At 48.4% G+C, this 57,671-nt stretch carries 55 protein-coding genes (2 of these 55 running past the window's edge); 27 read left to right on the top strand and 28 right to left on the bottom strand.

Annotation, left to right across the window (positions count from 1 at the left end; translation table 11 throughout):
• The 3 genes from cgtA to rplU form a co-directional block, all read right to left on the bottom strand.
• Positions 1 to 1,140, bottom strand: the 5' portion of a protein-coding gene (cgtA, locus tag B2X65_RS14630; protein ID WP_290613808.1) for an Obg family GTPase CgtA. 21 nt of this gene lie to the left of the window's left edge; the window shows 1,140 of its 1,161 coding nt (coding positions 1-1,140); the start codon lies at positions 1,138 to 1,140; the stop codon falls past the left edge of the window.
• Between the two features lie 132 nt (positions 1,141 to 1,272).
• Positions 1,273 to 1,530, bottom strand: coding sequence for a 50S ribosomal protein L27 (gene rpmA, locus B2X65_RS14625; protein WP_290613805.1), 258 nt, complete (start codon positions 1,528 to 1,530; stop codon positions 1,273 to 1,275).
• Between the two features lie 15 nt (positions 1,531 to 1,545).
• Complete coding sequence (rplU, locus tag B2X65_RS14620) at positions 1,546 to 1,854, bottom strand: 50S ribosomal protein L21 (protein ID WP_019675068.1); 309 nt, start codon at positions 1,852 to 1,854, stop codon at positions 1,546 to 1,548.
• 237 nt (positions 1,855 to 2,091) lie between these two features.
• On the opposite strand from rplU, the gene ispB reads away from it, so the two are divergent.
• Positions 2,092 to 3,063: an octaprenyl diphosphate synthase gene (gene ispB / locus B2X65_RS14615; RefSeq protein WP_290613802.1), complete on the top strand. Its 972-nt coding sequence runs from the start codon at positions 2,092 to 2,094 to the stop codon at positions 3,061 to 3,063.
• A gap of 65 nt (positions 3,064 to 3,128) precedes the next feature.
• Here ispB and mdh read toward each other — a convergent pair whose 3' ends face one another.
• Positions 3,129 to 4,067: a malate dehydrogenase gene (gene mdh, locus B2X65_RS14610; protein ID WP_290613800.1), complete on the bottom strand. Its 939-nt coding sequence runs from the start codon at positions 4,065 to 4,067 to the stop codon at positions 3,129 to 3,131.
• Between the two features lie 187 nt (positions 4,068 to 4,254).
• Here mdh and argR point away from each other — a divergent pair, with 187 nt between their 5' ends.
• The gene (gene argR / locus B2X65_RS14605; RefSeq protein WP_290613798.1) at positions 4,255 to 4,722 is read left to right on the top strand and encodes a transcriptional regulator ArgR; all 468 of its coding nucleotides are present in this window, start codon (positions 4,255 to 4,257) and stop codon (positions 4,720 to 4,722) included.
• Positions 4,723 to 4,730: 8 nt separating this feature from the next.
• On the opposite strand, the gene B2X65_RS14600 is transcribed toward argR, so the two are convergent.
• The 3 genes from B2X65_RS14600 to glnK all read right to left on the bottom strand — a co-directional run bounded on the left by B2X65_RS14600 (position 4,731) and on the right by glnK (position 8,235).
• A complete protein-coding gene (locus B2X65_RS14600) occupies positions 4,731 to 5,690 on the bottom strand; it encodes a Dyp-type peroxidase (protein ID WP_290613796.1) in 960 nt (319 codons plus the stop codon).
• A gap of 922 nt (positions 5,691 to 6,612) precedes the next feature.
• On the bottom strand, positions 6,613 to 7,884 hold the full coding sequence (locus B2X65_RS14595) for an ammonium transporter (protein WP_290613794.1): 1,272 nt from the start codon (positions 7,882 to 7,884) through the stop codon (positions 6,613 to 6,615).
• A gap of 12 nt (positions 7,885 to 7,896) precedes the next feature.
• Positions 7,897 to 8,235, bottom strand: a complete 339-nt coding sequence (gene glnK, locus B2X65_RS14590; protein ID WP_019675062.1) for a P-II family nitrogen regulator — start codon at positions 8,233 to 8,235, stop codon at positions 7,897 to 7,899.
• A 262-nt stretch (positions 8,236 to 8,497) separates the two neighbouring features.
• On the opposite strand from glnK, the gene B2X65_RS14585 reads away from it, so the two are divergent.
• Complete coding sequence (locus tag B2X65_RS14585; RefSeq protein ID WP_290613791.1) at positions 8,498 to 11,794, top strand: sensor histidine kinase; 3,297 nt, start codon at positions 8,498 to 8,500, stop codon at positions 11,792 to 11,794.
• A gap of 5 nt (positions 11,795 to 11,799) precedes the next feature.
• Here the strand turns inward: B2X65_RS14585 and B2X65_RS14580 are convergent, their stop codons facing one another.
• From B2X65_RS14580 to B2X65_RS14565, 4 genes are all read right to left on the bottom strand, one after another.
• Positions 11,800 to 12,186, bottom strand: coding sequence for a YacL family protein (locus tag B2X65_RS14580; RefSeq protein ID WP_290613789.1), 387 nt, complete (start codon positions 12,184 to 12,186; stop codon positions 11,800 to 11,802).
• A 264-nt stretch (positions 12,187 to 12,450) separates the two neighbouring features.
• Positions 12,451 to 15,048 (bottom strand): bifunctional aconitate hydratase 2/2-methylisocitrate dehydratase, encoded by a 2,598-nt coding sequence (gene acnB, locus B2X65_RS14575; protein ID WP_290613787.1) that lies wholly within the window; start codon positions 15,046 to 15,048, stop codon positions 12,451 to 12,453.
• A gap of 413 nt (positions 15,049 to 15,461) precedes the next feature.
• On the bottom strand, positions 15,462 to 17,531 hold the full coding sequence (locus B2X65_RS14570; RefSeq protein WP_290613785.1) for a M13 family metallopeptidase: 2,070 nt from the start codon (positions 17,529 to 17,531) through the stop codon (positions 15,462 to 15,464).
• Positions 17,532 to 17,660: 129 nt separating this feature from the next.
• Entirely contained in the window at positions 17,661 to 19,166 is a 1,506-nt protein-coding gene (locus B2X65_RS14565; protein WP_290613783.1) for a DUF3612 domain-containing protein, read from the bottom strand.
• 263 nt (positions 19,167 to 19,429) lie between these two features.
• On the opposite strand from B2X65_RS14565, the gene B2X65_RS14560 reads away from it, so the two are divergent.
• The gene (locus B2X65_RS14560) at positions 19,430 to 19,942 is read left to right on the top strand and encodes a malate synthase (protein ID WP_290613781.1); all 513 of its coding nucleotides are present in this window, start codon (positions 19,430 to 19,432) and stop codon (positions 19,940 to 19,942) included.
• Positions 19,943 to 20,057: 115 nt separating this feature from the next.
• On the opposite strand, the gene B2X65_RS14555 is transcribed toward B2X65_RS14560, so the two are convergent.
• Positions 20,058 to 21,113, bottom strand: coding sequence for an alkene reductase (locus B2X65_RS14555; RefSeq protein ID WP_290613779.1), 1,056 nt, complete (start codon positions 21,111 to 21,113; stop codon positions 20,058 to 20,060).
• A 279-nt stretch (positions 21,114 to 21,392) separates the two neighbouring features.
• On the opposite strand from B2X65_RS14555, the gene B2X65_RS14550 reads away from it, so the two are divergent.
• Genes B2X65_RS14550 through B2X65_RS14540 form a run of 3 tightly spaced genes read left to right on the top strand, consistent with a single transcriptional unit; the run spans position 21,393 to position 26,390 of the window.
• Complete coding sequence (locus tag B2X65_RS14550) at positions 21,393 to 22,481, top strand: efflux RND transporter periplasmic adaptor subunit (RefSeq protein WP_290613777.1); 1,089 nt, start codon at positions 21,393 to 21,395, stop codon at positions 22,479 to 22,481.
• A complete protein-coding gene (locus B2X65_RS14545; RefSeq protein WP_290613775.1) occupies positions 22,478 to 25,582 on the top strand; it encodes an efflux RND transporter permease subunit in 3,105 nt (1,034 codons plus the stop codon). Before B2X65_RS14550 ends, B2X65_RS14545 begins: the two co-directional genes overlap by 4 nt.
• Positions 25,575 to 26,390: a hypothetical protein gene (locus tag B2X65_RS14540; RefSeq protein WP_290613773.1), complete on the top strand. Its 816-nt coding sequence runs from the start codon at positions 25,575 to 25,577 to the stop codon at positions 26,388 to 26,390. Before B2X65_RS14545 ends, B2X65_RS14540 begins: the two co-directional genes overlap by 8 nt.
• Positions 26,391 to 26,397: 7 nt before the next feature.
• On the opposite strand, the gene B2X65_RS14535 is transcribed toward B2X65_RS14540, so the two are convergent.
• From B2X65_RS14535 to B2X65_RS14510, 6 genes are all read right to left on the bottom strand, one after another.
• Entirely contained in the window at positions 26,398 to 27,297 is a 900-nt protein-coding gene (locus tag B2X65_RS14535) for an FAD:protein FMN transferase (RefSeq protein ID WP_290613771.1), read from the bottom strand.
• A gap of 23 nt (positions 27,298 to 27,320) precedes the next feature.
• Positions 27,321 to 28,610, bottom strand: a complete 1,290-nt coding sequence (locus B2X65_RS14530) for a DUF3570 domain-containing protein (protein WP_290613769.1) — start codon at positions 28,608 to 28,610, stop codon at positions 27,321 to 27,323.
• Positions 28,601 to 28,831 carry a DUF4266 domain-containing protein gene (locus tag B2X65_RS14525; protein WP_290613767.1) on the bottom strand — a complete coding sequence of 77 codons (231 nt, stop codon included), beginning with the start codon at positions 28,829 to 28,831 and terminating at the stop codon, positions 28,601 to 28,603. The genes B2X65_RS14530 and B2X65_RS14525 overlap by 10 nt, the downstream gene beginning before the upstream one ends.
• Positions 28,828 to 29,319 (bottom strand): TlpA family protein disulfide reductase, encoded by a 492-nt coding sequence (locus B2X65_RS14520; RefSeq protein WP_290613765.1) that lies wholly within the window; start codon positions 29,317 to 29,319, stop codon positions 28,828 to 28,830. The genes B2X65_RS14525 and B2X65_RS14520 overlap by 4 nt, the downstream gene beginning before the upstream one ends.
• 202 nt (positions 29,320 to 29,521) lie before the next feature.
• Positions 29,522 to 30,211 carry a VIT1/CCC1 transporter family protein gene (locus B2X65_RS14515; RefSeq protein WP_290613763.1) on the bottom strand — a complete coding sequence of 230 codons (690 nt, stop codon included), beginning with the start codon at positions 30,209 to 30,211 and terminating at the stop codon, positions 29,522 to 29,524.
• Positions 30,212 to 30,277: 66 nt separating this feature from the next.
• A complete protein-coding gene (locus B2X65_RS14510) occupies positions 30,278 to 32,176 on the bottom strand; it encodes an LTA synthase family protein (protein WP_290613761.1) in 1,899 nt (632 codons plus the stop codon).
• A 166-nt stretch (positions 32,177 to 32,342) separates the two neighbouring features.
• Here B2X65_RS14510 and B2X65_RS14505 point away from each other — a divergent pair, with 166 nt between their 5' ends.
• The 10 genes from B2X65_RS14505 to B2X65_RS14460 all read left to right on the top strand — a co-directional run bounded on the left by B2X65_RS14505 (position 32,343) and on the right by B2X65_RS14460 (position 40,847).
• Positions 32,343 to 32,699, top strand: coding sequence for a diacylglycerol kinase (locus B2X65_RS14505; protein WP_290613759.1), 357 nt, complete (start codon positions 32,343 to 32,345; stop codon positions 32,697 to 32,699).
• The gene (locus B2X65_RS14500) at positions 32,693 to 33,400 is read left to right on the top strand and encodes a phosphatase PAP2 family protein (RefSeq protein WP_290613757.1); all 708 of its coding nucleotides are present in this window, start codon (positions 32,693 to 32,695) and stop codon (positions 33,398 to 33,400) included. The genes B2X65_RS14505 and B2X65_RS14500 overlap by 7 nt, the downstream gene beginning before the upstream one ends.
• Before the next feature lie 69 nt (positions 33,401 to 33,469).
• Positions 33,470 to 35,107 (top strand): phosphoethanolamine transferase, encoded by a 1,638-nt coding sequence (locus tag B2X65_RS14495; protein WP_290613755.1) that lies wholly within the window; start codon positions 33,470 to 33,472, stop codon positions 35,105 to 35,107.
• Positions 35,108 to 35,224: 117 nt separating this feature from the next.
• Positions 35,225 to 35,893 (top strand): response regulator, encoded by a 669-nt coding sequence (locus tag B2X65_RS14490; RefSeq protein ID WP_290613753.1) that lies wholly within the window; start codon positions 35,225 to 35,227, stop codon positions 35,891 to 35,893.
• Positions 35,883 to 37,283 (top strand): sensor histidine kinase, encoded by a 1,401-nt coding sequence (locus tag B2X65_RS14485; protein WP_290613751.1) that lies wholly within the window; start codon positions 35,883 to 35,885, stop codon positions 37,281 to 37,283. The genes B2X65_RS14490 and B2X65_RS14485 overlap by 11 nt, the downstream gene beginning before the upstream one ends.
• Before the next feature lie 212 nt (positions 37,284 to 37,495).
• Entirely contained in the window at positions 37,496 to 37,867 is a 372-nt protein-coding gene (locus B2X65_RS14480; RefSeq protein ID WP_290613749.1) for a VOC family protein, read from the top strand.
• 13 nt (positions 37,868 to 37,880) lie between these two features.
• Complete coding sequence (locus tag B2X65_RS14475; protein ID WP_290613747.1) at positions 37,881 to 38,588, top strand: cupin domain-containing protein; 708 nt, start codon at positions 37,881 to 37,883, stop codon at positions 38,586 to 38,588.
• Positions 38,585 to 38,839: a TIGR03643 family protein gene (locus B2X65_RS14470; RefSeq protein WP_290613745.1), complete on the top strand. Its 255-nt coding sequence runs from the start codon at positions 38,585 to 38,587 to the stop codon at positions 38,837 to 38,839. The genes B2X65_RS14475 and B2X65_RS14470 overlap by 4 nt, the downstream gene beginning before the upstream one ends.
• A 148-nt stretch (positions 38,840 to 38,987) precedes the next feature.
• The gene (locus B2X65_RS14465) at positions 38,988 to 40,160 is read left to right on the top strand and encodes a GGDEF domain-containing protein (protein ID WP_290613743.1); all 1,173 of its coding nucleotides are present in this window, start codon (positions 38,988 to 38,990) and stop codon (positions 40,158 to 40,160) included.
• 96 nt (positions 40,161 to 40,256) lie between these two features.
• Entirely contained in the window at positions 40,257 to 40,847 is a 591-nt protein-coding gene (locus B2X65_RS14460; protein ID WP_290613741.1) for a carboxymuconolactone decarboxylase family protein, read from the top strand.
• Positions 40,848 to 40,889: 42 nt separating this feature from the next.
• Here the strand turns inward: B2X65_RS14460 and glsB are convergent, their stop codons facing one another.
• Positions 40,890 to 41,816: a glutaminase B gene (gene glsB, locus B2X65_RS14455; RefSeq protein ID WP_290613740.1), complete on the bottom strand. Its 927-nt coding sequence runs from the start codon at positions 41,814 to 41,816 to the stop codon at positions 40,890 to 40,892.
• 30 nt (positions 41,817 to 41,846) lie between these two features.
• The gene (locus B2X65_RS14450) at positions 41,847 to 43,691 is read right to left on the bottom strand and encodes a cation:proton antiporter (RefSeq protein WP_290613738.1); all 1,845 of its coding nucleotides are present in this window, start codon (positions 43,689 to 43,691) and stop codon (positions 41,847 to 41,849) included.
• A 333-nt stretch (positions 43,692 to 44,024) separates the two neighbouring features.
• On the opposite strand from B2X65_RS14450, the gene B2X65_RS14445 reads away from it, so the two are divergent.
• From B2X65_RS14445 to B2X65_RS14435, 3 genes are all read left to right on the top strand, one after another.
• Positions 44,025 to 44,942 (top strand): hypothetical protein, encoded by a 918-nt coding sequence (locus B2X65_RS14445; protein ID WP_290613736.1) that lies wholly within the window; start codon positions 44,025 to 44,027, stop codon positions 44,940 to 44,942.
• Positions 44,943 to 45,055: 113 nt separating this feature from the next.
• Entirely contained in the window at positions 45,056 to 46,333 is a 1,278-nt protein-coding gene (locus tag B2X65_RS14440) for a hypothetical protein (RefSeq protein WP_290613734.1), read from the top strand.
• A 2-nt stretch (positions 46,334 to 46,335) separates the two neighbouring features.
• On the top strand, positions 46,336 to 46,836 hold the full coding sequence (locus tag B2X65_RS14435; RefSeq protein ID WP_290613732.1) for a M48 family metallopeptidase: 501 nt from the start codon (positions 46,336 to 46,338) through the stop codon (positions 46,834 to 46,836).
• Here the strand turns inward: B2X65_RS14435 and B2X65_RS14430 are convergent.
• Positions 46,833 to 48,029: a nuclease-related domain-containing protein gene (locus B2X65_RS14430; RefSeq protein ID WP_290613730.1), complete on the bottom strand. Its 1,197-nt coding sequence runs from the start codon at positions 48,027 to 48,029 to the stop codon at positions 46,833 to 46,835. The genes B2X65_RS14435 and B2X65_RS14430 overlap by 4 nt on opposite strands.
• A 159-nt stretch (positions 48,030 to 48,188) precedes the next feature.
• Here B2X65_RS14430 and B2X65_RS14425 point away from each other — a divergent pair, with 159 nt between their 5' ends.
• A complete protein-coding gene (locus B2X65_RS14425; protein WP_290613728.1) occupies positions 48,189 to 48,557 on the top strand; it encodes a DUF2237 family protein in 369 nt (122 codons plus the stop codon).
• A 71-nt stretch (positions 48,558 to 48,628) separates the two neighbouring features.
• Here B2X65_RS14425 and B2X65_RS14420 read toward each other — a convergent pair whose 3' ends face one another.
• On the bottom strand, positions 48,629 to 49,381 hold the full coding sequence (locus B2X65_RS14420) for a DUF4097 family beta strand repeat-containing protein (RefSeq protein ID WP_290613726.1): 753 nt from the start codon (positions 49,379 to 49,381) through the stop codon (positions 48,629 to 48,631).
• A 192-nt stretch (positions 49,382 to 49,573) separates the two neighbouring features.
• Positions 49,574 to 50,161: a YqaA family protein gene (locus tag B2X65_RS14415; protein WP_290613724.1), complete on the bottom strand. Its 588-nt coding sequence runs from the start codon at positions 50,159 to 50,161 to the stop codon at positions 49,574 to 49,576.
• A 178-nt stretch (positions 50,162 to 50,339) separates the two neighbouring features.
• Here B2X65_RS14415 and B2X65_RS14410 point away from each other — a divergent pair, with 178 nt between their 5' ends.
• Genes B2X65_RS14410 through B2X65_RS14400 form a run of 3 tightly spaced genes read left to right on the top strand, consistent with a single transcriptional unit; the run spans position 50,340 to position 52,119 of the window.
• Positions 50,340 to 51,068, top strand: coding sequence for a PepSY domain-containing protein (locus B2X65_RS14410; protein ID WP_290613722.1), 729 nt, complete (start codon positions 50,340 to 50,342; stop codon positions 51,066 to 51,068).
• Position 51,069: 1 nt separating this feature from the next.
• Positions 51,070 to 51,864 (top strand): acyl-CoA thioesterase, encoded by a 795-nt coding sequence (locus B2X65_RS14405; protein WP_290613720.1) that lies wholly within the window; start codon positions 51,070 to 51,072, stop codon positions 51,862 to 51,864.
• A 9-nt stretch (positions 51,865 to 51,873) separates the two neighbouring features.
• Positions 51,874 to 52,119 (top strand): Rho-binding antiterminator, encoded by a 246-nt coding sequence (locus B2X65_RS14400; RefSeq protein WP_290613718.1) that lies wholly within the window; start codon positions 51,874 to 51,876, stop codon positions 52,117 to 52,119.
• Positions 52,120 to 52,196: 77 nt separating this feature from the next.
• On the opposite strand, the gene B2X65_RS14395 is transcribed toward B2X65_RS14400, so the two are convergent.
• The gene (locus B2X65_RS14395; protein WP_290613716.1) at positions 52,197 to 53,162 is read right to left on the bottom strand and encodes a nuclease-related domain-containing protein; all 966 of its coding nucleotides are present in this window, start codon (positions 53,160 to 53,162) and stop codon (positions 52,197 to 52,199) included.
• Between the two features lie 152 nt (positions 53,163 to 53,314).
• On the opposite strand from B2X65_RS14395, the gene B2X65_RS14390 reads away from it, so the two are divergent.
• The 3 genes from B2X65_RS14390 (at position 53,315) to B2X65_RS14380 (ending at position 55,239) form a co-directional block, all read left to right on the top strand.
• Positions 53,315 to 53,857: a hypothetical protein gene (locus B2X65_RS14390; protein ID WP_290613714.1), complete on the top strand. Its 543-nt coding sequence runs from the start codon at positions 53,315 to 53,317 to the stop codon at positions 53,855 to 53,857.
• Positions 53,854 to 54,147 carry a hypothetical protein gene (locus tag B2X65_RS14385; protein WP_290613712.1) on the top strand — a complete coding sequence of 98 codons (294 nt, stop codon included), beginning with the start codon at positions 53,854 to 53,856 and terminating at the stop codon, positions 54,145 to 54,147. The genes B2X65_RS14390 and B2X65_RS14385 overlap by 4 nt, the downstream gene beginning before the upstream one ends.
• A gap of 276 nt (positions 54,148 to 54,423) precedes the next feature.
• Positions 54,424 to 55,239: a hypothetical protein gene (locus tag B2X65_RS14380; protein WP_290613710.1), complete on the top strand. Its 816-nt coding sequence runs from the start codon at positions 54,424 to 54,426 to the stop codon at positions 55,237 to 55,239.
• Positions 55,240 to 55,441: 202 nt separating this feature from the next.
• Here the strand turns inward: B2X65_RS14380 and B2X65_RS14375 are convergent, their stop codons facing one another.
• From B2X65_RS14375 to lpdA, 4 genes are all read right to left on the bottom strand, one after another.
• Positions 55,442 to 55,819: a T6SS amidase immunity protein Tai4 family protein gene (locus tag B2X65_RS14375; protein ID WP_290613708.1), complete on the bottom strand. Its 378-nt coding sequence runs from the start codon at positions 55,817 to 55,819 to the stop codon at positions 55,442 to 55,444.
• Positions 55,820 to 55,821: 2 nt separating this feature from the next.
• Positions 55,822 to 56,256 carry a hypothetical protein gene (locus B2X65_RS14370; protein ID WP_290613707.1) on the bottom strand — a complete coding sequence of 145 codons (435 nt, stop codon included), beginning with the start codon at positions 56,254 to 56,256 and terminating at the stop codon, positions 55,822 to 55,824.
• Complete coding sequence (locus tag B2X65_RS14365; RefSeq protein ID WP_290613705.1) at positions 56,232 to 56,672, bottom strand: T6SS effector amidase Tae4 family protein; 441 nt, start codon at positions 56,670 to 56,672, stop codon at positions 56,232 to 56,234. The genes B2X65_RS14370 and B2X65_RS14365 overlap by 25 nt, the downstream gene beginning before the upstream one ends.
• A 131-nt stretch (positions 56,673 to 56,803) precedes the next feature.
• Positions 56,804 to 57,671 carry the 3' portion of a dihydrolipoyl dehydrogenase gene (gene lpdA / locus B2X65_RS14360; protein WP_290613703.1) on the bottom strand. It continues 545 nt past the right edge of the window, so only the last 868 of its 1,413 coding nucleotides appear in the window; its start codon lies off the right edge, out of view — the gene reads right to left on this strand; the stop codon is at positions 56,804 to 56,806.

Below are 57,671 nucleotides of genomic sequence, written 5' to 3'. Positions count from 1 at the left end.
AACATCGTAATCATCGTCGTCAAAGTCATCATCATCGTCCAGATCATCAACCAACTGGCTGGCCGCATCGTCATGATAGTCATCCCATTTAAAATGAACGGGATCTGCAACGTCGGTCTCAACCTGTTCTGCCGGTAATTCTTCTATGTAACTTAGAATATCAGCCGCCAGACGCTCTGTATTGGTGCGCCCTGCCGCCGAAATTTTAAAAACCGGGCCCTGCCAGTCCAGCGCGTTGACTACCTCAGAAATAGTCTGCTCCAGCTCATCATCCAACACTAAATCCAGCTTGTTAAAGACCAGCCAGCGAGGTTTCGCCGCCAGTTTTTTGCTGTATTTATGTAATTCCTGAATAATTGTTTTAGCATTTTCAGCCGGATCAGAACCATCGGCTGGTAAGACATCAATAACATGCAACAATAAACGGCAACGTTCCAGGTGCTTTAAAAACTGAATTCCTAAGCCTGCGCCTTCAGCCGCGCCTTCAATCAACCCTGGGATATCGGCGATAACAAAAGAACGGTGTGCTTCAACCCTGACCACACCAAGATTGGGTACCAGAGTAGTAAACGGATAGTCAGCGACTTTCGGTTTAGCTGCTGATACGGATCGGATCAGGGTAGATTTACCAGCATTAGGCAAGCCCAGCAAACCAACATCTGCCAACAACAACAATTCCAATCGCAGATTACGGATTTCACCAGGGGTACCATTGGTTTTTTTCCGGGGAGCACGGTTAGTACTGCTGGCAAAACGGGCATTACCTAAACCGTGCCAACCACCTTTGGCTACCATCAGCTTTTGGCCATTAGTGGTTAAATCGCCAATCACTTCATCGGTGTCAATGTCTACTGCCCGGGTACCTACCGGCACTCGCAGTTCCAGATCGACACCGCGCTTACCCGTGCAATTTACACTACCACCATTTTGACCGCGCTCAGCACTATGATATTTTTCAAACTGAAAATCGACCAGGGTATTCAGGTTTTCATCAGCAATCAGGTACACGTCACCGCCATCTCCGCCATCGCCTCCGTTCGGGCCGCCTTTAGAGATAAACTTTTCGCGCAAAAAACTGATAATTCCGTTACCGCCATCGCCGGCTTCAACCCGGATTATCGCTTCATCTACAAACTTCATGTGTTGTGTCCTGATCCACTATAAAAAACATAGGCGCATGCCGTAGCCGCTAAGTATAACCCATGTGATTGGGAGGGGAGAAAATTTATAAAAAAACCCCGCACCAGGCGGGGTTTTTTCAATATAGTTTACTTATTCGCTAACGATGCTAACGAATTTACGGTTGTACTCGCCTTTTACTTCAAACTTCACTTTACCTTCAGTTAAAGCGAATAAAGTATGGTCTTTACCGATGCCTACATTGCTACCGGCGTGGAAACGTGTTCCACGTTGACGCACAATGATGCTACCAGCTAATACCGACTCACCACCAAAACGCTTAACACCTAAACGTTTAGATTCTGAATCGCGACCGTTACGAGTGCTACCTACACCTTTTTTACTTGCCATGTGTCGATACTCCTGTTACGCGCTGATGCTGGTAATTTTAACTTCAGTAAACCATTGACGGTGACCCATCTGTTTACGTGAATGTTTACGACGACGGAATTTAACGATTTTAAGCTTATCGCCACGGCCATGATTGACCACTTCCGCTACTACCTTGCCACCTTCAACTAAAGGGGCACCGATGCTAATTTCTTCGCCATTGGCGATCATCAGCGGGGTAAATTCAATCGTTGCGCCGGTTTCTAAGTCTAGTTTTTCTAGACGAAGCGTTTGACCTTCCGTCACACGGTGTTGTTTGCCACCACTTTGGAAAACCGCGTACATAGTTAACTCCGTACAAGCCACGCCTGCGCTATGCTCTATTAGTAAGGCATCAGGGGCGTGTTTAATTCAAATCACAGGGCGCGAATTGTACGCAATTTATAACATAGCCGCAAGCACAATTATTAAAAAGATCACGTAGTGGCCAAACATCGGTGAAAAGGATCGAGTTTCCCTTTCTGCCAACCGCTACTATAGTGTAGAATTGCCGCCATTCTTGGGGTTTAGCAGTTTTTTTTCATGACGCTTGACGACATACGCCAGCTCAGCGACGCTGATATGGCCGAAGTAAACCAGCACATTTTTTCTCAGTTGACTTCAGACGTGGCACTGATCAATCAATTGGGTATCTATATAGTCAATAGTGGCGGCAAGCGATTACGACCACTGTTAGCCGTATTGGCCGCCAGGGCTTTAGGTTATCAGGGCAATAAACATCTTAGCGTTGCCGCTATTATCGAATTTATTCATACCTCTACTCTGCTGCATGACGACGTAGTGGACGAGTCTACCCTGCGCCGCGGCAAACAAACAGCCAATGCGGTATTTGGTAACCAAGCCAGCGTGCTGGTAGGCGACTTTCTATACAGCCGTTCATTTCAGATGATGGTAGCGTTGGACGACATGCGCATTATGCAAATTCTGGCTGACGCTACGAATGTAATTGCTGAAGGCGAAGTGCTACAGCTAATGAACGTTAACGACCCCCAGACCAGCGAGCAAAGCTATATGCAGGTAATTTACTGCAAAACCGCTAAGCTGTTTGAAGCTGCCACTCAGTTAGCTGCTATTATTGCTGAGCAACCTGAAGATGTGGTGAACAGCATGAAACAATATGGTATGCACTTGGGTACCGCATTTCAGCTGATTGATGACGTATTGGATTACCAGGCTGACGCAGCTGAGCTCGGTAAGAACATCGGCGATGACTTGGCAGAAGGTAAACCGACCTTGCCGCTTATTCATGCCTTAAAACATGGTACACCAACTCAGCAAGCACTTATTCAAAGCGCCATTGTTGACGGTAATGGTATGGCTTATTTAGATGAAATTCTGGCAGCGATGACGCAAACAGATGCCTTCGGCTATACCCGGGCTATTGCCGAGCAGGAAGCGGAAAAAGCGCGTCGGGCACTGGATACTATCCCTGAATCCGCGTACAAACAGGCATTAATTGCCTTAGCCAATATGGCCGTCTCTCGCAGTCATTAGCAGTTTCCTTGTGTGATGCTAATAAAAAAGGCGCTGTCAGCGCCTTTTTGCTTTGTGTCAGAATCTTAGTTATTGATGACAAACTCTTCGCCAAGCGTAATATCGGCTTTTAAGGTGCCTAACATATCGCTCATGGCTTTTTGTTCGAAATGGCTAAGCTGACCAATTGGCAGCAATTTCTCTACGCCATTTTTACCCAGCACCAATGGCTGAGCAAAAAAGCGTGCGTGTTCGCCGTCGCCTTCTACATAAGCATATTCAGTGACTGACTCGCCCTGCAAACCTTTAATCAGCGATAGGCAGAACCGGGCAGCAGCCTGACCCATAGACAGGGTAGCCGATCCACCACCGGCTTTAGCTTCAACTACTTCAGTACCGGCATTTTGAATTCGATGAGTTAGAGATGCCACTTCTTCATCACTGAAGCTGACACCGTTGACCTGAGATAACAACGGTAAAATGGTCGTGCCGCTATGGCCACCGATAACCGGAACCGTGACATCCTGTGGATTCTTACCTTTTAGCTCACCGATAAAGGTCTCAGCCCGGATCACATCAAGCGTAGTCACACCGAACAGACGACGTGGGTCATAGGTACCTGCTTTTTTAAACACATCAGCGGCAATTGCCACAGTGGTATTAACCGGATTTGTAATAATACCTACCAGGGCTTTAGGGCATTGCTGCACAATCGCTTCGGCCAGAGTTTTTACCACACCAGCATTAATATTAAATAAGTCAGAACGGTCCATGCCAGGCTTACGGGGCATGCCTGCAGGGATCATGACGATATCTGCGCCGACCAGTGCATCATTTAAATTCTCTTTGCCATAACCTTTTACGGTTACTGCAGTCGGGATATGGCTTAAATCAACGGCAACGCCAGGCGTTACAGGCGCCAGATCGTATAAAGCAAGATCAGTACCCGCAGGTAAATCTAATTTCAATAATAACGACAATGCCTGGCCAATACCGCCGGCAGCACCTAATACGGCAACTTTCATGATTTTCTCCATATGTCAGGGTAAGTTGAAACGCGCCAACAATACTGAAATGGCGCGGTAATTACAAACGGCTTAAGCCTAAAGTCTAACCATTTTAGCCAATTTTCGTCTTGTTTACCTGACAAACTGTACTGATGAGCCGAATTTGTTACTATTAGCCAGCTCCCAACAACAAGAAACAGCAATCATGACAAAACACTCGAAGCAGGAAGCCTTAATTCAGGCATTTAAAGCAATACTGAAAACAGAAAGTTTTGGCTCACAAAGTGAAATCGTCGATGCCCTTAAAAGTGACGGTTTTGATAACGTCAGTCAGTCAAAAGTGTCCAGAATGCTAAGTAAATATGGCGCTGTGCGTACCCGCAATGCGCGGCAAGAAATGGTATATAGTTTGCCGCCGGAGCTAGGTGTACCGACAACTAAAAGCCCGTTGCGTCAGTTGGTGCTGGATATTGAACATAACGATGTCATGATTATTATCCGAACCAGTCCGGGAGCTGCGCAACTGATCGCACGCTTACTTGATTCAGTTGGCAAAGCAGAGGGCGTGCTTGGTACTATTGCAGGTGATGACACCATATTTATTGCGCCGATCAGCGTGAAAAATATTAATTTCACCCTGGGTAAAGTCACAGAACTATTTGAAAAAGTATAGCTTGGTAATTAACCACTGGCTGGCAGACATGCCATTTCCAGAAAACTGAGTGACGGCGCAAAAAAAGCGGCACACAAGTCAGCGTGGCAGAAATCAAAGAATAAATCGTACTGGTTGTGTAATGGCTGCGGTTTTTCTGAGTGATTTTGCCGATAGCCAAGTTGATAACTTAGTTGCTGACTAAAGCGCTCTGGTTCACCCGCATAGCTCAAGCTGATTAGCCCCTGGATATTATTTTGTGCAAATGGCATATTTTGCATCACCAGCGATGGCGTACTATCTATATTTCCCATTCGGCTGGTTAGGGTATGGCTGTTTTGATGTAAGCGCGGTGATGCTAATACCATACCCTCTATTTTACTGATCCCCATTATCTCTTCCTGCTGGCAGATATCCAGTTGTTGCCAATGCGCCATGTCATAATGCCAACGTTGTAAATACAGATAACTGCCTGCAGCGAACACCGGTTGATTCGTCGCGTCAACCAGTGCCAGTTGCCGCTTGCGGCTGCCTTTCGGGTTATGCGGGGTGTCGATAAACCCGGTCAAATCCCGACCATCCAGATAACGAAACCCCTGAAGTTGCTCCAGTAAATCAACATGATTCTTCACTATCTGACATATTTGCTGACAGGCAATATAATTGACATCCAGTCTGTCAGACCTGATTTGAATAAATAAATCAGCCCATACTTCAGTCTGGGCCAAATGGTCACTGGCCAGCAACGGAAAGGGTTGCAGCCCCTGCGGCCTCGCTCCCGGATACAGGCTATCCCAGTAGTCTGCGCCAATAGCGACTACCCCGGTCAGTTGAGCTTCTGAAAAATGTTCTGCTAGTCGAGCCAACAACTGAGCCACCCGCGCCAACTTTTGCCGCAAGGAAGCTTCATGCCCTTCTATCGCATTAAACAGCAAATAGCTGGCATGTAAATTAGCCTCTGCGCATATGCCTAGTTGTTCTCTTGCCATTTCCTTCCCTGAATTTAGTTTTGCTCGCTATTATGTTTAGCTGGACTGTCTACTTGCCGGATCCGAAGGCGAAAACCTGATTGCCGTGTGAGATATATCTCACAAAAAGGTAAGTTTAAACGCTATTTTCTGCATACCACAAAACAAGAAACTACACTAAGCAGATGATATACATAGCATTTTTAAAACCATTGTTAGTTTACAATATTATTACAGCCGGTTTATTTCTCAAACCATGTCCCCGCCAACCGTTATTCATTGCATAATAGCTTCGTCAACGGATGACAGCTGACAGGAAGTCAGTCAGATTTGCAGGAAGCAAATCAAGGCTAGGATAGCACAAGGAAGATTAAAGGACACGCCCCGGGAAGGGCACGTAATATCAGGATGATATTGCAGGATGCAACGCCAGGACGGCCGTTTTGCTTGCTTCACACGCGCAGAACAACAGGGACGACCCAGGAATAACTCAGGATGAGTTTACTATTACACGGTGGTAATAGTTAAGGATAGCAGGACCCGGCATGATGCCGTTGGACCCTCCGGGATGGAGCCAGGGAAGATTTACTCAGGATGAGTAACAGTACGGATTAGCTGAATCAGAACCGAAAGTGGCCGCGCAGTTTGCGGCCTTTCGCTTTTCTGGCCCACAGTAAATTTCACACTTCACACTTCACACTTCACACTTCACACTTCACACTTCACACTTCACACTTCACCAAAAATTTTATCCAAAGTAATTGACGCTGCAGTAAGTCGACAAGTAAGCGAATGCCCAAAAGCATAGCTTGCCTGTGTAATTGGACCGAGTGAGTGAAGTCAACATAGCTGCAGCGTTAAGTAATAAGGGTATAAAAAACCCCGCAGTAATTACCACGGGGCGTCAAACTATTCGACAATGGACAAGGATAGATTTACAAACTTACTTTACCGACGAGACAAACTCAGGATAGGCTTCAATGCCACACTCTGAGGCATCCACGCCTTCATACTCTGCCTGCTCACTGACCCGGATACCCATCACCAGTTTAAGTACATACCAAACGATCAAGCTGGTAACAAATACCCATACAAATATGGTCGCAGCACCAATCAGCTGACCGGTAAAGCTGCTGTTACTGTTGGTTACGGGTACCAATAACAAGCCCAGTAAACCCACCACACCGTGTACCGAAATGGCCCCTACCGGGTCATCGATTTTCAGCTTATCTAAACCAATGATTGATGCTACCACCAGCAAACCACCGATAGCACCAAATAACGTGGCCTGTAATGGTGTTGGAGTAGAAGGTTCTGCAGTAATAGCGACTAAACCCGCTAGTGCCCCGTTTAACGCCATGGTTAAATCGGCTTTACGAAACAGCACTACTGACAATATTAACGCGGCAACGGCGCCAGCAGCGGCAGCGGCATTAGTATTTAGAAACACCACGGCCACCGCATTAGCATTACTGATATCGCCTAACTTCAGCACTGAACCACCATTAAAGCCAAACCAGCCCATCCACAGTACTAAGGTACCCAGGGTTGCCAGTGGCATGTTAGCGCCTGGTATCGCATTGATTTTACCGTCTTTGCCATATTTGCCCTTCCGCGCACCAAGCAACAACACACCAGCTAACGCCGCAGATGCACCCGCCATGTGAACAATACCCGAGCCGGCAAAATCAGAGAAACCTAAGTCACCAAGAGTATATAAACCAAATACGGCGTTGCCACCCCAGGTCCAGCTACCTTCCATCGGGTAGATAACACCCGTCATTACTACGGCAAACGCCAGGAAGGCCCACAGTTTCATGCGTTCGGCCACTGCACCTGAGACAATTGACATAGCGGTTGCCACGAAAACAACCTGGAAGAAAAAATCTGAGGCAGTTGAATATACTGCACCACCCGTAAAACCATCTTCACGCTCAGTGAAACTGGTCAGGGTAGCATCAACATCAACTGCATTGATGCCGCTTAAGAAAAACTCACCGCCATACATCAGCGCATAACCACACACCATATACATAATGCAGGCGATCGAATATAACGCGACGTTTTTAGTCAGAATTTCTGTGGTGTTTTTCGAACGGACCAGGCCAGCTTCCAGCATAGAAAAGCCTGCGGCCATCCACATAACCAATACTCCGCAAATTAAGAAGTAAAAGGTGTCCATGGCATATTGGAGGTGAAAAATTTGTTCTTGCATGACAGGGCTCCTTTATATCGCTTCAGCGTCGGCTTCGCCAGTACGGATCCGTACCGCACGTTCCAGCTCGTAAACAAAAATCTTACCGTCGCCAATGCGACCGGTATGGGCAGCTTGCTGAATTGCTTCGAGCAACCTATCGACCTGATCATCTAATACGGCAATTTCCAGTTTTACTTTTGGCAGGAAATCGACCTGGTATTCAGCACCGCGATATAATTCGGTATGCCCTTTCTGACGGCCAAAGCCTTTTACTTCGGTTACCGTTAAACCTTCTACCCCAATGTCTGCAATAGCTTCGCGAACATCGTCCAGTTTAAACGGCTTGATGATGGCACAAACAAGCTTCATGATGGTTTCCTTATGTACTAATCTTCTGCGATTGCATCAAATACAAGGAAACCTTGTGCCACTTTTGTTTTTTACATTAAATACAATGATTTACATTTACATTAATTGGTTTTAGCTGTTAACTTGCATCATTTTGGTGCAGTTATTCCCGTTGACTGTGCAGGGTAAAACACCTGCATCGGGGATTACAGCGGTAACATTTCCGACTATGCTTAGATAAGATAACAACGTTATTCGTTGCTTCAGCACCCAAGGTTTACTTATGTACTTGGTTTTAAAACTATGTTCCTTTGTTAAGCTGGTACTGCTGGCAACGTTGCCGTTTTTCCTATTTGCATCCCCGGCTATGGAGGTACCCTCAGCGTCACGTTTTGCCCGCATCGATATTGAGCAGGGTTTATCACAAACTACCGTCACCTCCCTTGCACAGGATCATACCGGCAATATCTGGATAGGCACCCAAAGTGGTCTGAATCGATACGACGGTTTTGATGTCAAAGTGTTTTTCCCCGAGCAGCAGTTAAGCCAATCACTCAGTGATAACTTTGTTACTTCGCTGCTAGTTGATCAGCAGGGTATGCTTTGGGTCGGCACACTAAATGGCCTGAACCACTTTAATCCGGTAGCGGGTACCTTTGAAAACATCCGTCTGGCAAAAAACGGCAGTGATGCAGAGCCGCTGGTGCTGTCTCTGCACCTTGATAAGCAGCAACGATTATGGATTGGTACTAACCAGGGGTTAGCGATGTTGCAAGGAGCTTCTCGCCAAGTGCAATGGTATGGTGATAGCAAGCGTTATATTACCGCTTTATCGGCTGCTGGCAATGAAGGCAATTTATGGTTGGGCACACCGCGCGGTCTGCTATTCTTTGACCGTAATAGTGAGCAGTTCAGCGTAGATGGTCTTTTCCCGTTTCCCGATGCATCCGTTATGACGCTATTTCATGATAAAGCCGACAGATTATGGGTAGGGCTGGAACGCGAAGGTTTGCTGATGCTGGAGCCCACAGCTGATAATTGGACCCAGCTTGAGATTACGAGCTACAACAATGGCTTAATAAGCAAAGAAATTCGCAGTATCACCGTGGATAATAAAGGTGACATCTGGGTAGGTACCCAGCATGGCTTAAGTCGCCTGACACAGCAAAACGGTCGCTGGCATCAGCAAGTGTCATACCAGCATCAGCGTAATAATCCGGCCAGCCTCGGCAATGGTAAAGTCACCGCCCTGCTGCAAGATCAGGATGGCAGTATCTGGGTTGGTACCTGGAATGGTGGGGTATCCCGTCTTAATCTGGCAAATAACCTATTTATTAGTATCAGCCGCGATTTGGCCTTAATGGATACCGCCAGGAACCCCGCTACCATCAGTCTGGCAAGCTATAATAATACAATCTGGGCAGGGACGGCTGATGGCCTTTTTACTCTTGATTCAACGACTGCAAGCTTTAATCTGGCAGACACCAGCAGCAAAGGCTTAACCTTTTTTTGCACCTTGCAGCGCACTGACGAAATATGGTTTGGCCATGGTCAGGGCATTATTGCGGTTACACCTGCTAACGGCAATTACCGGCAAGTGCCGTTGCCACCTGAAGTTCCACCTGGCCCGGTACGCAGGCTTTACAGCACTGATAATCACTTGTGGCTGGCAATTGACCAGTTTGGCCTTGTCATACTGGATGAAACAAATCAGAACATTGTTGCGCAATACCGGTTCAGCCGCGCCATTACTTTTATTCAGCCTGTCAAAGAGCATTACATGCTGGTGGGCTCTTACCAGGGCTTATCATGGTTTAACGCTGCGGATGGTAGCCTGATCTATGAACACAATCTTGCATCAGGCGAGAACGGCACTGCACTGACACTGCCATCAGCACCCATGGCTTATTTGCAAAGTTCTGATAATCGTCACTGGCTGGCAACCAATGGTACCGGGTTATTTGAATTAATGCTGCCGGCATCATTTGCTGATCCCACTGCCGTCCGCTTCAGACAATATGCTGAAGCCGAAGGTTTAGCCAGCGGCCAGCTTAAGGCTGCAGAACTCGATCAGGCCGGTAATATCTGGGTAAGTAGTGCTTTTGGTATTTCGGCATTTAACCCTTTAACAAACCGTTTTCGGAATTTTGGTTATCAGCATGGCGCCCTGCGCAGTGACTATATTAACGCAGCTAGCACTGTTATGGCCGACGGCACTATCGTATTTGGTGGTATGGATGGTTTTACCCTCTTTCAGCCTCAGCAGGTGCTGGCTTATTCCGCCGGGGCTATTGCCGTGCCAGCTATATTAGAAATTGAAGTAAATGGTCAACAAGCAGCAATACCAGATACGGAATTAACAATTCCGGCTACGGATAATCGTAGTTTCAGTGTGCACTACTCCACCCGGGAATTTGTTGAAACCGCTCAGGTAAATTTCCAGTACCGACTCGATCCGGTGACATCTGGCTGGGTCACCCGCAATGCCAACGGTCGCAGTGCCACCTTTGAGCGCTTACCACCAGGCGACTATCAATTCCGGCTTCGTGCCGGGCTGGACCCGCCAGGCTGGAGCGATGAAACCACCCTGAAAATTAGAGTATTACCATTATGGTGGGAAACATGGCTGGCCAGAATTTTGCTGGTTAGTGTACTGCTGCTCATAATGCTTGGATTACATCTGCTTCGTTCAAAAAACCTGCGTAAACAACAGGAAGAAATGGCCTGGTTAGTCGAACAACGAACCGAAACACTGAATGAGCGCACCAGGGCGTTGCAAGAATCTAAAAGCCGAACCGAGCAAACCTTGCAGCAACTGGAGTCAACCGTAAAAGAGTTGGTGCGGACCGAAAAGATGGCGGCCTTAGGCCAATTAGTTGCCGGCGTGGCACATGAGGTAAACACCCCATTGGGGGTGGCATTAACGGCAAACAGCGTAGTAACCGAAGAAAGTCGAATACTGTTGCAAAAATTGGCAGGCGGTAACATTCGTCGTCGGGAGTTGGATAATTATTTAAATAAGTTAGTCCAGGCCGGGCTGTTGCTTGATAATAATTTGCAGCGTGCGGCGCAGTTGATTGCCAATTTTAAGCAAGTATCGGTTGACCTAACGGCAGATAATCAACGGCAGTTTAATCTGGCGAAGTATCTGGATGAATTGCTCGACAGTCTGAGCCTGATGTGGCGTAACCGGAAAATCAGGCTGCAAATGGATTGCCCGGACAATATTGAAATGAACAGCTTTCCCGGCACCATTGGTCAGATAATTACTAACTTTACTCAGAACGCTGTTGTTCATGGTTTTAAAGACCGCGCCAGTGGTGAAATAACCATTCATTGCCGCAAACAGGGTGATCTGGTTGAAATAGTATTTGCCGACAACGGAGCAGGTATCGACGATGAGTATATCGAGCGGATATTTGACCCCTTCTTTACCACCAACCGCCATCAGGGTGGTACCGGCCTGGGCTTACATATTGTATTTAACCTTATTACCCAGAAACTGGGGGGCAGTGTTAAAGTCAGTAGCACCCCCGGCGAAGGTACACGCTTCACGGTAGTGCTGCCGTTACAAGTTTAAGTCGGTTAATCGGCCAGGAATTGCTGCCACTCGCGCAGCAATAGCAGAAAATCATCCAGGCCGCATTGGCTGGTCATGCCTTGCTCGTCCAGCTGTAAGTCGTCTTCAGCCAGCGCTTGCAGTTGGCCAGCTTGCTCATCGGTATTTTGATAAAACAGACTGTTGTGGCTTAACGTTACTTCGCTGTTATCTACCTCCAGTAAAAACTCCCTGCCCTGATACAGCATACTTTGCTGAGGCGTTAGTGAACTCAGTTGTTGCAACAGTGCTGAATAGGTCTCGGCCTGCTGGCCAAATTCATCCAGTAAAAACCGGCCTAACACTTCATGTTCGCCAGCAAGCCGGATGCTAAACTGGCGGGTTGTGCGATCAAAAATAAAATCGTAATCCATACTTCTTTCCGTACGAAGAAATAGGCTGATGGTTATTTGCGGCGTTTTACCCTGGCGAGCTTGTATCCCCAATGGAGCGACACAGGGTGTCTGAGCGGACGCGCCAAGCGGGAGCGAGTTACTGTGGCGAGCCCAGTGGGCGGTGCAAGCACGCCTACGCAAATAATCTATCAGCCGGTCGCTGCTAGAATTGTAGTTGCTCACAATATTTAAGCGAGCAGAAAAAAGGCCTGCAGTTGCAGGCCTTTAGCACAACAGAGCTGATTACACCGCTTGCTGAATAATCACGTTATCCGCTTTTTTGGTGTACTGCGGCATCTGATGGAAGTTCAGGTAACGGTACGTATCGGCCGCGGTTGCATCGATTTGCTTCGCATATTCCAGATACTCGGCTACCGTTGGTAACTTACCAATGATAGAGGCTACAGCCGCTAATTCGGCTGAGGCTAAATACACATTAGCACCCTGCCCTAAGCGGTTCGGGAAGTTACGGGTAGAGGTCGATACTACCGTTGAGTTCTCGGCTACGCGTGCCTGGTTACCCATACACAGGGAACAGCCTGGCATTTCAGTGCGGGCGCCGACTTTACCGAAAATGCTGTAATACCCTTCTTCTGTTAACTGCGCCTGGTCCATCTTGGTTGGCGGTGCTATCCATAAGCGGGTTGGCAGCTGGCCTTTGTATTTATCCAGCAACTTACCGGCGGCACGGAAATGGCCAATGTTAGTCATACAAGAACCGATAAACACTTCGTCAATCTTGTCGCCAGCTACTTCAGACAGTAAGCGTGCATCATCCGGATCATTTGGTGCACACAGTACCGGCTCTTTAATATCGGCCAGGTCAATCTCGATAATTTCGCTGTACTCAGCATCGGCATCGGCAGCCATTAACTGTGGATCTTTAAGCCAGGCTTGCATCGCCTGAATACGACGCTCAATAGTACGCACATCACCATAGCCTTCAGAAATCATCCATTTAAGCATAACAATGTTTGATTCTAAGTACTCAGCAATTGACGAGTCAGATAGCTTGATAGTACAGCCAGCCGCTGAACGCTCAGCAGAAGCATCTGATAATTCAAAAGCCTGCTCTACGGTTAAGTTTGGTAAGCCTTCGATCTCCAGAATACGGCCAGAGAAAATGTTCTTCTTGCCTTTCTTATCAACGGTTAACAAGCCTTTCTGAATCGCCATGTACGGAATAGCATGTACTAAGTCACGCAGGGTAATACCTGGCTGCATCTCGCCTTTAAAGCGCACTAAAACCGACTCTGGCATATCCAGTGGCATAACGCCGGTCGCCGCAGCAAACGCCACTAAACCAGAACCTGCCGGGAACGAAATACCAATAGGGAAACGGGTGTGCGAATCGCCACCGGTGCCTACGGTATCGGGCAGTAACATCCGGTTTAACCAGCTGTGAATAATGCCATCACCCGGACGCAACGCAACACCGCCACGGTTCATAATAAAATCTGGCAGGGTATGGTGCGTATCCACGTCAACCGGCTTAGGATAAGCGGCGGTATGACAGAACGACTGCATGGTTAAATCGGCTGAGAAACCTAAACAGGCTAAGTCTTTTAGCTCATCACGAGTCATCGGGCCGGTAGTATCCTGCGAGCCCACAGTAGTCATTTTCGGCTCACAGTAGGTGCCCGGACGAATACCGGTTACGCCGCACGCTTTACCAACCATTTTCTGAGCCAGCGTAAAGCCTTTGCCTGAATCAGTTTTTGGCAGTGGCCGGCGGAATTTATCAGATGGGCCATGACCTAAAAATTCACGGGCACGGTCGGTTAAACCACGACCAATGATTAATGGAATACGGCCACCGGCGCGCACTTCGTCAATTAATACGTCGGTTGCCAGAGCGAATTCAGCCAGCACTTCATCCGTGCCATGACGGACTACTTTGCCTTCGAATGGCAGAATATCGATGACATCGCCCATTTCAAGGTTGTTAACGTCAACTTCAATTGGCAGTGCACCAGAATCTTCCATGGTGTTAAAGAAGATAGGGGCAATTTTGCCACCTAACACAAAACCGCCACCGCGCTTATTCGGCACGTAGGGAATATCATCACCCATAAACCACAACACTGAGTTAGTGGCTGATTTACGTGACGAGCCGGTACCAACCACATCGCCAACATACGCCAGCGGAAAGCCTTTTTTATTCAGCTCGTCTAACTGCTTAATTGGTCCAACTGTACCTGCTTGATCCGGGTTAATGCCTTCACGGGCATTTTTTAGCATGGCTAAGGCATGCAGCGGGATATCCGGCCGTGACCAGGCATCAGGTGCTGGCGACAAATCATCAGTGTTGGTCTCGCCAGACACTTTAAATACCGTAACAGTAATTTTTTCCGCCAGTGCAGGCTTACTTTCAAACCACTCGGCATCAGCCCAGCTTTGCACCACTTGTTTAGCGTGGCTATTACCGGCATCTGCTTTTTCAGTGACATCATGAAATGCATCAAAAATAAGCAAAGTATGTGATAGCGCTTTAGCAGCAATAGGTGCCAGCTTAGCGTCATCTAACAGGCTGATTAATGGTTGAATGTTATAACCACCCATCATAGTGCCTAACAGTTCAGTGGCACGCTCAGCGTTGATCAGACTGCAGCTAACTTCACCTTTGGTAAGTGCGGCTAAAAAGCCGGCTTTAACATAAGCGGCTTCATCTACGCCCGGTGGTACCCGGTTAATCAATAAATCTAACAGCGTTTCTTCTTCGCCTTTTGGCGGATTTTTTAACAGTTCAACTAAGGCGGCTACCTGCTCGGCATTGAGCGGCTTTGGCGGTATACCTTGCGCTGCGCGCTCGGCCACATGTTCGCGATATTGTTGTAGCACAGTATGATCCTCTTGGTCGTTGCCGGCAGTCTTGCTACTGCGGCGTCATTCTTAGAATGAATGGGCGCGATTATATAAAAATTCGGGCCAAATTGACATCCGCCCTTTAGCCACGCCGCTTATAGTGGGTATAAGCAGCATGAATATGAAAGCTAATGTTCTGTATTTTTACTTATAGTGGTCAGACCTCGCTGACTAACAAATCAAATCTTGCAGCAGAGGTTAGAATCCCGAACTGGGCGCCACAGAGTGTCTGAGCAAATGCGCAAGCATTTGTGAGTTGCTGTGGCGAGCCAGGGCGGGAATTGTAACCGACAGCCTAAACACTTAGCCTATCGTACAAAAAAGGGCTGAATAGTTTCCTATCCAACCCGAGCATTGTAGCAGAAAATCATTACCCGATGGGCAATGGCTTACCAGATTTTAACGCGCTGCTCCGGCGCAATATACATCGCATCGCCTTCTTTTATATCAAAGGCAGGGTAAAACTCAGGAATATTCGGCAGTACGCCAATGACCCGGTAATGCGCCGGCGAGTGTGGCCCGGTGCTTAACTGGCGACGCAGCGCTTCTTCGCGGAACTTAGTACGCCATACCTGGGCCCAGCTGATAAAGAACCGCTGTTCACCGGTAAAGCCGTCCATTACTGGTGCGTCTTTTCCTTCCAGCGACAATTTATACGCTTTCAGCGCTACCGTCATGCCGCCTAAATCACCGATATTTTCGCCCAGTGCCACTGCACCGTTTACATTAACACCCGGTAGCGGTTCAAACTTGTTGTACTGGCCAATTAGCTTAGCACCACGCGCCTGGAACTGGCCCTTATCCTGCTCTGTCCACCAGTTACGTAAGTTACCATCACCATCGTATTTGGCTCCCTGATCATCAAAACCATGGCCAATTTCATGGCCGATAACCCCACCAATACCGCCATAGTTTACCGCGTCGTCTGCATCCATATTAAAGAACGGGGGTTGCAGAATAGCGGCAGGGAACACAATTTCGTTGTTTACCGGGTTGTAGTACGCATTTACCGTTTGCGGCGTCATAAACCACTCGCCTTTATCGATAGGCTGGCCTAATTTCGCCACCATTTCGTCGTAACCATGGTGGCTGGCACGGATAAAGTTACCGACTAAATCATCTGCTTTAATTTCTAACGCAGAATAATCTTTCCATTTATCCGGATAACCGATTTTCGGGGTAAATTTACTCAGCTTATCCTGGGCTGCCACTTTAGTTTCTTCGGTCATCCATTCCAGCTCATTAATCGAGATTTCATAAGCCTTGATAATGTTAGCCACCAACTCTTCCATCCGTGCTTTGGCTTGTGGCGTAAAATGGCGCTCAACATACAGCTTACCTGTCAGCTCGCCTAATACCTGGTCTGCCGCATCTACCCCTCGCTTCCAGCGTGGTTGTTGTTGCTCGGTACCACTTAAGGTGGTGCCATAGAAAGCAAAACGACGGTCAGCAAAATTGCTGCTCAGTTTATCGGCATAGCCATGAATGGTTTTCAGGCTTAAATAATCCTGCCAGCTTTGTAAGTCTGTTGCTGCAAATACCTTGGCAAAACCTTCGAAGTAGCTTGGTTGACGCACAATAATATCATTCACTTCAGCCAGCTTGACGTCATTAGCAAAGGCGGCCCAGTCAAAACTACCCATGCTGTTGTTCAGCTCAGAGGTCGCCATCTTGTTGTACGTTTTATCGGCATTACGGTTATCTAACCGGGTCCAGTGATGTTCGGCCAGGGCTTTTTCCAGGGCAAATACCCGCTCGGCCGCCGCCGGCGCGTCATCATTGCCGGCCATGCTGAACATATCGGTTAAATAAGCTTTGTAGTCGGCAATCAGCTTTAACGATTTTTCGTCATCGTTAAAATAATAGTCACGATCTGGCAGACCTAAGCCGCCCTGGCTCAGATATACCGCGTATTCGGTAGAGTTTTTCGCATCGTTATTAATGAACCAGCCAAATGGAATAGCAACGCCATCGCGTTGCAAACGGGCAAACAACCCTGGTAACTGTTCTTTATTCTCCAGAGAGCTAATGGCATCTAATTGCGGCTGCAGCGGGCTTAAACCAAGCTTTTCAATTGTTGCTTCATCCATAAAGCTGTTGTAAAAATGCCCTAATTTCTGCTCATCAGAGCCCGCTTTTAAATCGGTGCGGGCTGACACTTCATCAATAATGGCTTTAACGGCTTGCTGTGAGTTGTCATTTAGAATGTGAAACGAGCCATAAGACGCTTTGTCAGCCGGAATGGCGGTTTCAGCCAGCCATTTGCCGTTTACCGCCAAAAAGAAATCTTCACTGAATTTTACTGCCGGATCAAAATACTGGCTATCGACACCGGATACCCGCGGCGCTTGCTGTTGCGCTGCTACGGGCTCATTGTTCTGGGTGGAGGTAGAGTCACTACACGCCGTTAAACCTAAAGCCAGCGCAACACCAGCGGCAATAATACTTATTTTTTTCATTATCGTTTTCCTGAACTACAAATCTGGAATAGGGGAAGGGTTAAGCTATCGCCGCTATATTACCGCTGCTGCAGAGCAAAGCCAAATCTCTGCCAGCAGCAAGTTGTAACAGAATATATTGGGGTTAAATTAGACGCTGGGACAGTCGTAGCAACCCGGGCTGCGCGGGCAGCTATTACCCCTGGCACAAATAAGCTGTGCCGGCTTTTGCAAGCTGCGCGCCACCCAATTTATATTCAGAATATTTGCCACGCTGGTGAGCGAGGTCTGGATAGCTCTAGGTACTCTGGCGCCGCCAACGCTATTGATACATAGCTGCTTAAGCTCGCTGGCCATGGCATCGGCATCCACACCCTGCGCTAACAACGCCGGATTCAGATCAATCCCGGCGCACAACACATGATTGTTGCCTGCCAAGTCATTAACTTTGGTCGATTCGCAGCAGTAAATCCGTGGTTTGCCATTCACATCAAGCAATGATAGCTGCGCACTACTGGCTACGCCGTCAACATCAAACATCCGAAACACGGCCCAATGCTGACAAGGGTCTTCTACCTGACGCATATTGCCCCAGGGCAAAGGTATGCCATTGCCTCGATACACCGCCTTTAGTTTGCCTGGAGTATACGCATCAAAATAATGCCAATGCGCATAAGGTGACACCGCCGTCATTCGTCGCATGGCCACAGAGGCAGACACCCCCGCCTGCTGATGGCTGCTGATTTCATAGCCCTGGCGGTCCAGTAACTGACGAAAGGGTAACTTGGGGCACAGCAGGGCGCCGGCAAAAAAGCTTGATTCAAAATCGCGCCAGGCGTGCAGAATATCCTGTGGTTGCACGGCGGTGGATTGCGACATCTCATCGTCATGGGTGCCTCCTACCGTCATGCTGCTTTTCACGCCGTCTTTATTGTGCAAAACCGTATGGCCAATATGCACTGCCAGTTCGTATTTTAAGCGGGTAGGAAAATTCTGTAATAGCCGGTTTAAATGCAGGGTATCAGGTGGCGTAAAAAAAGACGTCGAGACGTTTTTCGATAACACGCCAAGCTCATCCAGCAGCTCTTTTGGTGGCTCGGTAAACCAGCTGACTTTGAGTCCCAGTTGCTTCACAATGGCCATCAGTTCATCAACACTCAGTGGCATACGCTTCTGGCCAACGTCTTCTGCCGCTCGCTCCAGCTCAGGAAAGTGGTTCTGATGATGCTCCTGATGGGCCCTGATAAGTAACTGAGCAAACTGCTTGCCACTGGTGCCGGTTTGCGACAACATTTCTGGTATCGCAATTTGCAAAATGTCGTTAGAAAACAAAAAGCCCGGCTCTAACGCCATACCACTAATGCCACCGCGGCTGCCTTTTTGCGGCGTTAGATCCTGCTCGCTATCCTCACCATCTAAAAACCAGTCCAGGTCTTTTTGAAAAACTTCGGCGATGACCTCCAGCATTTCAATGCCTGGCGTGCGCTTGCCCCGCTCTATCATCGACAAATATGACACCGACGGTGCCTGCTCGGGGTTAACCCTGATACAGCGGGTAGATAAATCTTCCATCGTTAAGTTGTTACGTTTTCTCAGGTTTCTTATCTTGGTTCCTAAGAAATGGGACTTTCTAAGTAAGCTTTTGTTTATTTTCATTTTGTAAAATTCACACTGTAAAATTTTTATTGTGAAATTATGCTGATTTTTAGCCTAGACTAGTTTTTAACCGATAGCAACAAGCTCATTAGGAACAGGAACATAATGAAGTTGCACAGAGCACGGCTTGCAATTCCTGCCGTGCTCGCCACAGCAACTCGCTCCTGCTGGCGCATCCGCTCAGACACTCTGTGGCTGCGCCAACAGGATTCCAAGCCTGCTTGATGAGATTACCAATACCCGACAAAAACGAGGATAACAACATGACTACACTGGCCCCAACCCACAGCCAAAACACGCCAAACCAAACTGCCTGGATGGCGACCGAGCTTAGCGTTATTAATCAGCTGAACGAGTGCCATGTGAAACAAATCATGGATTACTCAAAAGGCTTTTTAGACAAAACCTTTCCGCTGGCCTATGGCTCGCATAAAGATGTTGTCTGTTACATGGTGTATTTTCAGCATATGCTGGCCTTTTTTGCCGATGGCAGCAAAAGTGGCCTGCAAAACCCGGCGCAGTTTGTGGCACTAAGCGGTCATCGCGAAGCACCGGAATCGCTGGTGCTGGTGAATGAAGGCCGCCATGTCGAGCTGGTGTTAAACCGCCATGGCGGTAATGGCGAAAAAGACTGTGCCGGTATCGACGATATTCAGCTGCAGGCAAAACAAACCGGCGAGCCGTGGTTCAGTATGTTAACCGGAAAACAGGTAAACAAAGGATGCCAGAGTGAAAAGTGCTTTACCGCCAAAGATGGTGAACGTTACGAGGCTTAATGCGATTGTGCTATAAGTTCAGTCGACAGATACTCAATGTGCCCCCAACAGCATAATGTCTGGGGGCACACGCTTTTTTAAAGTGAAAACGCAAACCTGAATACGCTTGTCAGTATTAATCAGCCAGCGCCGGATAGTCAGTGTACCCCTCTGCACCACCACCATAAAATAGCTCTGGTTTTGCGGTATTCAAGTCGGCATCCTTGGCAAAGCGCGCCACTAAATCCGGGTTCGCGATATACGGCACCCCAAAGGCTACGGCATCAGCATCGCCGCTGGCGATAAGGGCGTTGGCGCTGGCTTTATTAAACTGCTCATTACTAATATAGACACCGCCAAACAATTGTTTGAGTTTTGGCCCTAAGCTGTCATCACCTTGTGCTTCCCGGGAACAAATAAAGGCAAGCTGTCTTTTGCCCAGCTGCTGCGCCACGTAACCAAAGGTATCACTGCGGTGTGAATCTCCCATGCTATGCGCATCAGCCCTGGGGGCTAAATGCATGCCAACCCGGCCAGCGCCCCACACCGAGACAACCGCATCGGTCACTTCCAGCATTAGCCTGGCGCGGTTTTCAATACTGCCACCATACTTATCGTTTCGCTGGTTGCTACCATCTTGCAAAAATTGATCAAGCAAATAGCCGTTGGCACCATGAATTTCCACGCCATCAAAACCGGCTTTTTTGGCATTTTCTGCCCCCAGTCGATACGCTTCAACAATGCCAGCAATCTCATCAGTTGCCAGTGCTCTGGGGGTAACAAAGGCTTTTTTCGGCCGCAGTAAACTAACATGGCCCTCTGCTGCAATGGCACTGGGCGCTACCGGCAGCTCACCGTCTAAATAATGCGGGTCTGAAATACGGCCAACATGCCACAGCTGCAGCATAATGCGCCCGCCAGCCTGATGCACCGCAGTTGTGATTTTTTGCCAACCTGCAACTTGTTCATCCGACCAAATGCCCGGCGTAGCCGGATAGCCAACACCCATGGGGCTAACTGAGGTTGCTTCGGTTATAATAAGCCCGGCAGTGGCACGCTGGCGATAATATTCAACCATCAAATCATTAGGCACCCTGCCGGCATCGGCACGACAGCGGGTTAACGGTGCCATAATAATCCGGTTGGGTAATTGTAAATCTCCCACTTTTATCGGGTCGAATAAATTAGCCATGCTATATCCTGTTAGTTAGTATTCATTCAGTTGACGGCACTTACGCTGTCGCTATCTAGCCCCGGTTTAATCAGGGAGGCGGTATTTGCCGCTGTTAATCAGTTTCAACTTAATTGGTCTGGCTTGCCCAAAAACAAGGGCTTTAGCGATAAATAGCAATAAGCAGCAGGTCGATGACCATATTTGGTTACAGTTCTGCTATTGCTGACATTCATTCATGTAGGTATATTTCAACGGTGTTGGCCCTGTAATATTTATCGTTCTCACCAAGGATTGTTCATGTTTAAAAAGTTCGCTGCCTCTCCCGTCATTATTGCCGTAGTTCTGGCTTTAGCTTTGTTGCTCTGGCTGCTCAGTGGCGATAACTACAGCGCTAAAAAACAGGCTCCGGCTGAGCAGCAAGTTCCCGAGCAACAATTACCGCTGGTAGAAACCCGCTGGTCTGAAGCCGAGCCTTATCAATTAACTCAGGTTGCTCAGGGACAAATATTGCCATGGCGTAGCGTCAGTATTACCTCACAGCAAGCCGGAACGGTAACCGACGTACTCGCTGAGCAGGGTGAAAGGGTTGCGAAAGGTGATAAGTTATTGCGCTTGTCTGACGAAGGCCGCAGTGCATTGTTGGCGCAAGCTAAAGCCAACCTCACCTTACGGCAGGACGAGCTTGCCAGCGCACGCGCCTTGAGTAAATCGCAGTTTTTATCGGCGACCGATCTAACGCGGCTGCAAAGCGAGCTGGCACAAGCCGAGGCAGAATTTGAACGTGCCCGGCTTGCGTTGCAACAAATTGAGCCGGTCGCGCCATTTGACGGCATGGTCGATCGCAGGCATGTTGAAGTAGGCGATGGGGTCCAAGTTGGTACTGAACTGCTTGATCTAATGCAAATAGATAAATTAAAAGTCACTGCCCAAATCCCACAACAACATGTTACGGCATTGGCAGAGGGTCAGAACGTAGCGCTGAGTTTACTCGATGGCAGAGAACTTTCCGGTACCCTCAGTTTTATCAGCTTTGCTGCAGATACCGCCACCCGCAGCTTTTACATTGAAGTGACGGTAGCCAACCCGCAATTACTGCGCGTAGCGGGCGGCAGTGCTACTGTTACCGTGCAATTGTCCCCGGTGGAAGCACATCTTATATCACCGGCGTTGCTTAGCCTGGATAATACCGGCAAGCTCGGCGTGTCAGTGGTAAACGAGCAACAACAGGTGGTGTTTTACCCGGTAACTATTTTAAGTGCCAATAACGAAGGTGCCAGAGTCAGTGGTTTACCACAACGGGCCAGAATAATTACTCAGGGTGCCGGCTTTGTTAAAACCGGTGACAGCGTAAGAGTTAAACCGCAGGCTGCCGGGGCAAGGCCATGAATGCCATTATTCAGGCCGCAATAAGCCGCAGCCGTGCCAGTTTAATGCTGCTGCTGTTTTTATTTATCGCTGGTATTACCGCTTATCAAACTATTCCCAAAGAAGCCAACCCCGATGTGGCTATTCCGATGATGTATGTCTCGATGTCACTCGATGGCATTAGCCCGGAAGATGGCGAGCGCTTACTGGTAAGGCCGATGGAGCATGAACTGCGCTCGCTGGAGGGTATAAAGAAAATGACCGCGACTGCCAGCGAAGGTCATGCTTCAGTAATGCTGGAGTTTGATGCCGGTTTTGATGCTGATCAGGCCCTGGCCGATGTGCGGGTTAAAGTGGACGCGGCGCGGGCCAAATTACCCAGTGAGGCGGATGAACCCACCGTCAATGAGATTAACGTTGGTTTATTCCCGGTGTTATCTGTGGGCTTATCCGGGCCGGTGTCAGAAAGCCAGCTGGTCTATATCGCCCGCGAGCTACAAGAGAATATTGAAGCCATACCTGAAGTGCTGGAAGTCGATATTGGTGGCGATCGCGAAGACATGCTGGAAATTGTCGTCGACCCGCAAGTGCTGGAAGGTTATGGGCTGGATTACCAGCAGCTGTTCAGTCTGGTGTCCAATAATAACCGGCTGGTGGCTGCCGGCAGCCTGGATACCGGTGCCGGCCGCTTTGCCATGAAAGTACCGGGCGTTATCGAAGATTTAGATGACGTGTTATCCATGCCTATCAAAGTAAATGGCGATACCGTGATTACCTTTGGTGATGTCGCGACCATTAGCCGTAGCTTTAAAGATCCACTTGGTTTTGCCAGGATTAACGGCCAGCCAGCCGTGGTGCTGGAAGTAAAAAAACGCAGCGGTGCCAACATTATTTCAACCATAGAACAAACCAAAGCACTCATCGAACAAGCCAGCAGTCAGTTTCCGGATGGCATGCACATTAACTACATTATGGACCAGTCCAAAGAAGTGAAAAACATGCTGTCAGATCTGCTGAACAACGTGTTAACTGCGGTGGTGCTGGTGCTGATCCTGATTGTCGCGACCATGGGTGTGCGCTCGGCCTTGCTGGTGGGCATTACCATTCCTGGCGCATTTTTTGCCGGTATTCTGATGATTTCCGCCTTAGGCTTCACCATGAATATTATCGTGCTGTTCGCGCTTATTCTGGTGGCCGGCATGCTGGTTGATGGCGCGGTAGTAGTCAGTGAACTGGCCGATCGTAACCTGGGTGAAGGCCAGACACCAAAACAAGCCTGGGCCAATGCTGCCGGGCGCATGGCATGGCCGATTATTGCATCTACTGCTACCACTATCGTGGTGTTTATGCCGCTGTTGTTCTGGCCCGGCGTCGTCGGCCAGTTTATGAAGTATTTACCGGCTACCGTGATCCTGTGCTTGCTGGCATCCTTGTTTATGGCACTGATTTTCCTGCCGGTCATGGGCGGCATCAGCCGGGCCAGGCCAGCACCGCATCAAATCGAAGCCAGCAGGCCAGGCAAAGCCTATCGCAGCTTACTCAGTCGCCTGCTGCGCCATCCGGGGCTTACTCTGGCCGGCTTGCTGGGCGCTATGGCCCTTATTTTTGTGGCCTACAGTCAGTTTAACCATGGTATGGAATTTTTTCCGGATGTTGAACCCGAGTCTGCTCAGGTATGGGTTCGGGCACGGGGCGATATGTCTATTTATGAAAAAGACGCCTTGCTTAAACAGGTCGAGCAGCGGTTGCTGGGGTTAGCGGAAGTTAAAGCGCTGTATGCCCGCTCGCTGGCCAGTAGTAGCGGCGAGCTGGCACCGGATGTGGTTGGTACTTTGCAGTTTCAGTTTATTGACTGGTTTGAGCGACGTAAAGCCGCGGCAATTCTGGCTGATATGCGTATGCTTACCGACGATATCCCGGGTGTTATTCTGGAGTTTCGCCAGCAACAGGAAGGCCCTGCTGCCGGTAAGCCAATAGAGCTGCAGGTAAGCAGCAGCGAGGCAGCAGCCACCGAGCAGGCGGTAAGCACCATTGTCAGCCAGATGCAGCAAATGGAAGGGTTTGTCGATATTGAGGATGACCGCAGCCTGCCTGGAATTGAATGGCGAATTGAAGTCGATCGGGCAGCAGCAGCGCGCTTTGGTGCCGATGTGCTAACGGTAGGCAACGCGGTGCAAATGGTCAGTAATGGCTTATTGTTGGCCAAGTTCCGGCCCGAATATGCCAGCGACGAAGTGGATATCCGGGTTAGGTTTCCGCAGCAGTGGCGCTCCTTGGATCAATTGGGCCGGCTGACTATTCAGACGCCGCGCGGCCAGGTCCCGTTAAGCAACTTTGTCGAACGGGTAGCCGCGCCTAAAACCAGTGTTATTAAGCGAATTGACGGTAACCGGGCGGTTACCATAAAAAGCGATTTGACGCCGGGTGCTCAGGTTAGTGAGCGCTTACAGGCCTTACTGGCCAGTGACATGAAACTGCCCGACAACGTAAATGTGAAAACCGCCGGTGAAAGTGCTGATCAGCAAGAAGCCATGACCTTTCTAATGGGCGCCTTTGCCACAGCTATCTTTTTAATGCTGATGATTTTACTGGTGCAATTTAACAGCTGGTACCAGAGCCTACTGGTGTTGTCGGCCATCGTATTTTCGACCGCCGGGGTATTACTGGGCCTGCTGGTGAACGGCCAGAGCTTTGGTATCGTAATGGTAGGTATGGGAATTATTGGTCTGGCCGGTATTGTGGTAAATAATAACATTGTACTGATAGACACCTTTAACCAACTGCGCGACAGCGGCATGTCTGCAACTGAAGCCGCACTGGAAACCGGCTGCCTGCGCTTACGCCCGGTGTTACTGACATCTATTACTACGGTGCTGGGTTTAATGCCTATGGTACTGGCCGTAAACGTCAATCTGCTGGAGCCAAGCCTTGGCTTTGGCGCGCCATCGACCCAATGGTGGACCCAGTTATCCAGCGCCATTGCCGGCGGTTTAACCTTTGCCACCTTGCTTACTCTGTTTTTAACACCCTGCATGCTAGTATTGGGTGAAAGGCTGCACCGCTCTAAAAATCAAGGCAACGCTGGTGCTAAAGCTGATAACAAGCAGCCTACTTATGGCTAAGTGGCTGCCGTTGCTACTGCTGCTGTTAAGTTACAGCGGCAGTTGTAGTGCTGCTAGTAATAATAGTATCGCGCAAGAAACAGCTTTTGAGCTGCATTGGCAACAGGGCTTTACCGCGGTTGAACAAGCCAAACTCATCAGCTGGCTAGAACAAAGTGCCGCCAGCACTCTGGCAGTATTGGGCCCTTATCCTTTTACCATGCAACTCTATATTTACCGGCGCCCGGCGAACGAACCGGTGCCCTGGGCCAATACCTGGCGAGACAACAGCCAGCAAATCCACTTTTATGTAGAACCGGCGTTCAGCTTGCAACAGTTTAAGCAAGACTGGACCGCATATCATGAAATAGCCCATCTGGCGTTGCCATATCTGGGGCGTTCTAATGCCTGGTTTGCCGAAGGTTTTGCCAGCTTTATGCAGTATCAGATCATGCAGCAAGCCGGGCTTATCGAGAGTGCTGTTGAGGCTATCCGTACTAAGTTTTCACCACAGCGCCAGCACTATCAGCAACCCACAAGTATGGCAAAGCGCGCTGCAATGTTGCTGGGCCAGCGTCGTTTTCCTGCCGGTTACTGGGGCGGGGCACAGTTTTTTGTGGTGGCTGACCGTCAGCTGCAGCAACAGGGTAAAGGCCAATTAACCGCGCTTATCGCCCGCTATCAGCAATGTTGCCGTTTGCAAGACGACACTTTGGCTGAGGTCATAGCCTCGTTAGATAAATTAAGTGATAGCAAAATTTTCAGTGAACTGATGCAACAATTTGATCAGCTACCGGCAGACCAGTTTATGTCGCTGCACCAGCTCTAATGTTCAGTTACATTACTAACCAGTATTGGCAGTGCTGCGCCTGTAAAAAGGCTTCAGCGTGACTGCCGTGCAACAAGGCAGTCGTCGCCAACATGCCTGCCAGCAGACAATTTGGTGCAGCGACGGTGACGGAACGTGGCGCATCAGTAATAGGCCAGCCGGTTTTTGGGTGAAGAATATGGCTATAACGCGTGCCATCTTTCAGTAAAAAGCGTCGGCTGTCTCCACTGCTGGCAAGTGCCCCTTTACTCAGACCAACGGCCGAAATTGCCTGATCGGCCAATGTGGGGTTTTCAATACCTATACGCCATAACGTGCCGTCCTCTCTTGGCCGGCTGCAGCGCATGTCACCGCCAAAGTTAACCACCAGACTTGGCAGATCATCTGCAGCAAATTGCTGACTAAGCAACTGCAATACTTTATCTACCGCATATTCCTTGGCAATGCCGCCCAGATCCAGCTCCATAGCATAGGGCAGCATAATACGGTTAGTGTCGCGCAGAACTTTGTCCCAGCCAACATGGGGCAGCAAGGCATCAATTTTCGATTGGCTGGCCAGCTTGTCTGAGCCATCAAATGTCCAGATCCGGCGTAAAATGCCGCTGCTAATATCAAATAAGCCATCACTCAATTGATAGCAGCTGTCAGCAAACGCCAGCAGCTGCGAGGTTTCTGGATCCAGTGTTTGCCAGCTGCCGGCATTGCGGTTCAGCTGGCTTAGTACACTGCTGCGACGATAGCGGCTGTATTTTTGTTCAATGCGTTCAGTTTCAGCGGCGGCGAGCTGCGTTAACTGCCGGCATAAGCTCATGTTTGGTGCCTCCAGCAATATTTCGCAGGGGCTGGCCATGGCACGGAACTGGCCGACTGTACAATTTTTCCCGGCATTAACAGCAATAGCGACCATTGGCCCTCCTTGCCAATTGTAACCTAAAAAGAATAGCTTACCTGAGCCATCACCGCGGTCACTTTTTCGTACAGTTCAACATTCGCCAATACACCCGGTGCAGCCACACCATCATTTTGTGGGTTCTGCTGGTATAGCGCTATCCGAAATGATAGCTCATTGCCTTGCGCCAACTTAGTGCCAAATTTTGCTCCCAGGGTGTAGGTATTCATTTTACCAATGCGGTAATCGGCACTGACATATTGCGGCAATGGTTCAGCCTGCAATATAAACGGTTGATAAAACTCTGCCGCACTTTGCTGATAGTATCGGAACTGTGGTTCGATATACCATCGGTCTGTCATTGGCAACCGCCATTTCAAATCCGCCGTATGTGATGACAGTTCCCAGTCATCCCACATATAGCGGTAAGATGCATCCAGGTAGCTGCCGCGAACATGTAGTTTATTCTGCCAGTATAAACTGTGCTTAGTGCGCTGGTCCGGCCGGCTTTCGTACAGGTTTTGCTGTACTTCACCATTGGCATTTATCACACTCACCAACTTAAACGGGTCGGTCATATAGCCATCGGCCAGGCTGAATGAATAGTTCAGCTGCATTAACCAGTTGCGGTTAATTACCTGGGTCAGGCCTAACAACACATCAAGTGTATCTTTGGTATCATCGGCGCGATCGCGTGTCGCGTCAAACGCCGCCTGATAACTGCTGTCATCGGCATAGTCGCTGCGCAACAGCATCGGCGCAAAGGCTGCGGCAATACCACCTTCAGGTGAAATGGTGTCGTGGCTGTAGCCTAGCCCCAACGATACGGTGGTGTTTTTTTGGTTAAAATCCCGCGCCAGAGAGCCATTAAGTCCCATCGATAAATAATCATACTCTTTTGATAAATGACCACCGCCGCTAGCCCGCCAATTTGCTGCTATCGGCTGCTCCCAACTGGCGTCCAGCTGCACCCGGGTGTCATGAAAGGTGTCATCCATCGGTGTAACGCCGGCTGCGACATCATAGCTGCCACGCCCTGATGGCCGGGTAAAACTTTGCACGTAAGGTTGCGCCACAGCACCAGTAGCCGATGCGCCGGTCAGTGCGTCCACCACCAGCCCCAGATTAAGATATTTATCATCACCAAAATCGCCGCGTGCTGTCAGAATACCTTCGCCGGCACTCACCCGATCGGTCTCGTTATACAGCAAAATAGCGCTGTTAAACTGCCAGTCATCCAGTAAGGTGCCCGCCTCGGCTTGTTGACCCAGTGCAGCACAGCTGGCCGCTGCCAGCGCCATGCTGATATTTGCCAGTTGTTTTAATTGCATCCGCAACCTCCACCGGCAAAGCTGCGGCCACCGCTGCTGCCTTCTTTACTAAAATAAATATGGTCATCCAACCGGTTGTCTAATGGTGCACTGTTTAGAGCCATTTCTTCTTTAGCCAGCGTGTCACGCTGCCACGGTTTAACACCCAAAGTACTGCATGCAGTCAGCTGGCTAAGCAGCAAGAGTGTCAGGCCAGCACCTAATATTTTTTTCAGTTTCATTCGAGCGACTCCTCTGCCAGTAATTGGCGGATCTTGGCTTCATAGTCAGCAATATCCGCCTGTTTAAAACCAATATGGCGGTAACGGACCTGGCCTTTTTTATCAATCAAAAAGCTACTGGGCATGCCGGGCAACTGAAATTTCTCTGCTACAGTGCCGTTGCTGTCATACAGCACCGCAAACTGCGCTGGCACTTGCTGCAAAAACCGGCTGGCCTGTGCACGATCGCTATCTTCATTTACCGCCAGCACCAGTAAACCGCGCTCTGCGTATTGCTGGTGCATCGTGTTCAACCAGGGAAATGACTTGCGACAAGGTGCACACCACGACGCCCAGAAGTCGACCAGCACGACTTTGCCGTTCAACTGCTGCATAGTACTAACCGGGCTGCCCGGCAAATCGCTGAGCTCTGTCGCCGAAACGCTGCTAACTGTCAGGCAACTGAGCAAAAACCCGATTAGCAAGCCACTTATTTTCCAATACTGCATAGCACCTCCGAAACGTCTGCATTCACGCTAACGGTGTTTGCTTAAGCAAACCTTAAGCGACGCTACAACGATGAAATTCAGCAAGGAATAGAAAAAAGACGAGGGGTAGAAAAAGATAGAGAGAGGCAACCGCTACTTGGAATGCTAATGTTAATGGAGTTGTCCGCGGTTGCGGCTAACTGGAAAGCAGGGAAATACAGAGTCAGACCGCCACCCGAAAAATACTGCCAACCAGCGCGGTCAGTGCCATTGCCAGCGCGCCCCAAAAGGTAACCCTTGCTGCACCTCGCGCGCGGGGAGCACCGCCTGCGTGCGCGGCAAGTGCACCCAGGCCCGCTAGAAAACATAGCGAGAATAAAGCAACGGCGTAAATCAGATAGGAGCCGGGCATCACCCAGGCAACCAGCAGTGGCAGAGCAGCGCCTATGGTAAAGGTTGCAGCAGAGGAGAGTGCAGCCTGAACAGGCCGGGCAGTGCCTGTAGCTGAAATGCCAATTTCGTCGCGGGCATGCGCGCCCAACGCATCGTGCGCCATGAGTTGCCCGGCAACTTTATGTGCCAGATCCGGCGCTATTCCTCTTTTCCGGTAAATTTCAGCCAGCTCATTTTGTTCGCTCAGTGGGTTCTGGGCCAATGATATTTTTTCCAGCTCAAGATCCGCCTGTTCAGTATCCGCCTGCGAGCTCACAGATACATACTCACCTGCTGCCATCGACATTGCCCCGGCAACCAGGCCGGCAACACCCGCCAGCATGACACTGGCATGCGTGGTACTGGCGGCAGCCACGCCAATAATCAGACTGGCGGTTGATACAATGCCATCATTTGCGCCCAGCACCGCTGCGCGGAGCCAGCCAATGCGATGCGAGCGGTGCTTTTGTTTGTGGATCATCTGCTTTGCTCCGAATGCATATTGTAGCTATCAACCTTAAACTATCCTTATTGCTTAAGGTAATGGTTAATTAACTAAATGGTATTGCTGCTGCCGATATAGATAAGACGGCAGCAACACCTGAGCCAACGCGCGTTTAGTCTGTGTTGCCGATGGCGCCTGATCCGACAGCGTTAGTTTTTTACCTACCGGATCGTATACACCACTTACCGCATTTTGCTGTGGCCGTAAAATAGTCAGTTGTTGCTGCTCCATTAATGCAAAATACTGATCAAACTGCATTAACGCGCGCCCCGGGCTGATGTCATCATGACTAAAATCACGGCCAATCAGTGGTGTCTGAGCATTTATCCCCATCAAAGACAATAAGGTAGGCGCGAGGTCGATCTGGCTGGCAACCGGTTTAATCCGTTTGGGTATAACATCAGCACCCAAGATTAATGCCGGAATATGAAACTTCTCTACTGGTACCAGATTGTTGCCATACACCCGGTTGTCATGGTCAGCAACAATCAGAAACAGCGTATTCTGCCAATAAGGTTGCTGCCTTGCATGGGCAATAAACTTGCCTAAGGAATAATCGGCATACTTAACCGCATTATTCACAGTTTGTTTTGGTTGTTCATGTAAATCGATACGCCCATCCGGGAACTCAAACGGCGTATGGTTGGACGAGCTAAACACCAGGCTGAAGAACGGGCGTTGGTGCTGATGCATCTCGTCCAGATGCTTAGAGGCAGCGGTAAATAAATCTTCATCACTGGCGCCCCAGCTACCAACAAAAACCGGATTGTCCATTTGGGGCAAATCAATCACCTGCTCAATGCCATTACCGGTAAAATAACTGCGCATATTGTCAAAATGCGCTTCGCCACCGTAAATAAAGCTGGTGTTATAGCCTTGTTGCGACAGCGTGCTACCCAGCGTATAAAAATTTTGCTGAGCTAACGACAACTTAACCACGCTTTGGGCCGGTGTTGGCATAAAGCCTGACACCACTGCTTCTATACCGCGCACCGAGCGGGTACCGGTGGCATACATTTGCTCAAACCACCAGCCGTCATGCTTCAGCTTTTCTAACTCGGGTGTAACGGCAACACCGCCGAGCGATTCAACAAAGGTAGCACCAAGACTTTCTTCAAGGATGATCACCAGATTGAGCGGCTTCGCCCGTTTTGCGGTAGCTTGACTGTAGTGCAAAGTAGGTAAACCCGGATCAGTAAATACAGCCTGTTTTAGCCAGGGCCAGTCCAGCGCCAGCGCCAGCATTTCATCAAACGGTAACTTACCGTAGATTTCACTGGAGTTCGCTTCATGTTTAAGGCTGTAAATAGCGTACAGTACTGAATAAGGCGAATTTATCACCAGTGAGTTGACCAACGCATCACTGGTAACTGCAAATAGTGCAGGGTTAGCAGGACGATGCTCAGTGGTAGAGCGGATCATGCCAAATACCACGACCAGCAGCACGGGCCAGGTCAGCCAAAAGGTTTTCTTCTGATAGGGCTCGGTGCGAAGACGAACCCGCTGCAGTAGTGTATTTGCGCACCAAATAAGTAGTGCAGTAACCGCAATGCCACCAAGCAGCATCGCTCTGAAGCCTTGCCATAAGGTACTGAAGACTTCTTCTGGATACTTCAGATATTCAATGTAAAGACGGTTTGGCCGGATATCGTATTGCAGAATAAATTGCGGGGTAGAAAGCTCCACAAAGATAAATAGCGTCAGTCCCATCAAGGCCCAGCCATAGCAAAACCAGCGCCAGACACTAAACCATTTACCAGCTGTCAAAAATGGCGCCAGCAGCAAAGGTATCACCAACCACAATCCAACCAGTATCAAATCAGCCCGCACACCTTGTATTAAGAGTGGCCAAACGGATGCCACGGCACTAATCCGATCATATTGCCAGACAAACAATCCTATGCGGCTTACCGACAACAACAGCAAAATCATTATTGTCATTACAACTAACAAATAATAAGGGCCTGATACAGAGCGTAAGTTTTTTTTCATTACCGGTAATAATCACTTCACAGCATAAGGTTATTTGATGCTAGAGCACTAAGCTTAAGCTTTTCTTAAGATAAAACGGCGATACTAATGTGGTTGATTAAAGGTGAAAAAAACGATGAAATCTGAAGCAAAAGGTTTAAGCAGGTTGTTTTATGCAAGTAAGTATTCCTGGCAGGGCTTGGCGGCCGGTTTAAAAACCGAAGCGGCATTAAGGCAGGAAATTGCCGCGCTCATCCCGCTGCTGCTCATCATTTTCTGGCTGGATATCAGCGCTGCCGAACGTAGCATGTTGTTGCTAAGTGCATTGCTGGTGCTTATAGTCGAACTGCTGAATACCGCCGTTGAAACTGTCGTTGACCGCATTGGTGCCGAGTATCATGAGCTTAGTGGTAAAGCCAAAGATCTGGCATCAGCTGCTGTGCTGATCACGCTGCTTGGCGCCGGTGCTGTCTGGCTAGTTATTCTGTGGTAATAAAAGCCTACATCAGTGACAGAACGGTATACCGGTTGTTACTGTTATACCTCATCGCCCTGCTGATTTTAGATATGGGTGGCGGCGACATCTGGCTTGCCAATAAATTTTACGCCTTAGAGGGCTACCAGTGGTCATTACAACAACATTGGTTTACAGAGAATATTCTGCATAAAGACGCCCGCATTTTAAATTATGTCGCCTGCGCGCTGGTACTGTTACTCACTGGCTACTTTAACCTAAAACGCAGCAGCCATAAGTTGCTGGCCGACAGCTTTGCGGCCTTAAGCCTGTCTTTATTCGTCTCTTTTGTAATGGTCGCGTACTTAAAAGCCATTACCAATATTGCTTGTCCATGGGACCTGACCATGTTTGGCGGTGCTGAACCTTACTTTCACTTATTACAAAACCGACCATCATACTTACCTTATAGGCAATGCTTTCCCGCAGGACACGCGAGTGTTGGCTATGCGTGGCTGGCACTCTTTTATTTTTTCAAAAAAGTAAAACCTCAGTGGCAATTTACCGCTTTAGCGACCGGCCTGATATTGGGTGTGATCCTCGGTCTGGCGCAACAGCTGCGTGGTGCTCATTTTTTATCACATGATTTAACCACACTGACCTTGTGTATGTTATCGGCAAAATTTTGCTTTATGTTGTTTACCCCGGACAATAATAAAACAACGTCGAGTCAGCGCTAAACGGTTAAGTATTCCTTAAGCTCAAAGACACACACTGACTGCTACATTTAGCATTAGTGCGGTAACTTTATGAACCTCGACATTTCCATCTCACCAACACGATTAAAGGTAATGCAGTCTGAAATAACGCGTGAGCTGCTCAGTATAAGTGTTGCGCTGCTGCTTACCCTGATGTTTAACCAAAGCTTTATAAAGAGCATTCTACCTTTAGGTGGCTGGCAACTGTCTTTGCCGCTGATGGCATTATTGTTTTTGCTTAATATATTTATTTGTCAGCTATTTAGCATCGGAAACTTTCAAAAAGTCTGGTTAAGTACTTTGATTATTATAGCAGCTATCAGCCAGTATTTTATGCAACAATACGGTGTACTGCTGGATAAAAGCATGCTGATTAACGCGCTGGAAACAGACAGCCATGAAGTGACCGGCTTATTAAGCAGTGCCATGCTGCCTTACTTTGTCGGCTATCTGCTATTGCCACTGGCTTTGCTGTTCTGGATAAAACCGCAACAACGCTCTCTAAGCCGCAGCGTTAAACGATACAGCGCACTACTTTTTATTGTGGTTGCGTTAGTCTCAGGGCTGGCTGCATCACAGTACCAAAACTTTGCTGGTGTATTTCGACAGCACCGCTATCTTAAACATCAGGCGGTCCCGCTGAATGCCCTTGCTGCAGCAGTGGGCGTAATACAAAGTAAAATTGCGGAAGGTCATCCGACGGCGTTTATCCAATACGCCGAGGATGCGCAAATAATTCCGCAGGCAAATAAACCGAAGCTGGTAATCATGGTTCTGGGTGAAACCCTTCGGGCTGATCACTTGGGTATTAACAGCTACCTGCGCAATACCACCCCGCTGCTGGCGCAACGCGATCTGATTAATTTTGGTGCTATCGACGCTTGCGGCACTGCTACTGCGGTGTCGGTACCCTGCTTGTTAAGCTACCTGAATAAAGCTAACTACAATGATAATCTGGCAAAGCATTCCGACAATGTGCTGGATGTGTTAGCGCGGGCGGGAGTAAAGGTTATCTGGCGCAACAATAACTCCGGGTGCAAAAGCATGTGCAACAGAGTGGTAATTGATCATAGCTTTGCGGATAACAGCACCTTCGATTGCGAAGAAGGGGCTTGTCCGGATATGGCTTTGTTACATAATTTACGACAGGAAATTGCGCAAACCAAAAACGATAACCAGCCAATTTTTGTCGTGTTGCACCAGCAAGGCAACCATGGCCCGGAGTACTACAAGCGTAGCGAAATTCAACACAAACACTTTTTGCCCGAGTGTAAAAGTAACTTGCTCAGCGAGTGTCAACCGCAACATATTATTAATGCGTATGACAACGCCATTGTTGCTGCTGATGAGCTGCTAAATAGCACCATATCATTACTGGACGGTTTATCTGATGAGTTTGATACGGCAATGTTGTATGTGTCAGACCATGGCGAGTCGTTAGGCGAGAACGGCGTATATTTGCATGGTTTACCTTACTGGATGGCGCCGGACGCGCAAACCAAAGTGCCAATGCTGTTGTGGCTGTCTAAAAGTTTTACCCGGCGTCTGGCTTTAAATACCGACTGTATCAGCCAACAAAAAGGCTTGTCTCATGACTATGTGTTTAATTCTGTACTTTCGCTATTTGAAGTAACCAGCAGCAGCAAAGATGCACGGCTAGATTTTATCTGGCCTTGTACTCTGTCATAGTAAAGAAAAGGTTATAGTACTAAAAACGACGTACGGCAGGTTTATTTTGCACCTTGTTGTATGATGGTTAGATAAACCGCATTGTGCGTTCCTATCAGGATCTATTGGGTATATTAAATGCGTATTTTACTGGTAGAAGATGATGAGTTACTGGCACAGGGAATGATTACCCGCCTGAAACGGATGGGCTATCAGCCAGAGCATTGCAGCACGGGTAAGCAGGCACTGATAGCCGCACAAGACAGCGATTTTGCTTTAATGATCCTGGATTTAGGCCTGCCTGATGGCTTTGCGCTGGATATCATTCGTCAATTGCGCCACTCCGCTGTCGTTATGCCCATTTTGGTACTCACAGCACAGGGGCAGCTTGATACTAAACTTACGGCCCTAAACACCGGTGCCGACGATTATCTGGTAAAACCTATCGATGTGTTGGAGCTGGAAGCGCGGATTAGGGTGCTGTGCCGCCGAAAGGAGCAGCGAGTCGATGACAGCTTACAGTTGGCCGGTATTAGCTTAAATCTGAGCAACCATCACTGCCAGTTTCAGCAGCATGATGTCACGCTGACCCGACGCGAATTTATGCTGTTAAAAGAATTTATGCTTAAACCCGATCGTATATTGTCGCGCCAGCACCTTGAAGAGCTTAGCTATGGCTGGGATGGCGAAACGGAAAGTAATGCCATAGAGGTACATATTCACAACCTACGTAAAAAACTCACTTCTGAAGTCATCAAAACCGTTCGTGGTGTGGGTTATATGCTGGTAAGCCATTATGGCAATTAACAGTATTAAAGTTTACCTGTTGATCGGGATTAATCTGCTAATGCTTGGCGCATTGAGCGTTAACGCTTACCTGACTTATAGTGACGCACTGCATGAGCTCAACGAAATTTACGATGCTGAGCTGGCCAGAAGCGCCAAACTAATAAGTTTGCTGCTTAGCAGCAGTCCCTTGCCCAATACTGACAATCAGCCCGTCGTAGTGGCAGTGCCGCACATTACTGACATGGGCGAGTCACTTACTGCCCAACAGGAGCGGTTACTTGATGGCCACAAGTATGAAGGGAAAATTGCGTTTCAGGCACAACGTGGCGACAAACTAATTATGTTGTCAGAAAATGCGTTGCAATTTCCAACGCCAAAACGCGAAGCGGGTTACCATGAAATCACTGAGCATGGTGTGTTGTGGGTGACGTTCAGCTACTTTGTGCCGGCAGAAGATTTATGGATTTTTACTGCCCAGCGCGAAGATATCCGCCAGGAAATGGGTGCCCATATTGCACAGGCTCAGGTACGGCCTATTTTGTTTATGATGTTACCGCTTAGCCTGTTAATTTATCTGGTGATAAAGCTGGGACTTCGCCCATTGCAATTGTTACAACAGCAAGTAGCCAATAAAACCCCTGAGCAATTACATGAAATAAAGCTGGCACTGCCGAGTGAATTGCAACCTATTCAAAGCGCAATTAACAGCTTACTGCAACGGATCTATAGCTACTTGCAACAAGAAAAACGTTTTATTGCCGACGCCTCGCATGAACTGCGCACCCCCCTGAGTATTTTGCAGCTGCATGCCCAAAACCTTAGTAGCGCCAGTGATCCGGCTGAAGTAACTGAAGCAGTAAATGCCATTACAGAAGGCAGCAAACGCATGTCGCATCTGGTTAATCAGTTGCTGTCGATCGCCAGGCTCGACCATCTGCAGCATCTCGATTGCACAGCAATAGCAGTGACGCCACTGCTGCATCACAGTCTGTCACAGTTGCCGGCTAAATTGCTGGATAAAGTAACCTGGCAGCTGGAACTTGATGATAGTTGTCAGATATATGGTGACAACACGCTATTGCAAAGTGTGCTGCGAAATGTGCTGGATAACGCCGCTAAGTACTCCCCCGCTGATGGCACAGTGGTGATCCTGAGCAGACAGGATAGCCACCAGCATATACTGATCAAAATTAGTAATAGCGGTAACACTGAGGCTGACCCCAGTCGACTGGGTAACCGGTTTTATCGCCATCAACAACATCAGCAAACAGAAGGTGCCGGCCTGGGGTTATCTATCGTTAAACATATTGTGGAGTTGCATAAGGGCAGTCTGGAATTTAAGGTTAACATGATAGGCGGCCTCGATGTATTCATTACTTTGTCAGGGATACCGAACCGGCCAGACTGAGTTAGACTATTCTGTAATGACTGACAATAGCGTTTGCGGCGGCAAAGCGTTAGATTTAAGCCGTAAAAACTGCAGACATTAAAGTCGTTGCGCTCTGTGCAACCGCTGCCCGGAACGCTTAAAAATAAAAGTGACGGCTTACTGCTCCAATCTCTTGCTGGTGTCGTAAGCAGTCACCATCAGCAGATGTTTAACTTAACCGGAGTAATTTCATGATTGGATATGTCACACTGGGTGTAAACGATTTAACCGCGGCCAAAGCATTTTACAGTGAACTATTTGCCGACCTTGGCTCAAAAGTGCTAATGGATATGGGCCGTATCGCTTTTTTGGGTAAAAGCATGGCGCAACCCATGCTGGCCATTTGTGAGCCGTTTAACAAGCAACCTGCAAGTCCTGGGAATGGCAACATGGTGTCATTTCAGCCTGGTTCAAAAGAAAAAGTGGATGCGCTTTACCACAAAGCCATTGCGCTGGGGGCAAGCTGTGATGGCGCGCCTGGCCAGCGGATTGCTGGTAAGTTTTATGGCGCCTATGTAAAAGATGTTGATGGCAACAAATTGTGTTTTTGTCATTTCGGTTAAGGGTTAACCGCTAATGCAATTAAACAGCGACTTTAACCAACGGGCGGTTATTTTGCCTGAGCAGTATCAGTTTGTTGACTCCCCGCTTTCGGGAGTAAGCAGAATGATGCTGGATCGGGCAGGTGGTGAAGTGGCCCGTGCTACCAGCATCGTCCGGTACGCTGCTGGCAGCGGTTATAGCAGCCATACGCATGACGGCGGCGAAGAAATTCTGGTGCTCGAAGGCGTGTTCAGCGATGAGCATGGCGATTATCCGGCGGGTACTTACCTGCGCAATCCGCCAGGTACGTCACATCAACCGTTTTCACGTGATGGCTGTACTCTGTTAGTAAAACTATGGCAGTTTGCTGGCAGCGATCAGCAACAGCTGGTTATCGACACCCATGCACAGCAATGGCGACCGGGGCTGGTGCCAGGGTTATCTGTGTTACCACTGCATGAACATGATGGCGTTAGTACGGCCTTAGTGCGCTGGGCGCCAAATACCCACTTTAATCGCCATATGCATGTTGGCGGCGAAGAAATACTGGTGCTTGAAGGCTTGTTCTGCGACGAACAAGGGCAGTATCCGGCTGGCAGCTGGTTACGTAGCCCCCGCTACAGCCAGCATGCACCGTTTACCGGTGCAGAGGGGGCGCTGATTTATGTCAAAGTGGGCCATCTGGGCGCTGGTTTACTGGGTGATAAATTTATTACAAGTGAACAGGCAACCAGCCAATGAGTATTGAGTTAAATGCTGCGGATTTATCCCGCGTTATTGAAATGGCCTGGGAAGACCGCACCCCGTTTGAAGCCATTGAGCAATTGTATGGTGTAAGCGAACCGGACCTGATTAAAATTATGCGCCGTGAGCTTAAAGCCGGCTCGTTTCGCCTATGGCGCGCCCGGGTAAGCGGTCGTAAAACCAAACATTTGAAATTACGCCATCCGGAAATAAATCGGGCTTATTGTCCTACCCAATATAAACGCTGAGCCAACGGAGACGTGGGACATACTAACAGCATAACTTGCCAGTAGTTTAATGTAGATCAAACCAAGAGGCTGTTAGCTGTTTTTCATATTCGCTTTTGGATACAAACATGCTAATGTTCGGCTGAACCTACAAGCGGAACATAAGTAAATGGATGTACTTACTTTAACCATCGTTAATGTGTTTATTGCTGGCGGCGCAGGCACGTTGTTGTGGTTGCTTTATCTGGCAGATAAACACCAGCATTACCTGTTGTACTGGGCCATTGCAGCCAGCTGCATGTTTGCCAGCTCTAGCCTGAGCACCTTATATCACCTTGGCTTACCCCTTCCTTACTGGTCAACGCCTGCACTTAGCAATACGCTAATAATAAGCCTGCACCTGGCATTGCTCGCTGGTTTGTATCAGTATTTTCGACTGCCGCTGAAGCGGCGATGGTTTGTGATTCTTGCACTGCTTACTTTCATCATGCATTTTAGTGATGTAGTCATGGCAGCTACTGCTAATCGCTTAGTGTTAAATTTTCCGGTGATCGTTGTTCTCAATACACTTAGCCTGTATTTACTCTTCAGGCAACGTCACACTGACTTAACTGGCGTTTACCTGGCACTTAAACTTGCCTTTGTATTTAACATTACTCAAATAAGCTTTCGATTCCTGCTGATATTGTCAGAGAAATGGCAATTAGGCTTGTGGGATAACCATACCTTTGTCCACAACGTTGGCTTTTTTGGCCTGACCACCTTTGCACTACTGGTATTCGGCAGCAGTATTTTACTGGTTTACCGACATCAGCAGCTGACGTTCCAGCAGCATTCAGAGCGCGATGCATTAACTGGCCTGCTCAACCGTCGCGCCATGGAGCAGAAAATCAGCGCAGAACTTGATCATTGTCAGCGTCTGGCAAGACCCTGCAGTCTAGTGATATTTGACATTGACCATTTTAAACAGGTTAATGATAAGCATGGCCATCTTGCAGGCGATGCTGCACTTTGTCATATTGCTGCGATAACCACCGCGCAGTTACGAAGCTACGATTTACTGTTTCGCTACGGTGGTGAAGAATTTGTCGTGTGTTTACCTGATACCGATCTGCATGCCGCTAAACAAATAACCTGCCGTATTCGTCAGGAAATAGAACGCGCTGCACTACCGGATTATCCTGAGCTACAGCTTACCATCAGTGCCGGCTTAGCCAGCAACAGCGTCAGCAATAACTGTCAGGAATTATTACTGCAGGCCGATCAAGCGCTGTATAAAGCGAAAAACAGCGGCCGTAACCAGATTTGCACTTATACCATTGCTGCAACGACAGGACACTGACAAACCGGCGGCTCACTACGGCAAAACCGTTATGGTGTATTAACATTCTGCAGATGCTACATTAGCCTAATCTAACTACACTTATCAGGATCTACTATGGCTTTTGTGCCCCCCTTAACTGCTGATGCCAACCCCGATGTGGCTGAACTGGCCCGCTTCTTCAATGAAACCCTGGGCTTTTGCCCGAACAGTGTGCTGACAATGAGCCACCGGCCGGCTATTGCCAAAGCGTTTATTCAATTGAATATGGCAGTAATGGAGAACAACGGCCGGGTTACTTCTGCGCTGAAGCGGCTAATCGCTTATGTGTCGAGTTATGCCACGGGGTGCCGTTATTGTCAGGCCCATACCATTCGGGCAGCCGAGCGCTATGGTGCCCCTGACGAGCAGCTTGCCAATATCTGGCAATTTCGAACCCATCCGGCATTTAGTGCCGCCGAACGGACCGCACTCGAATTAGCCATTGCAGCGTCCCAGGTTCCTAATGCGGTTGACGAGGTCATTCAGAACCAGATGCACCAGTACTGGGATGATGGCGAAATTGTAGAAATTATGGGGGTTATCGCCCTTTTTGGCTATCTGAACCGCTGGAATGATTCTATGGCTACCTCGCTGGAAGAAGGCGCAGTTGCCTCAGGCGAAGCCTTGCTTGGAGCAAAAGGCTGGACACCCGGTAAACATCAGTAAGCGCTGCCAGGCTGGGGTCATTTACACAGAACAATGACAGCCTCAGAATAATGATAGCCCCAGCTCATCAGCCAGTTGCCTGATAAGTTGCATGGCCACCACCGAATTACCAAAGCGGTTTAGCGGTGGGCTCCAGGCGGTGATCACTCCAAACTGCGGCACTATCGCAACGATGGCGCCACCCACACCGCTTTTCGCGGGCAGGCCAACCTGAAAAGCAAATTCACCGGATTGATCATACATACCGCTGGTGGATAAAATCGCATTTACCCGGTGGGCATCACGCCGGCTGCAAATTTGCTCGTTACTGTGTGGCTGCACCCCGCGATTCGCCAGAAATAAAAGGCTGCGGGCCAACTGCTGACAATTAATTGCCGTGGCACATTGATGAAAGTAATGCTCCAGCACCAACGGAACCTCGGCTTCAATATTACCAAAGCTTTTCATCAGATACGCCAGTGCAGCGTTACGATTTCCGTGCTCCAGCTCAGATAAATACACCTGCTGATCAGCGTAAATATTCTCTTCGCCGGTAAGGCGCCGCAAAAAAGTCAAAAAAGCCGTTTTACTTGCTGAGTAATGACTTACCAGCACATCCGCTACCAAAATGGCGCCGGCATTAATGACCGGGTTGCGCGGAATACCCTGCTCCCACTCCAGCTGGACAATAGAATTAAACGGCTGACCTGACGGCTCCATGTTCACCCGCTGCCACAAGTCGTCATCCAGTCGGTTCATGGCCATAACCAGACCAAAAATTTTGGAGATACTTTGCAACGAAAAATTCTGCTGCGCATCGCCCGCACTATGCACCTGGCCGTCCAGTGTTGCCACGGCAACCGCAGCATGTTGCGGTGCCACCTGAGCCAGAGCCGGGATATAATTGGCGACTTTGCCCTGTTGGTACAATGGCCTGCATTCAGTCAGCAACTGCTGCAGCATCGGGGTTAAATCAGCGCGATGATCCATTTTCCCCCCGTTGCCTGAACTTGCTAGCCATCATAATGCACTCTCTGGTTCTGCTGGCTGTTTATCGGCTTTTTCTTCCGTGGTGATCACTTTGCTCTCATCAGCGAAATACAGCAAGGTCCAGCCAAGGGTAGGCTTAAAGCGCTGTTCGCAGGAATATATTTTTAACTCGCCCTGGGCAGAAACACAGCCGAGCAATATCCAGTCTTTACCCAGCTCACCAAGCCGGCTTTGTAACCGGTCCAAATCAAAGTCTTTACTTAAGCGGGTAGTTTGCACGGTCCAGCCGTCGGTCAGGCGTTGCTGCAACGTGTAAAAATCGGTGGTTGCTTCAAACGAGAAATAACCGCGTTGTTGCAAGGTAAGCCGCTTATGTTTCATATCCGACTCCTGATGCGGCGCCAGCTGAAAGGTGCGGTGATGGCCAAACTCGTGGCCCTGAGCCTTGCACACCAAGGCATTGTAGTAGTAATTATCGGTGGCGCTCAGCAAAAAACTCAGATGCTCATCTTCCAGCTCATGCTCGGCATGCTCAGATAAAATTTCGCCATAATACACTTTAATGCCGTTCATTCTGATCGGTTTCAGCCGCTGATAAGAGCCATCGGCTACCACCACATCAACTTTTAATTTTTTTAATGTCTGCGCCAGAGCCAGGGTCCACGGCGAGGCACCAACAATCAGCAGGCCGTTTTCTTCCTTTGCTGCCAGCGACATTTTCTGAGCCAACGGTGCCAGCGTAAGACCATGCGCCAGAACCGTAACAATAATGATCAGGAACACAATCGGCAATAGCGCTGCAGCATCCGGATAACCGGCATCGACCAGAGCCGGGCCAAAAATACCGGCTGTTGCTGCTGCCACAATACCGCGCGGCGCTATCCAGGCTAACAGCACTTTATCTTTGCCACGCATTGGTGCGCCTAACGTTGCCAGAGCAATACTCAGGGGCCGCACCAGCAGCAATACCGCCAGCACAAAGGCAACTACCCGCCAGTTTAACAAGTCCAGCTGCTCAATATTCAGTTGCGATGGAATAACAATAAACAATACTGACAATAAAACGACGGTCAGGTTTTCTTTAAAGCGGCGTAGCGGATCGCGCTCAACCAGCTTCATATTGCCAATGACCAGCCCCATCACGGTAACCGTTAGCAGGCCAGCCTCATGCTGAAACTGATTGCTTAGCCAGTACGCGCCCAATACCCACACCATAAGTAACGGTGCTTTCAGGTTTGCCGGTACGGCACCACGCCGGTACAACCAGCCAGTAAGCCAGCCACCGGCACCGCCAAGCACTGCCGCTACAGCGATAGCGGTACCCAGCCCCGTCGCAACCTGTGACCAATCGCTGCCAGCCAGCGTAAAATATTGAAATGTCAGAACCGCCAGCAATACGCCAACCGGATCGTTTACTATCCCTTCCCACTTTAGCAAGGACGACGATTCCCGGTTCAGCCGGGCCTGATGCAGCAGCGGTAAAATAACGGTTGGCCCGGTTACCACCAGAATAGCCCCCAACACCCAGGATACCGGCCAGCTTAACCCGGCGACATAGTGTGCGGCGGCGGCGCCCAACACCCAGGCCAGTGGCGGCGCCACTATCGTCAAGCGGCCAATACCATGACCTACCCGCCGGAATTCACCCAGTTTCAGATCCATGCCGCCTTCAAACAGAATAATCGCCACCCCCATGCCTATCAGCTCGGTCAGTTCGGTTTGCGACATGGCTAAATTAATTACCCCGGTCACCGGGCCCAGAATAAGGCCGGTGGCAATTAAAATCACGATAGCGGGGATCCGAATGCGCCAGGCAAGCCATTGGCTGGCAAGGCCAGCACTTAGCATGATCAGCAACAGAGTGGCAGTGTGCATGGGATCTCCATATTCAGCAGAAAAATACAGCCTGCCAGCGAATTTTTGATCTGGCGGATAAAAAAATACCTGTTGGCGTCGGCCATGTATCACGTCAGGCGATAGCGTTAATGTGCTTACTGCACCTCAGGACGAACACAGTAACATGAGCATAAACAAGAACAAATGAGATTTTAATGCGCCACAACGTTCAGGTTGCTAAAACAACGCGGTGCCAGGGGCTGAAACTGCCAGTGACAAGCCATCAATAATTGGTTGCTTTTCGTACAATTGCTGATTATTGTGAAGGCGTAGCTGATGTAACGAAGTAGATTTAACGTAGTAGAGGTAATAATGAAGTATACCTTTAGTTGTGCGCTGAGTAGTGCGCTGAGTAGTGCACTGATATTGTCTTCAATAGTGGTGTTGTTCCCCCCCTTTGCCGAAGCCCAGCAGGGCAAATGGTGTCAGTCCACCGATGCCGGTAAAACGTGTAGTAGTTACGTGTCATACTTCGATAACGGCGATGTATATGGTTACGGTGTTGACAATGATTTGCTATACATTGCTACCGGTTACTGGCGCCAGCGTAGCGATCAGTTTTGCCTTAATCTGACCTATAAAACATTCGATATTGTTACCGAACAGCCGTACACGCCGGATGATCAGAATATCTGTAATAAAGTACTGGTGCAAAATGAATCGCAGTTTAGCGTCAGGGCTGAAGATGGCAGCATCAATACTTTTTATCGGATAAGCGAGACGCCAGATCACAGCATGTCACCCGCGCCCAGCCAGCTGGTTAATAACGCAATTAACGTCAAACCACAATTGCTGGCATTAAACGTGCCGCCAGGCCGTTTTGGTTTGTATCCGCTGCCGCTGGAAATGGCGCCGGCCAGTGTCAGCTTCAACATGTCACTGACCCCCATTTTAGCTGACGATCAAAAGGTAACCGCGTACGCCAATGTACAAATAGGTGATCCGGACAATGATTACTTGCGGGTGTCTTTGCTGCAACCACAAGATGCAGCCAGTGCCTTGTTGATGATTGAATACATCATGCCTGGCTACAAGCCTTTTCGTAAAGCGCTGGCCAGCGATATTACCCCCGGCGAAGCGGTGTTAATTCACCTTGACTGGCAACCTGACGGCCTCACCACCGTGAGCTATAAAGATCAAACCGTGCAATACAAGTTGCCGCTGCAGCAATGGCAAAGCTACTTTATGGCCTCCAATACCAAAGCCACCTTTCAAAGGTTGCCTGATTGACGGTCAGGCGCCAGAGGCAGAGACAAGCTGCTTGAATTGTAACAATGGTTACACGCTTAATTAGGGTTGTGCTACTGTTGGCTTTATTTTGCCAATAACTCATTAGGACAAAAATGCTGCGATTAGTAATTGCGATTCTAGTGGTGTTGCTCATTTATTTTTCGTATCAATTATTCCGGGATGACCCGCTGCTACCAGAGGCTCAAGCATGGTTAAAGCTTACTGAGCAGCAGCCTGATTTAGAAAATAACGCGATTATCTATTTGCTAGGCTTAAACCTGACCGGGGCCGATTATGCAAACGCCTTACAACGTTATCAGCAGGCGATGCAGGACAAAACTTATCAAAGCAGCCCATTGCACTATCCCGGATTGCCGGATTTAAAGACGTTAGAATTAGAAACCTTGAATTGTCAGCTGGCAATGCCAGAGTGTCAGCAACTTTTGCTTGTTAAGCGCCAGGAAACCGAGTTAGTTATTCAACAATATCAGGCCATCATCGCTGCATTCTATCAGCTGGTCAATTTTGATAACTTCGCCAATTTAGACACTTTTATCACCGAACCCCAGTTCGACGAACTGACAAAGCTATACCGGCTGGCTGCAAATGAAATCTATTACTTAATTACTGACAATAAGCTGGATAAAGCTGCCGCTAAATTGACTGCATTGCTGACCATTGAGCGCTCACTGATGCGCAATAGCGGAGAGATGACCCTGCATGTTCTACCTATTATTCATACCGAATCTTTATATCAGCCATTGTTCATAAAATTACAACATGCCAGCTTCACAGAATGGGCTGTTTTCGATACTGCTCTCGCACCATTATCAAATACAGAACGTTTAATGAATAAAGTCTGGCAGTATGAATTTGCGAATCAGGCCAATTCGATAAACAGCATACTTCCTGCAACCGAACAGTCGACGATTGTATTTAAACCAAACATGACTATTAATATGTTGACGCAATTTTATCAAACACTCACTCTAAACCCTGATATTCTTCCTACGGAGTTTCAAGCGCAAATAGCACACTCTGAGAAACTCAATACAGCATTTCGTCAAAAAGCAAAAGTGGCTTCGCAGCCATGGCGTATCGCAATTTATAATTACCGCAATGTAGTTGGGTCATTAATGGTTTACACTACAGTGCCGCGTTTTCTTGACCTGTTGAAGCCAAAACTCGAACTGGATCTCAGGTTACATCTGTTACATGCTATGGTGCACGAAGTCTCAGCAGCTGAGCTTAATACTGAGCGCTATCGAAACCCCTACACCGGCCAGCCTCCCTACCTGAACGAAGGTCAGCTTTGTCATAAGCTTGAACAGGAAATCTGCGTGCCATGGCCGCATGGCCAGCAACCAACATTAACACCAACTGAGCTTTAAGCATGCAGGATTTGCTCTACCTTCGTCATTACTCTGATAGCCTGCAACAGCAGGTGCGTCAGTTGCTGGCTGACAACAAGCTGGGAACGGTATTACAACAACGCTACCCGGAGCAGGGCCATGCGGTGCAAACCGATAAAGCCCTGTATGAACTAACCATGGAGCTAAAACGGCAATGGCTGAAAAGCAGCGAGCCGATAAGTAAGGTGGTGTTTGACCCGAAAATTCACGTGATTAATAACGCCCTGGGTACCCATACCCAAATTAGCCGGGTGCAGGGTGGCAAATTAAAAAGTAAAAATGAAATACGGGTGGCGGCCCTGCTGAAGCAACTGCCCCTGCCATTATTGCAAATGGTGGTGGTGCACGAGCTGGCGCACCTGCGGGAAAAAGATCATAACAAAGCCTTTTACAAACTTTGCCTGCATATGCAACCCGATTACCATCAACTTGAGCTGGATTTACGCTTGTTTCTTACCCTGTCTGACAGCGCCGGGCGCTAAAGCGCCGTACTGGCCTGGTGTAGCAGCGCCGCAAATCGATTTAGCTGATCATCATCAAAGCACGGTTCTTCAAATTTTTTCAGATAAACAGAGGTGGTATCAACGTAGGTAACATTGGCTGGCATTTCCGTTTTAAAGTGTGCTACCCGGCTAAACGCCACAACAGAATGTACATGCTGTGCTAAATCAGTACCTTGCAACTGCAAATGGTGCTTAATTGCTTCCATATTTTTAAAATTCTGATGCAACGGATTCATAAACTGCTTTTTACTGCCAAAGTATTGCCGCTGCCAGTTCGCTTGCGCCACTTCGCCATAGATATTACCGCGGTCACCTTTTACCAGAATGACAAAAATGCCAAATGGGCTAAGCACCAGGTGATCGACCACCACCAGTTCCTCTTTGGCTGTCAGCAGTTTAAGTTTACGAAAATGCCGGTAACCCCGCGCCAGACGCCAGCGTAGTAAGCGGTTTAATTTATATTCGGCAAAAATGCCTTTAAAGCCAGGCAGGTTAAGACCCAGCCAGTTGGTCAGCAAAAACACGGCCAGTAAAAAAGCCAGAATGTTGGCGATAACCAGCGGTAAATTGGTTAGCAGCTGCTTTATCAGGTTGTCATAATGCCACCAATCGCCGCTGTCTGCTGGCGCGGGCACAATGACGGGCACCGGCACAAACGTCTCTGACGGCTCATTTTCTGCGTTGCCAGCTTCAGAATTATTCGTAGCAGTTCCGCCAGAAGCGCTATCGCTCACTCCCGCCATGGTGTTATCAGCACTCTGCTCTGGTTCAGGCTCTGGTTCAGGTGCTGCTTGCAGCAGTTCTTCTGCAACGATTACCGGGCTTGCCAGTTCTGCCACCGGTTGAATCACTTCTGCCTGTTCTGTTTCAGTTTGCGTCTGCTCAGGTTCTGCGGTACTGACGACTTCCGGGGCAGCCTGCTGAGGCTGCGGTGTAACAACAGTATTGTCACCACGGGCTTGCTGCACCGGTGGCTTAGCTTTGGTAGGCCTGAGGCATTTTTTGTCATACTCGCTTTTAGCATTGCGGTAATTACTACTTTGCGGCTGTGAGCTGAAACGCTGTACTTGCTGGTCGAGCAAAATACAAGCGCCCTCTGAATATTGTTGCAGGGCAGACACCTGAACAGAAATCAGCATTAACAGCGGCAAAAAAAATGACATCCAACGCATAGATTGTCCCGTAATAATTATTAACTGATGCTAGCAAGGGAATCATAATGCAGCAATAGCTGTTTTAGCATCATGGTGCTTAAGGTGATTCTCTTTATAAATTAACGGTTATGCGTTCTTATCACCGTCACTCACTTACACCGCAAAAAATGGAGTCCTATGACAGTTTCACCACTTAACGTGCTGGGTCAGCCACTGCAACCGTGTTGCTTCTCGCCGGTTACCGGTTTCTTTCGTGATGGATACTGCCGGACTAACATCCAGGACAGTGGCAGCCATGTTATTTGTGCCAGGCTTACCGATGCATTTTTGCAGTATACCCTGGCCCAGGGCAACGACTTAATTACCGCAAAACCAGAGTGGGATTTCCCTGGGCTAAAAGCGGGTGACCACTGGTGTTTGTGCGCCATGCGCTGGCAAGAAGCAGAAGCGGCTGGTGTGGCACCGCCGGTAAAACTGAGTGCATGTCATGCAAAAGCGCTTGAGTATGTGGCGCTATCGTTGCTGCAACAGTATGCAACAGAATAACGCAGCGCTGCTCTTTAAATAGAACAGACGACGTGTTTTATCGTCGTCTGTTTTTTTATGACATTGCCAGGTTAATCGTTGATGTTGACCGGGCCGTTAATGGCGTTAATATTTAAACTACCCGAGCCGCCGTCCAGAATAGTCAGACCACCGGCGCCATCAACATTGATATCACCCGAGCCATCATCAATTGTCACCAGGCCACCGATCTGGCTTATTTGCAGGTCGCCCGAACCATCTTCAACCGTCACCTTGCCCTGTATGTTTTCAACGTAGGCACTGCCCGAGCCATCCTCAAGGGTCAAGTTACCGCGAAGCTGACTGATATACAGATCGCCCGAACCATCAACGACTTTGGCATTATTCCCCCCCTCAATCGTTAAGTTGCCAGAGCCATCTTCAATATTCAGGTTACCTTGCAGGCCACGAATTTCAGCATCGCCTGAACCATCTTCCAGGGTAAGCGCCAGCCGGGCCGGCACTTTTACCACGACATCCATATAAGGGCTGTTTCCGCTGGTAAAGCTATTGGCAAAGCCAGCTTCAAGCACCGCATCGTTGCCACTGCTGACTAATGACAATCTGATATCTTCGCTATCGTAGTAGTAAATACTGGCTTGTAAATCAATGGTCTGCCGCCCTTCTTCACCAATAATTTCCAGCTTGCCGGCGCCGGTATCTGCCACCAGTTCGCTTAAATTTATTGCATCAAGGGTAAGGTTGCGCTGTTCATGCTGCCTGTCACCTGCATGGCCATTGCCCACATATATTACACAACCACTTAATAGTGTTGCGGCGGCGATACTGAGAATACCGGTTTTCATAGTGCTTCCTTTTTAGTTTGTTGTTAAAAGCTTTCATGTCGTGTTGCTTTAGCAAAATACAGAAGCAAAATAAGTGCCTAAATTATATTCATATAAATCATTGACTTAAAATTTAGTTATACCAATAGTTAGGAATAACTCACTACTAACTGGTGTATTTGGCTAATTATCCGGCCCGTTGCAACAATGCGTTTATTTAAAGATAAACCAGAGCCAGATACCGGCCAGCACCAGCAAACAGGCACCTATTTGCTTAGAATAACGCTGCCATAAATTCAGCGCAGCGTCACCGGCAAAGTGCACCAGCAATGCCAGTCCATAATAGCGGGTCGAGCGGGAGATGCCGATCGCCAGCAAAAACATCAGAAAGGAATAACCCGTAGCACCGGCAGCCAGCATGGCAATTTGTAACGGCGTCGGGCTTATCCCCACCGCCATAATAGAGCTAAAACCATTTTGTTCAATGTCGTTACTAAAGCTATCAAACGCTTCAGCTCCTCCAAAAAAGCTGACCAGGGTATCACCCCACTGCTCCATTGCCAGTACCCCCAGCCAATATCCCAGGGCAGCAGCGGTTAGGTTGCCAGCCAGCGCCACGGTAGCGATGGTCCAGCGCCGCCGACGCTGCGTCAGCATCCAGGGGATTAAAATGGTTTCTATCGGTATAGGTATCAGTAAGGTTTCCATCATTGATAATAAAAACAACAGCGGTAACCCGTATGACGAGCTATCCAGACGATCGAGCCAGGTTTGGGCAGACAGTTCTTTAGAATGCAGCATGAGAAAGCATACCCTGATTTAAAGGCCGGTAATTCGCCGCGATTATTTTTAAACTATTCATTATTTTTTACGTTTCGCTAACGTTGGATCAGTGCAGAAAGTATAGCGAAGTTAGAAATATTGCAACGCCATCAGTTTTCTGTTTTGATAAACTACGGTATTTTAAGAAAAATAATTAATGTTGAAACTGTTCCGCTCCTTGCATAACTGGTTAGGCCTGCTGTTGGTTATTCAAATCACGTTGTGGTTTTTAAGTGGCCTGGTGATGGCGGTGTTGCCCATTGAACAGGTAAGGGGCGAACATTTACGCCAGCTTGTCAGTACCAACTGGCAACAGGCACAGGTAAGCCCACAGCAGGTATTGCAGCAACATAGTGCCCAGGCTATTCTCAACCTGAGTCAACGCCTGATCTGGCAAAATAATACCCTTATCGCCACGCCGGTGTATCTGGTTAATGATAGCGGCAAAATGCATCGCTACAACGCCCAGACCGGCGCGCCGCTGCCAGAACTGACCGAGCAGGATATCCGCCAGCTGGGCCAGGCCCAATACCAGGGTGATGGTCAGCTAAGTAGCACGCTGCTGTTGCAACAACTGCCGCAAGAAGTGCAACAGCTGCATGCGCCGCTTTGGCAGCTACAATTTTCCGATAGTGACAACAGCCGTTTTTACCTCGACCCTGCTACCGGTGCAGTCATGCGGGTACGCACTGATAACTGGCGCTGGTTCGATTTTTTCTGGATGCTGCATATTATGGATTATCAGGATCGCAGCAATTTTAATAACCCCCTACTTATCACGTTCTCTGCCAGTGCCCTGCTATTTACTTTTAGCGGCATAATGCTGTTATGGCAGCGCTTCCGGCCACGAAAACGCCACACCAATCCAGTTACAGTGGGTAATTAACATGCATTTTTCTCAGGTTATGCAGCAGTTTGACGCCAACAAGCCAGACAGTATCATTATTGATGTACCAGAGGCGTGGGGCCAGGGCCGGGCCGTTTTTGGCGGTATGGCGGCGGCACTGGCCATGGCTCATTTATTGCCGGTGATTCCGGATGCCATGCTACTACGTTCGGTGTCGGTTTCTTTTGTCGCACCGCTAAACGCCGGCCAGGCTAACGTAACGCGGCGCATTTTGCGCCAGGGTAAATCGGTTATTCAGGCGCAGGTAGAAATTAACCAGGATAATCAGGTGGCATTAATACTGCTGGCAAGCTTTGGCGCGGCGCGTCCGTCAACCCATCAGCTTGCCGCAGACACCGCACCACAGTTCCAAACTGACAAAATCCAGACCTTGCCCAAACAAGGTCCGGTGCCAGAGTTTACCACCCACTTTGACTACCGCATTGCCCATGGCCAACTGCCTTTTAGCAGCAGTGCGTTACGTGAGCTGGGTGGTGATATCCGGCTGACTGGCGACGAAAGCACTCAGGCTGGCATACTAGAATTACTGGCACTGGTCGATGCCTGGCCACCCGTCAGCCTTACTTTACTGAATAAGCCGGCGCCTGCCAGCTCACTCACCTGGACCATTGAGTTTATCGCCCACGATTTACCCTTTCAAACCAGTGACTGGTGGCGCTACCTGGCCGAAATTGAATATGGTGCCGATGGCTATCATCATATTGCCGCCAAATTGTGGCAGCCCGATGGTAAACTGGCCGCCATCAGCCGGCAGACGGTAACGGTGTTTGCGTAGGAAAATAATATGCTTAGCTGCGACTTACATGATTATATTGAGATTGTCTGTCTGTACCATTATCCGCTTAAGCTAACATTACACTCTGGCGCCATTGTTACCGGTACAGCAGACACTACCTGTTATAACGACAACCGGCAGGAGTGTCTGGTAATTCAACGAAAAGATAGCAAACTACAGGTTGTGCTGGACGACATTGCTCTGCTGCAAGTAACGGTAGCAAACCCGCATGTGCAGCAGGTGCGGTTTAAATAACTTATAAGGGCCTGATTAACGCTTTTGGCCTTGCTTAAACATTAACAGTTGGAGCTGATTCTTAACGCTCTTAACCCTTAATGTTCTTTCCGGCGGTTTCTAACTTGTTGAAAATGCGCTTTACGCAGCGCTCGTTGATTTTTTGCCACCAAATTCAGCTTGGCGACAAACTGGCGTAACTGCTCGTCGCTAAAGCAGGGCACAGTATATTGCTGAATATAAGCCGCTACCTGGGGGATATTACATACTTGTGCTGGCAATAGTGTTTTGAACTCGGCCATGTCACTAAACGCCACTACCGAATACACAGTTTTACCATCCTGCATGCCGATCCCTAAGGTAAATTTTACTGCGGCGGTATGTTTAAGGTTTTGCTGTAGTGGGTTTTGAAAACTTATTTTGCGCCGGGGATGCTGCACAGTCCACTGTGGTTGGTGCTCACTGCCAACAATCCCGCCCTGGTAGTTTTTTACTTCAATTACAAAAATACCAACAGGGCTAAGCACCAGATAGTCAACTTCAGTTAAATCACCTTGCGCAGTTTCCAGAATTAAATTGCGGTAATGTTTATAGACTGCGGGTAAATCACGCACTAACAGCCGGTACAGTTGCCGCTCGGCCTTCGCCCCTAAAAACCGTGCTCTATTGCCAAATATCAGTGAAATTAATAACCCGGGCAGGATTAAAAGCAACAACACGCCGATGATATAGGGAATATAAGGCGTAAACAGACTCAGCATCATCGCGCCGATATCAAATTTTTCAGACGCAGGTGCAACCGGGAGAGCCGCGTTGCTATTAGCTGCCGGTTTAGCTGGGATATTGGTTAGCACCAGCGGTTTATCTGGCGCCGCTATCGGGTTCTGGCAATGCTTATCAAACTGGCGTTTGCTGTCCTGGTAAGTACTCAGCTGTGGCTGGCTACTAAAGCGGTCAATTTGCTGTTGCAGCAAAATACAGGCAGCTTCAGAGTATTGCTGTTGGCCATAAGCCAGCGACGAGCCAAACAAAAGCAACAATAAGGTAAACAGCCAACAGCGCATAAGTCGTACCTGATATATGGAATGCTGATGCTAGCAGGGAGAGATTCCAACGGCAATAAACGAATTGCTTGGTAGAAGTGAATCGAAGTAGCAAGATGAAATAAATTAACGTATATTTCACGTTAATTATTCATCCCAGCAAAGGAACTGTTATGAACCAAGCGCATCTACATGCCGAGAATAAATACCAATCGTTAAGAACCCAAGCCATTGTAACGGCTCAAGCCTCTTTACCATCGACTTTCCGGGATATCGTGTCACTAAAGCATATTGATACTGAAGCATTACAACAAGCCAGGATATGGGAGGCTCGCAGAAAAGGTTTAGGTACTGCGGTTCCCTGGTCTTTTGCCAATGACTATCAGGCATGGAGCGCCCGGCATCCGAACCGATTAGATGTAGCCACCTGGAGTAAAGCAACGCTATGTGGTCTTGCGATCGGCATCCCAACCAAAACGGGTAAATCGATGCGACTAGATGTGATAGAAGCTAATCCTGATAAAACACTGCTTTCAGGCCAAGTTTTTACTATTGCGATGATTGCTTTTCAAGCATATGCTCGGGCTATTGGTGCGACTCAAATTAAAATTATGCGTCCGTTAAATCACAAGCTAATTTCGCTTTATCAGCAACAAGGTTTTATTTATCAGAAAAGCAAAGGTAGCAACCCCGAGCATCTTTGGAGATGGTTATGAGTAACAATAAAGCAGACAAACCAAAGCTGGTACATAGCAACAACGTTGAAGCTCGCCCTGAACCCGGCACACCGGAGTTTGATGCCTGGTTACTTAAACGCGCTAAAGAAGACGCAGCTAAGTATTTAACAGATGAGTACGATTTGGGTGATGATGAACGCGGTATACTCGCCGGTGGCTATGATCGTTTGCTGATGTCTGATGAAGAGCTGGCCGAGGAAGAAGAAGCTATGGAACAAGCGCAAAAGCAAGAACGGCGTAAACACCTTAAGTCTGTTGACTCCAAGTAATCAGACCCCGGCTGTAGTAAAGCATGCAGCCGATTTAATTTTCATCTACCCCAAATTTTACAACTCGCTGAAAGTGGGCGCAGTTGTTTAAGTCAAATCATGCGAATCAACTGTTGGATCTGCTCACTAAATTTACTGATTTTTCAATATTATTAACTTCAATAAGCTTTATTTTTAAGGTATTTTGTCGACCTTTTAAAACGCTAGAAGCTAAAAACTTTTAGCTGCAATAGCTTGGTTAGCATAACTAAATTAACCAAAGGAATGGGGTTGTTAATGAAGATTTTTGTTGTAGTTGTTTTTTTCGCAGCGTTATTTTTTGCTTGGTTTAGTTCTAAAGACGACCACGCTGACGGTGGGCCGAACTGCAGCTCAAATGCTTATATAGTAAGCCATTTTCGGTATAGTGAGGGACGAGAAATGAGCAACCAAGCGAACATTGAGGAAATACCATCACATTTACCTCAAAAATTCAGAACTTTCTTTGAGCAAGCCAGAAAGCTTCCGATAAATGCTACTGATGCACAGATTAAGTCAGTATTTCCATCGCGACCTGAAGTTAGCTACACTTTTGGTATAAAGTCTTTTAAATTAAGTAATAAAGACGCTTTATACAATATTAATAAGTACGAGGGTTGTATATCTCATATCGAACTGTTTCTCCAAGATAAAGTGATCACTTCACTGACCCAAAGTAACCACCTCCCTTCCTCGGCAACGGCTTCAAAAAATCAACCAGAAAATAGCTGTAAGTATTTTGAACGCACCGGACAACGATTTACTTATTTTAACGACGGGATATACAGTGGGGATGCCAGATATATAGGAGTAGTGCCAGAAGCTGTTTCAACATTGTTCAATGAATTTAAAAAATTTAATTACCGTCGGGACAACTTGTTCTCCATTATAGGTTCTCCGCTTAGCTCTGGTACTCAGCTAAAGTGGAAAGTTGATGATGTTGATCTGGGCAATATTGAAGCAATTGTGGAAACCGAAGAAAACTGTGAGAAATCTCTTACTCTGTCGTGGACAGATAGTAAAGGAGAGCATCGACTACTAAAAGAAACGAGCTATAACATACCTTCTAGTTAGTTGTGGCTGAGGCTCATGCTCACTGTAACCACAAAGGCCGCAATTGCGGCCTTTGTTTTACCTAACACTCAGAAAATTACTTTTTCTTGGCTTTCGGGTTTGGCAGATCGGTGATTGAGCCTTCGTAGATTTCGGCGGCTAAATCGATAGACTCCTTCAGCGTCGGCCCCCATTTCTACCGCTAAGCAGATTTCACTTTTCTCTAGCTTTTAGCCTTGTCAGCATAGCCATGATAGATTTTTGTTACGATCTCTGACTCTGCAAAATCAATACACTTCATCAGGTTATTTTGCTTGCCAGCTTTCATGGCGTAATCTTTTTTAAGCCATTGCTGCATTGGCTCTGCCAGTTCCTGATACGCCTCCAGTGGCATGGCACCAAACTCGCGGTAACCGTTTAATGCACTTATTGCTTGCTGGTGAATATCGCCATCGCTAAAAGCCGTGGCTAAACAACTGGCCTGGGCATAATGCTGAAACAGCTTTAGTTCCTTTTGCTGTTTAAACGCCATATCGGCCTTAGTTATGCCCGAGATGACAATCATCAGAATAAATGCCGTTAATGCTACCCTGATTTTCATGCCTACTTAGTCATCATATTATCGAAGTAATCCCGGTATACTTTTTCATCCAGACCAATTTCTGGGCAGGTCAACGCATCTTGCCGAACATCAGACAGATGCATTTTACCCGCGTTGACAATTACCGCCTGCGATTGCAATGAGCAATTATCCGCTTCAGTAACAGACCATTTAGCCAACTGCGCTAGCGGTGCCGGTTTGCCCGCTACTATGTATACCTTGCTGTCGTAGTACTGAAAATAGTCGTGATCTTTGTAATCGACCTTAACCAGGCTACATGGCGGCGTAAGCTGTAATTCATAGCTCTTGCCATCGCTTGTTACCTTACAGACATCGTTGGCAGAATTAACACTGATATCGGCCTGAGCACATGAAGTCACAGCCAGAATAGCAGCCAGAGAAACGAGACGGATCACACTGTAATTTCCCAAAACCATACTTCGTCTCCTTTATTTAACCAATCGGGAGCGCCACCTTTAAGAGTTTCACCGTCCCATAAGTCGATATGGTCCGTGCTGTCCCAGCCGTTCATTATAAAAACGATGCCTTTCTTGCCTTTGAGGGATTCAAGCGCACCACCTCTGATCACTCTTTTGCTGCCGAATGCGTTGTTGCCAGCATCATCAAGCCAATTGGCCAGCTCTTGCGCTGCCAGAATATGTCGCGGGCTGTGGTTTAAACCAGGGTAGCAACGTCTCTGTGGGTATTTGGTGTCAAAGCTGGAGGTATCAACACCAGATAGTTCTAACGCTACCCCCATACGAATGGCACATTGGTTTGCGAACAATCCTCTGTCACAGGGAAAATTAGGGTACGGGTGGTTTTTCCATAATTTACTGAACTGAACCAGCATTGTGCTAATCCTTTTTGCATGTTTGTTATCGAACAAAAAGATTAACACAATGTTTATTATTTGAAAACATCTCAACCAGAAACAACAAAGGCCGCATTTGCGGCCTTTGTTTTATCTAAAACCCAGAAAAATTACTTTTTCTTCGCTTTCGGGTTTGGCAAATCAGTGATTGAGCCTTCGTAGATTTCGGCAGCTAAGCCGATAGACTCGTTCAGGGTTGGGTGAGCGTGGATGGTTAACGCGATATCTTCAGCGTCGGCACCCATTTCTACTGCTAAACAGATTTCGCCCAGCATTTCACCGGCGTTAATACCGACAATGGCGCCACCTAGAATGCGGTGCGTTTCTTTGTCGAATATCAGCTTGGTGAAACCTTCAGTACGGGCTGAGGCGATGGCACGGCCTGATGCTGCCCATGGGAAGGTCGCGGTTTCTACTTTTACGCCCTGCTCTTTCGCTTCTTTCTCGGTAATGCCGGTCCAGGCCATTTCCGGGTCGGTATATGCTACTGATGGAATGCAGCGTGGGTCGAAGTAGTGCTTCATGCCAGAGATCACTTCAGCCGCTACATGGCCTTCGTGTACCGCTTTGTGCGCTAACATCGGCTGGCCGGTAACATCACCAATGGCGTGAATGTGTTTAACGTTGGTACGCAGTTGCTTATCCACGTTAATAAAGCCGCGATCATCAACGTCAACACCGGCTTTTTTAGCGTCTAACAGGTTACCGTTTGGCTTACGGCCCACTGCCACCAGAATTTTGTCGTAACGTACCGCTTTATCCGGTGCGTTTTTGCCTTCAAAGGTGACGTATAAACCGTCTTTCTTCGCTTCAACATTGGTTACCTTGGTCGACAGCATAATGTTGAATTTTTTGCTGTTGTACTTGGTATAGGCTTTTACTAAGTCAGCATCGGCTGCTGGTACTAACTGATCAGCAAATTCCACTACCGATACTTTAGAACCCAGTGCACGATAAACGGTGCCCATTTCCAGGCCG

The sequence above is a fragment of the Arsukibacterium sp. UBA3155 genome (assembly GCA_002364615.1).
Lineage (GTDB): Bacteria > Pseudomonadota > Gammaproteobacteria > Enterobacterales > Alteromonadaceae > Alishewanella.
This window is presented reverse-complemented; position numbering and strand designations above follow the sequence as displayed.

Coding starts and splice junctions, on each gene's coding strand:
- B2X65_RS14470 (WP_290613745.1), top strand. CDS start 38,585: ATGAGTATTGAGTTAAATGCTGCGGATTTATCCCGCGTTATTGAAATG.
- argR (WP_290613798.1), top strand. CDS start 4,255: ATGACAAAACACTCGAAGCAGGAAGCCTTAATTCAGGCATTTAAAGCA.
- B2X65_RS14520 (WP_290613765.1), bottom strand. CDS start 29,319: ATGCAGTATTGGAAAATAAGTGGCTTGCTAATCGGGTTTTTGCTCAGT.
- B2X65_RS14600 (WP_290613796.1), bottom strand. CDS start 5,690: ATGGCAAGAGAACAACTAGGCATATGCGCAGAGGCTAATTTACATGCC.
- B2X65_RS14495 (WP_290613755.1), top strand. CDS start 33,470: ATGAACCTCGACATTTCCATCTCACCAACACGATTAAAGGTAATGCAG.
- B2X65_RS14425 (WP_290613728.1), top strand. CDS start 48,189: ATGACAGTTTCACCACTTAACGTGCTGGGTCAGCCACTGCAACCGTGT.
- B2X65_RS14370 (WP_290613707.1), bottom strand. CDS start 56,256: ATGGTTTTGGGAAATTACAGTGTGATCCGTCTCGTTTCTCTGGCTGCT.
- B2X65_RS14450 (WP_290613738.1), bottom strand. CDS start 43,691: ATGCACACTGCCACTCTGTTGCTGATCATGCTAAGTGCTGGCCTTGCC.
- B2X65_RS14445 (WP_290613736.1), top strand. CDS start 44,025: ATGAAGTATACCTTTAGTTGTGCGCTGAGTAGTGCGCTGAGTAGTGCA.
- B2X65_RS14460 (WP_290613741.1), top strand. CDS start 40,257: ATGGCTTTTGTGCCCCCCTTAACTGCTGATGCCAACCCCGATGTGGCT.
- B2X65_RS14390 (WP_290613714.1), top strand. CDS start 53,315: ATGAACCAAGCGCATCTACATGCCGAGAATAAATACCAATCGTTAAGA.
- B2X65_RS14440 (WP_290613734.1), top strand. CDS start 45,056: ATGCTGCGATTAGTAATTGCGATTCTAGTGGTGTTGCTCATTTATTTT.
- B2X65_RS14375 (WP_290613708.1), bottom strand. CDS start 55,819: ATGAAAATCAGGGTAGCATTAACGGCATTTATTCTGATGATTGTCATC.
- glsB (WP_290613740.1), bottom strand. CDS start 41,816: ATGGATCATCGCGCTGATTTAACCCCGATGCTGCAGCAGTTGCTGACT.
- rpmA (WP_290613805.1), bottom strand. CDS start 1,530: ATGGCAAGTAAAAAAGGTGTAGGTAGCACTCGTAACGGTCGCGATTCA.
- B2X65_RS14545 (WP_290613775.1), top strand. CDS start 22,478: ATGAATGCCATTATTCAGGCCGCAATAAGCCGCAGCCGTGCCAGTTTA.
- B2X65_RS14395 (WP_290613716.1), bottom strand. CDS start 53,162: ATGCGCTGTTGGCTGTTTACCTTATTGTTGCTTTTGTTTGGCTCGTCG.
- B2X65_RS14570 (WP_290613785.1), bottom strand. CDS start 17,531: ATGAAAAAAATAAGTATTATTGCCGCTGGTGTTGCGCTGGCTTTAGGT.
- B2X65_RS14405 (WP_290613720.1), top strand. CDS start 51,070: ATGCATTTTTCTCAGGTTATGCAGCAGTTTGACGCCAACAAGCCAGAC.
- B2X65_RS14490 (WP_290613753.1), top strand. CDS start 35,225: ATGCGTATTTTACTGGTAGAAGATGATGAGTTACTGGCACAGGGAATG.
- B2X65_RS14595 (WP_290613794.1), bottom strand. CDS start 7,884: ATGCAAGAACAAATTTTTCACCTCCAATATGCCATGGACACCTTTTAC.
- rplU (WP_019675068.1), bottom strand. CDS start 1,854: ATGTACGCGGTTTTCCAAAGTGGTGGCAAACAACACCGTGTGACGGAA.
- B2X65_RS14380 (WP_290613710.1), top strand. CDS start 54,424: ATGAAGATTTTTGTTGTAGTTGTTTTTTTCGCAGCGTTATTTTTTGCT.
- B2X65_RS14480 (WP_290613749.1), top strand. CDS start 37,496: ATGATTGGATATGTCACACTGGGTGTAAACGATTTAACCGCGGCCAAA.
- B2X65_RS14475 (WP_290613747.1), top strand. CDS start 37,881: ATGCAATTAAACAGCGACTTTAACCAACGGGCGGTTATTTTGCCTGAG.
- B2X65_RS14555 (WP_290613779.1), bottom strand. CDS start 21,113: ATGGCTAATTTATTCGACCCGATAAAAGTGGGAGATTTACAATTACCC.
- B2X65_RS14540 (WP_290613773.1), top strand. CDS start 25,575: ATGGCTAAGTGGCTGCCGTTGCTACTGCTGCTGTTAAGTTACAGCGGC.
- B2X65_RS14430 (WP_290613730.1), bottom strand. CDS start 48,029: ATGCGTTGGATGTCATTTTTTTTGCCGCTGTTAATGCTGATTTCTGTT.
- B2X65_RS14525 (WP_290613767.1), bottom strand. CDS start 28,831: ATGAAACTGAAAAAAATATTAGGTGCTGGCCTGACACTCTTGCTGCTT.
- B2X65_RS14400 (WP_290613718.1), top strand. CDS start 51,874: ATGCTTAGCTGCGACTTACATGATTATATTGAGATTGTCTGTCTGTAC.
- B2X65_RS14515 (WP_290613763.1), bottom strand. CDS start 30,211: ATGATCCACAAACAAAAGCACCGCTCGCATCGCATTGGCTGGCTCCGC.
- B2X65_RS14505 (WP_290613759.1), top strand. CDS start 32,343: ATGAAATCTGAAGCAAAAGGTTTAAGCAGGTTGTTTTATGCAAGTAAG.
- B2X65_RS14365 (WP_290613705.1), bottom strand. CDS start 56,672: ATGCTGGTTCAGTTCAGTAAATTATGGAAAAACCACCCGTACCCTAAT.
- B2X65_RS14415 (WP_290613724.1), bottom strand. CDS start 50,161: ATGCTGCATTCTAAAGAACTGTCTGCCCAAACCTGGCTCGATCGTCTG.
- B2X65_RS14560 (WP_290613781.1), top strand. CDS start 19,430: ATGACTACACTGGCCCCAACCCACAGCCAAAACACGCCAAACCAAACT.
- B2X65_RS14565 (WP_290613783.1), bottom strand. CDS start 19,166: ATGAAAATAAACAAAAGCTTACTTAGAAAGTCCCATTTCTTAGGAACC.
- glnK (WP_019675062.1), bottom strand. CDS start 8,235: ATGAAGCTTGTTTGTGCCATCATCAAGCCGTTTAAACTGGACGATGTT.
- B2X65_RS14550 (WP_290613777.1), top strand. CDS start 21,393: ATGTTTAAAAAGTTCGCTGCCTCTCCCGTCATTATTGCCGTAGTTCTG.
- ispB (WP_290613802.1), top strand. CDS start 2,092: ATGACGCTTGACGACATACGCCAGCTCAGCGACGCTGATATGGCCGAA.
- B2X65_RS14465 (WP_290613743.1), top strand. CDS start 38,988: ATGGATGTACTTACTTTAACCATCGTTAATGTGTTTATTGCTGGCGGC.
- mdh (WP_290613800.1), bottom strand. CDS start 4,067: ATGAAAGTTGCCGTATTAGGTGCTGCCGGCGGTATTGGCCAGGCATTG.
- B2X65_RS14410 (WP_290613722.1), top strand. CDS start 50,340: ATGTTGAAACTGTTCCGCTCCTTGCATAACTGGTTAGGCCTGCTGTTG.
- B2X65_RS14580 (WP_290613789.1), bottom strand. CDS start 12,186: ATGGATTACGATTTTATTTTTGATCGCACAACCCGCCAGTTTAGCATC.
- B2X65_RS14420 (WP_290613726.1), bottom strand. CDS start 49,381: ATGAAAACCGGTATTCTCAGTATCGCCGCCGCAACACTATTAAGTGGT.
- B2X65_RS14435 (WP_290613732.1), top strand. CDS start 46,336: ATGCAGGATTTGCTCTACCTTCGTCATTACTCTGATAGCCTGCAACAG.
- B2X65_RS14535 (WP_290613771.1), bottom strand. CDS start 27,297: ATGGTCGCTATTGCTGTTAATGCCGGGAAAAATTGTACAGTCGGCCAG.
- B2X65_RS14485 (WP_290613751.1), top strand. CDS start 35,883: ATGGCAATTAACAGTATTAAAGTTTACCTGTTGATCGGGATTAATCTG.
- B2X65_RS14510 (WP_290613761.1), bottom strand. CDS start 32,176: ATGACAATAATGATTTTGCTGTTGTTGTCGGTAAGCCGCATAGGATTG.
- B2X65_RS14585 (WP_290613791.1), top strand. CDS start 8,498: ATGTACTTGGTTTTAAAACTATGTTCCTTTGTTAAGCTGGTACTGCTG.
- B2X65_RS14530 (WP_290613769.1), bottom strand. CDS start 28,610: ATGCAATTAAAACAACTGGCAAATATCAGCATGGCGCTGGCAGCGGCC.
- B2X65_RS14385 (WP_290613712.1), top strand. CDS start 53,854: ATGAGTAACAATAAAGCAGACAAACCAAAGCTGGTACATAGCAACAAC.